Here is a 56152-nt window from a genome sequence, read left to right on the forward strand (position 1 = left end):
TCCGTTTTCAATGCTCACAGCCTTGCTCTTTGCTATTTTTAATTGATTTTCTTCTATGTATTCTAAGTGTATAGTATCCCCAATTTCTATCATTGACTTCACTCTTTCGCATTCAATATATTCACTTTTTTATTAAATCATGTAATGAAAAAAAGGAAAAGACTTTTAGTCCTTTCCTCCTAGTTTTTATAGGTCTTTATATATAGGTTCGGCATTTTTTAGTTTTTCGACCTTCTCTTCCGTTCCGTCATTAGCATTTATATACATTCTGAATGTATCATTTTCAATCGTACCCAGCATTTCATAGCACAATACTTCCTGGCCTAATTCATTTGTGATCACAGCAAGCCTTGTTTCTCTCACTTCTACATTTTTGTTTAATTTTGCTTTTGCATCTTGTTCAGAAATAACCGGCTTTGGTATGTCTCTTTTTCTGTGGGATGTTAAGAAATCGCGTGCTGAAAAACCGACAACCTCGCCGTCATCCAAGGCAACTTTCATACGGATGGCTTCTGGATACATCCTGATATTATTTTCTATTGGAACATATGAGAATACACCGATTTTATCGTATTGCGCGCTTTCATCGATTTCCAGATCTTTTGTTTCATATCCGTTTTTCTTTAGAAAAGCAAGGGCTCGATTCGAACCATCATTCAAGCTGATTTTTTGATCTTTCACTTCTCTGTTCTGGATTAAATAAACCGGGTGTCCGCCTTTTTTTGTAATATCCATATATATCGCTGCTTTATGATCAGGATCTTTCATACTGATACTGTAGACGTCACGGTTTGTTTTTTTCCCGCTCTTTATCACTTTAATTGCATAATTGTCATCCGGTGCAAAGCGTTGGGCAATTTGTTTGGCTTCCTGTGCAGAAATTTCTTTCCCCTTCAGATGGGCAAAACCTTTCTCTTCTTTTTTGGTGCTGGTGAAACTAGGGCCAAGATCTGTTCCGGAGGAGAAGGACCCGACATTTTTTTCAACCGTTTTAAAGCTGTTGATGATCGTGTTATCACTCTGTTTTTCGTCAGAGGCCAGCGCCATCTCTACATCCATCCAGCGCAAGTTCTTGCTCATGACAAGGTGCTGAACGTGGCGCAATTCATTTTGGATATCTTCTGACTGCTGATAAAGCTTATTTAGCGAAGTATACTCTTTTTCATCAAGCGGTTTTTGATCCAAATCTCTGATTGACGTTTTGTAGCTGAAATCGCCGATCTTGGATAACAGCTCTTCCGTTTTGTTAAACGGCATTAATGTAAGCGGCAGCTGACTGACACTGTTATGGGCTTCTGATGTAATTCTCCAAACATCTATCAATGCGGGGGACAGTGATTTTTTGCTGTTCATGGCAAGCGTTGCTCCAATTTTATCATGCAGCTGGTCTACCTGATAGGTGAGCTCATGAAACGCCCGCTGATAGTTATTTTCAGCATGAAGAAGGACAGCGTCTTTTTCCTGGTGCTCTTTGTATCCCCAGTAACTAGTACCGACAATTGCAATACCGAGCACTGCGATTAAAATACCTCTGATCATTTATCACACCTCATTTTTATGCTTTCTTATGTCCTGCTACTCACAGAAAATGTGTTTACCGATTCTCTTAATCTGCGGGCGTCCCCAAATCCACGCGCTGGTAGCTGTATCCGGATTAAAATAATACAGCGCTTCCTCGGACGGGTCCCAGCCATTGATGGCGTCTAATACTGCTTCTTTTGCTGTTTCGTTCGGCTGCATATAAATTTGTCCGTCAGCCACCGCTGTAAAGGCAAGCGGTTCAAAAATAACACCCGCTACTGAATTTGGAAATAACGGACTGTTTAAACGGTTCAAGATAACTGCTGCAATCGCAACCTGTCCCTCGTACGGCTCGCCACGCGCTTCCCCGTAAACCGCTTGAGAAAGCAGCCGAATATCATTATTGGAAAAACCGCCCGGCATGTTAGCTGCAACCGCATCCTGTTTTTTTGTTTTTGCAGGCGTGTTGTTTTGCTGTTTATTCGCTTGCGGCTGCTGTGTTATTTTTTCAGCAGGCTGTTTCTGCCGCGTCTCTGCTTGCTGCCTTGCTTTTTGAGTCGCTGTTTTTGACGGTTTCGTTTGGTATTTCAGCGGTATTTTTCCGTAATGCGTGAATGTATTGCCTTTTTGAAGCTGCTCCATGACATATTCACGGTAATATTTAGACTTAGATATCAAGGTCTGTTTGGTTTGGGCTCCGACCAGACCGTCTATCTCTTTTAAGCCGAATTGATCCTGAAAGTTCCGTACTGCCCAGTATGTCCCCCATCCATAAACCCCGTCAATTTTCCCATTATAATATCCGTTATATTGAAGACGCGCCTGCAGCTCAATCACATCGTCCCCTGTTGCCCCTCTTTGAATGACTTGATTAGAAAAGGCTGAAATTGTTTCAGTATTGATAAACGTCGTAATTATAAAGGAAAATAAGATGAGACATGCCATAATCGATCCTTTGGACTTCATCTTTTCAAGCCTCCTACAGCAAATTTTTGAGTGTAAACGTATTTTCTGTAACGAGGTTATTTTTATACACTCTTTCCTTCTTATCCCTCACAGCTTAAAAATTTCAACAAATCAAAAAGCCGCACTATGGCTGTGCGGCTTTTCTATATCTGCATCATATTGACAGAACGGGCTTTTTTTGCTTTTCGTAAACCAAACCACCATAAAAATAACATAAATGGAAGCATGTAGTAGATCCAGTTGCTGAGGGCTGTCAGGATAAAGTCATACGACCCATGTAAAAGTGATGGCAGGACCAACGAAAGGAGAAGCCATTTCATACGTGCTTTATCAGCTGAGAAACGCGCTTTCCCGAGGTAAAACCCCATAATCACTCCAATTAAGGCATGGCATGAAACGGGCAGCAGCGCTCTGACAAACGCATGCTCCACACCATGACCGATTAAATAAAGAATATTTTCGAGTGTCGCAAAACCGAGCGATACACTTGCACCGTATACAATTCCGTCATAATGCTCATCAAAGTGGGCGTGCGGATAAACACTAACCATTAAAATAAACCATTTCAATGATTCCTCCAAAAAGCCAGAAGACAAAAAAGAAACAAAAAAGCTTCCGCCTCCCACATTCTCTTTTTCAAGGACATACTGGATAAACATAGTGGGAAATACAAGAACAACCCCAAGAAAAAATGAGCGAAGCACCATATGTACAGGTTCATTATCATACTGATCTTTTAAATAAAAATAACTTAACAGCGCGATGCCGGGAGCAATTCCTGCAGAGATGATTGCAAACATCAGGCAACCTCTTTCCTTTATATTCCTATGTCTATCCTACCATGTTGTGTATGAATTTACATCTGTCTGACTTTAAAAAAACAAAAAGAGCATACGAATCCTTCATATGCTCTCCTCTTTTCACTGATCTTCTCTTTTTGCAATTTCGTTTGCGATGTGGGCGCCGTGAAATCTTCCGTTTTCAATGAATATTTCATTTGCGTTGTTTCCGGCAGCGATGACCCCGGCAATAAAAACGCCCTCCACATTGGTTTCCATCGTTTCTTCATTAAAAAACGGACGCCCTGATTCCTCATCGATTTTCACACCGATTTTTTTCAAAAATTGATGATCAGGATGATAACCCGTCATGGCAAATACGAAGTCGTTTTTAATGGTAATCAGCTCCTGCTGGCCGGAGCGGAAAACGACTTCATCTTCAGTGATTTTTTCTACACAAGCGCCAAATTCCATTCGGATTGTACCGTTTCTTACTAAGGATTCGAATTCTGGCAGAATCCATGGCTTAATGCTTGAAGAGTATTCATTGCCCCTATATAAAACGGTGACACGCGCTCCTGATTTTACGAGTTCAAGCGCAGCATCTACACTTGAATTTTTCCCGCCGATAACGACGACGTCTTTATCGAAATACGGATGTCCTTCTTTAAAATAATGGAATACTTTCGGCAAATCCTCACCGGGTACGTTCATATAGTTTGGATGATCATAATAGCCTGTGGCAATGATGCAGTATGGCGTTGAATACGTCTCTTTTGACGTTTCGATAACAAATGTATTGTTTTCTGCTTTTGTCACTTTTTGCACCATTTCAAATGCATTCACACGGATCTTTTTCCGTTTTACGACTTCCCTATAGTACGACAAAGCCTGAATTCTGACAGGCTTTCTGTTTTCGGTAATAAATGCCACGTCACCGATTTCAAGCTTTTCACTTGAGCTGAAAAAGGTTTGATGCGTCGGATAATTGTAAATACTGTTAACGACATTGCCTTTTTCAATGACAAGGGCATCTATGCCAATTTGTTTTAGGTGAATGGCCGCAGATAATCCGCAAGGACCTCCGCCAATAATTATTGCTTTTTCTTCAATCATTTCCGTCAACTCCTGCGATTGGGCATTCAATTCACATTTTTCTATTTCCAAATAAAAAAATCTCCTATTTTATCATAGGAGATTTTTATTTTTTATGCAAATCATCAACTTATATCCAGCCTCTAAAGCGCGAAGCTTCCGCCATTTTACGCACGCCTACCATATAAGCGGCAAGTCTCATGTCGATTCTTCGGTTGTTGGCCATTTCATATATATTGTTGAATGATTTTACCATCATTTTTTCTAATTTCTCTTCTACTTCTTCCTCGCTCCAGTAGAAGCCCTGGTTATTCTGAACCCATTCAAAATAAGAAACCGTTACGCCTCCCGCGCTTGCCAATACATCGGGAACTAGCAGAATGTCACGGTCTGAAAGAATTTTTGTTCCTTCAAGCGTAGTTGGCCCGTTAGCTGCTTCAACGACGATTTTCGCCTGTATATTATGGGCATTTTCTTCTGTAATTTGGTTTTCAATCGCGGCAGGAACTAAAATATCACAATCCAGTTCCAGCAGCTCTTGGTTCGTAATGGTATCGTTGAAAAGCTTCGTCACTGTGCCAAAACTGTCACGGCGGTCGAGTAAGTAATCAATATCCAGGCCTTCAGGGTCATACAGTCCGCCGTATGCATCGGATATGCCGACAACCTTTGCCCCTGCATCATGCATAAATTTCGCCAGATAGCTTCCGGCGTTTCCGAATCCTTGAACGACGACTCGCGCACCTTCAATATCGATGCCTTTTTTCTTCGCCGCTTCTTTTATGCAGATGGTTACACCTTTTGCTGTCGCTGATTCTCTCCCGTGAGATCCGCCAAGCACAAGCGGTTTACCTGTAATGAACCCAGGCGAATTAAATTCATCAATTCTTGAATACTCATCCATCATCCAAGCCATGATTTGTGAGTTTGTAAATACATCCGGTGCCGGCACGTCTTTCGTCGGACCGACAATTTGGCTGATAGCTCTGACATAACCCCTGCTTAGACGCTCCAGCTCTCTAAACGACATATCCCTTGGATCACAAACAATTCCGCCTTTACCACCGCCATATGGAAGATCAATGATACCGCATTTTAAACTCATCCAAATGGAAAGTGCCTTCACCTCTTTTTCAGTTACGTTGGGGTGAAAACGTATCCCGCCTTTTGTCGGACCGACGGAGTCATTGTGCTGGGCACGATAACCCGTAAAAATCTTGACTGAACCGTCGTCCATACGAACTGGTATTTTTACCGTTAATAATCTCATCGGCTCTTTTAACAATTCGTATACTTCTTCAGGATATCCCAATTTTTCCAGAGCCTTATGTATTACGGTTTGAGTTGATTTTAAAACATCAAGTTTGTCCTCTTCTGTATGACCGGTGTTTCGATCGGCTGCCATTTGAGTTAACCTCCTAGAATCTTCTGTTTCTCACATGCTCCCTTTCAGAGAATAGTATACACCTTCATATGATCTATGCATAGGATAAACGTTATGTTTTTCCATGTTTTTTAACAAAAAAAACCGCTGTAAAAAACAGCAGTTTTTCTTCCATTCTTATGAAAAATGAGTTTGGATTGTCTCTACAGCATTTCCGTCCATAATGAGCTTACCATACTCTTGTAAGCGATAAATCGTTAATGTTGTTGGATTGCCGTATTCAGCCAGGACCGCCACAACACCCTCGGCAGTCTGTGATCCCATGTCTTCTAGGCTTAGAAAGTACTGTCCTTCATAGTGATAGACAGTCCCTCCCGTGATACCGATCCGCTGTAAGCTTTCAGAAAGCTGAATGATATCTTCAAAGGAATGGAATTGATATATGATGTCCGCGCTTTCGTCAAGCTTGACTTGCATTTCGATGTAATCATCATCATACTCATCTTCTTCTGAATCCGCTTCTTGGTTCTTTGTTACGATCACAACCATCCCTTGTGCTTGGAGAGAATACACTTCCACTGCAATCGGTCCATTCGCTTCAAAGCCGAGCTCTGTATTTGCTTCATTCATCATATCTTTAAATAACTGGTGGACTTTAAATGAGTCCTTCCAGAGGTCTTCTTTTGTTAATCCACGATCAGTCAAATCATCGAGGGTCAAAAAGATTTTAATCTTATTGTAATTCAGACGCTCAAGCCGCATAACGTTCCCTCCTGCCTCTACTTGCACACAAATCATATAACACATTATATGAGATGATGAGTCATAGGTTCTTAATTGTTATCAGTTTACACTGAGTTCACTAGTAAGACAAGCACAATGCAGTTTTTTATAGACACACTCTTTAGAGAAGTCATTCAGGTGCTGCAAGTGTCACGATGTGTGCCTCAGGCTCCGCCCCTAAACGAAGGGGCACTTTTGTTGTGCCGTACCCGTTGCTGATGAGGTATGCAGCATTTTTAACAAAACCGGTTGTACCAAGCTCATAAGGGCCGAATTTTCCAAATCGAATCTGCCCGCCATGGGTATGTCCGCTGAATATCACATCAATACCATCATTTTCATTGATTTGCTGATGAATCTCAGGGTTATGACAAACCAGAACGTTCAACTGGTTCCCGTCAATTTCTTTAATTGCTTCTTCATAATCATCCATCTCCATCCTGATGTCATCCACTCCGGCTATGGTGATGGTATGTCCGTTATAGGTAAAAGGAACCGATTCATTTCGAAGTGTAATAATACGATACGCCTTAAAAATAGTATACAGTTCACGCTGACTGACCTCATAATCATTGTTTCCCCATACAAACATGACAGGGACACCCAAACCCGCAAGCCTTCTGACGTTTTCCTCAATTCTTGAGCAGGACACTCCACCTTCAGCTAAATCACCGCCGATTATCACCAGATCCGGCTCATGGCCCTGCGCTTCCTCTAAAAGACCGTGATCAACAATACGTTTGTGAATGTCAGATATAAAAAAAATCGTTAGAGGCGGCTTCCCCTTCATTTTTGATAACGTAAATGTATGGTTTTTTAGATGATTGCCTTTTGCCACTGAATACATTTTTGCCGTCATTGCCGCTGCCGCAATCGCTAATGCACCCGCAATTTTCATTGATCGCTTCATAAAAAACTCTCCATTCTTTTAGAACTTATCAATAAGACGGACAATAAAAAAAAGACGTTTCTATCGTTTGAGAAAACGCCCCATTTTATTTACTTTCAAAATATAGATTAATATCGTATTGGTGCTTCATCAATTGAAAAACAGATTCTCGCGCCTTCCATTTATCAGGCTGCGGCCAGAGATCAGTGCTTTTCTGAATAATTTCACATCTCAGTTTATGGAAATCCCCCTCGGCTTTTTCTTCTTTTTTCTTAAAATAATATGAAGTGCAGTATGCAAAAGCAGTTGCCATCATCCAAAATAAATAAAAGGTATGGCTTAGCATTTCTTGAAGAATGAGCTGAGGCGCCGGGCTTTTGATCATCATTAAAAGACATAATAAGCCCAGGCAAATGAGTGAGGTCCACCGCCACCTGCGGCATTGCGCAGCATAGTTTTCGTATTTTTGTTTTCGTTTCACCAACGCCTGTAGCATCTGTTTGGTCGGCGCGTCCGTAAATCGGTCCAGCTGGTTCCATAAGGATTCCATACACTTCACACCTTGTCCCTTTTCATTGCTACAATATATGAGCCTGCGATCAAAAAGATGCCCGCTAATAAGTCAAAGGGATGTCCAAAATTTGACCGGTATAAACGTCATTTCCGTTCAAATGATTATAGGCACGGATCTTTTCTTCTCCTGATCTGCTTTTATAATATTTCATGGAAATGCGGTACAGCGTTTCTTTCTTTTGAACGGTGTGCTTCACGATATGTTCTGCCTCGGTTTCTTGAACTGGTTCAGGCTGCTGCGGTATTTGTTCCTGCTCTTTTTGGACTGTTTTTTCTGGGAAAGGGGAAGCAGCCGCGCTTTTTGCTTCCTGTTTGTTTGCTGTGTCCTCTTTTTCCGCTACAGCAGGCTGCTTCTTATCAGTTGTTGCTTCTGTTTGTTTCTCTGTCTTTTTGTTTTCAGATTTTTTTTTTGACTCTTCGCGCAGAACTGTCTCTTGCGTTTCTTTTTTGGCCTCTGGTTTTTGGACCACCTCGTATTTACTCTGGCTGCTGTCTATAAATACATCTTCATAATCATCGGGATTTCCCGGATGGCTTTTCATTAGATAAAATAAGGCGACAAAGACGATAACCGGCACAAATACAAACAGTACCGCGAGAGTGGTAAATAACGGCGTTCTTGTTTTGCCTTGCTTTTTTTTCTTCTCTCTTTGATTTTTTACAGATTGTCTTGTCGGAAGGCTTTCTTCATCCTCTTCGAAAAGGTCGTCCGCCAATGCGGCATTATGGTCTTCATAAAGATTCTGAGCTTTTCTTCTCTCAACTCTAGACATGTTCGTCATGTGTATCCCTCCTAACATGTTCAAAACGAATCTGACAGGCAAACACGGCATCAATAATAAAATGCGCCGTTACCGGAACAAATAAATTACCGGTCCATTCATAAATCAGTCCAAGCAAAAAGCTGATTGCCGTCACCATGATAAATAGCAGCCATTTTGTCAAATACCGAAAATGAAGAACAGCAAAAACAAGACTGGCCGCCCATAAACCAATATGGGTCTGCAGCACTCCCCTAAATAACATTTCTTCAGCGAAAGAAATTAGAAGCGTTAAAAATATAATATGAGGGATTGGCCTTTTACTGAATAATTTTTTATTGATTCCGCCGTCATCATATAAATGAGACGGACACCATTTCATGATTGCCATGTCGGCTAAAACGACAATAACTGCAAGAGAAACACCATACCAAATGATTCTTGTATCTCTAATATGCCAGAGGCTGAAAAAATCACTTATATTCTGAAAAAAGAACAAAACGGCAGCAGCGGACACCATGATGACCAGAAGCTGTGTCATGTATAGCTGCTTCAGTATATCACGGTCAGACAGATGTTGGATCAAATCCCTTTGCTGTTTCAGTTCGGCTCACCTACAGTCTTTAGACTGAATATACGGTGCAATTCCGATCTCCAGCCGTCTAATGGTGCTATTTGGACGCGCTCCTCTTTTTGTTCATACAGCGAGAGATCAAAACCGCAATGTGAACAGCATGGCATGCTTCCTTTATCGGGCTCGTATGTTTCATCAAAATAGGCTAACAACGATTGTCTTAAGCAGCCGTCGCGATGAAGCAAAGCTGCCACGTGACGCATTTTTTCAAGTTTCAGCTCCATGCGATACGTGATTTCCCGCTTGATCAGATCAATCGATGTTTTCCCCTGCATAAAGAGATGGATGATCATACGCGACTGCGTCTCTGTGATACCATATTGCATGAATAATTCGCGCAGTTTTCTTTCGTCCCGTTCTTCCGTTTCTTCCAGCACTCGAATAACATTGGCGATTTCTCCATCCGCAAGACTCTCCATTTGGATAATCTGCTCTTGCAATTCGAAATCTCCAGGCGCTCTGAGCAAAATGCTGACACTTGGTTTTCCGTCACGCCCTGCTCTGCCGATTTCCTGCATAAAAGCTTCAGCCGTCTGCGGGAGATAAAAATGTATGACATATTTGATATCAGATTTATCAACACCCATTCCAAACGCATTTGTACAGCAAATGACATCAAGCTGGTTATTGATAAATTGCTGCTGAATTAACATTCTGTCGCCAGAATCCATGCCGCCATGGTAATAATCAACCCTGCTGCTTGTTTTGTTTTTAATTTCCTCCGCTAATTCCTCTGCCCATTTCCTTGTCGGACAATAGACAATTCCCGGACCTTGCAGGTTTTCAACCAGCTGAATGACCCTATCTATTTTTTCGGCAGTATCCGCAGTATTTTCAACTTTGAGTGCAATATTCGGCCGGTTAACCGAGTTAAGATGCCGTTCGGCATGATGCAGTTCAAGCAAATTCATGACATCATGCAGCGTATCCTTCGTCGCCGTAGCCGTCAGAGCAAGCACCGGCGGATGCCCAAGTGTTTTTCTCAGCTGTCCAAGCTTTGAATAATCCGGCCTAAAATCATGTCCCCACTCCGATATGCAATGCGCTTCATCAATAACGAAGAGACTGATCGGAACGCTCTTTAATTTTTCCAAAACATATGACGACTGCAAAGCTTCGGGCGACAGATACAAAAATTTGTACCGATGGATATGCTCTAAAACGAATTGTCTTTCCTGCCTGCCGAGCATACTATTCAAAGCGGCAGCCCGTTTTTCTCCCCGCGCTTTCAGCTGCTGCACCTGATCCTCCATCAAAGAAAGCAAAGGAGAAACGATTAATATCATACCGTCAAGCATGTAACCGGGCAACTGGTAGCAAAGAGATTTCCCTCCCCCTGTCGGAAGCATTGCAATGGTATCCTTTCCGCTGAGAACGCTTCTGATGATGTCCTCCTGTCCTTTTTTAAAGGATTGAAAACCAAAAAACTGATATAACACTTGCTGTAACTTAGTCATACTGTTTCACCTGCTTTGCCAATGCCAGCCTGATTTGAAAGTAGCTGAACCGCTGCTCTAGGCCTTCTCGAATTTGTTTGATCTTGTTTGTCCGCATGCGTTTGGCGAACTCAGCAATTTGGAGCTGATCCTCAGCCGAAATATATTCATCAATCACAAAAGCCGGCTCATGAAGAGAAATTTCGACGATATGGTCTTCAATTGTGGCAGTTTTCAGCTTTCTGATTTCAGCAATTCGCTGAATCGGAATCCCTTGTCTGACCATCTGCCATGTTTTTCTCGTAGACTCAGTCAGCGCATTCTCCAGATGCACATCGGAAAGAAGATCCTTTAGTATAGAATCTTCACATTGCGGCAAGGAATGAATAAAATAATGTACCACAGCCCAAAACAAGACATAAACGTACCACTCGTCTTCTTTCAGATTGTCAGCAAGCTGCCTGCTCGTATAACCGATCCTATTATATGAAGTTAATGAGTAGACAAAGATAAGAGCTGCTTTCTCGTCAAGCCTTTGCAAATGATCCTCCAGCATTTCCTGCAAGCCCCTTGCCAGTTTTTCATGATCCTTCTGCATGTGCATGTATCGCTTGACCCAGTGAAGCGTCTTATAATCTTTTGTGACGGGAATATACTGTCTGCTGCTGCGCTGCTTATTTGACAATACCTGTACGAGAAGGGAAAGTCTTTTCCAGAGCACGCTTGCGGCCTGCTGAAAATAAGCGCCGTGGCAATGGGCTGGCCAAGGCCGTTCACTCAGCGCCTGCCTCAACATGCTTTCGCCTCTTATAGTCACTCTGTATGTATCTGTTTCTGACATTGGTTCCAGAAATGACTGCTGTTCAAGCTTGCGAAGTGATCCTGATATGTCGCTTCTTGAACATTGCGGAGCCATTCCAAAATATCTTGCAGTCTGAAATAAGCCGGCATCTTGAATGGTTTGTGACGATCTTTTTCCTTTAAATAGGTGAAAAACGGCACTTCCTGTCCGTTCCCCGTTTATTTTAGAAAGGCAATCGAGAACCATAATATCAAAGTAATGTAATGACAACCTATCCACCCACATTCTTCCTGACAAAAATCGTTGGTTTGCTCTTTTTATTTTAACAGATTTTAAACATAAATCGACGTTTAAAGTCATCATTAGGGGGGATGTTATGTAGATAACCCCTTATGTGATAAGCATTCTCAATCATTTTTCTGTTGAAATGTGGCATCAACATCATTACAATAAGTAAGAGGAATAGGTGTTAAATTGATTAAATATAAAAGATTGATCCATTTGTTCCACCAAGAACAATCTGGGAGGTTTTATTCATGGCAAAGTACACAATCGTAGACAAAGATACATGCATTGCATGCGGCGCTTGCGGAGCGGCTGCACCAGACATTTACGATTACGATGATGAAGGCATCGCGTTCGTAACGCTTGACGAAAATAAAGGCGTTGTCGAAGTTCCTGAAGTACTGGAAGAAGATATGATTGACGCTTTTGAAGGATGCCCTACTGATTCCATCAAAGTGGCGGATGAGCCATTTGAGGGCGACCCGCTTAAATTTGAATAGAAGTAATCGAAAAAGCTCCCCTGCGGGAGCTTTTTTTATTTAATGAATATGCGCGCTTCTTTGCTGTTCAATCCATGGTTTAAGCTTGATAAAGATGAGTGTGAACACAATCGTAATGACAATGCCTTTTATGAGGTTAAACGGCAGGATACCAGCGACTACCGCTGTTTTCAGCGCACTGTCGGATAATGCCGGGGAGTGTAAAAACCATGTGTAGGCCGGAAGAATCAGAACATAATTCAGAATGCTCATCAGCACCGTCATAGCTGCAGTTCCAATCAGAAGACTCACTGTCAGGCCTTTTGCTGAATTCAGCTTTTTAAATAAGAAAGCAGTCGGCAATATAAAGAGTGTTCCGGCAATGAAATTTGCAATTTGTCCTACAGGCACTCCAGCCATGCTCCCCTGAATGATATATTGAAGAACATTTTTTATCGCTTCAACGGCAATACCCGCTAAAGGTCCGTATATAAGAATCGCAATAATGGCAGGGACATCACTGAAATCAATTTTTAAATAATCAGGAAGCCCCGGAAACGGAAAATTTAACAGCATCAATACAAATGCAATGCTGCTCAGCATGCTGATCACGACTAATTTTTTTACTTTCAAGTTGCTCTCTCCTTTTCGATCACATCTTACTCGAAAAGCGGAAAGGTTCTTTTTCCAGCCAATAAAAAAACCGCTCTATGATATAAAAGCGGGGTTTTAAAAATTGGCTTGGTAAAGAAACGTCTGAAAACCTTTTTTTCAAAACGCTGCTGAACCTCCATCTTCTCCCATCCAGACTATACTGTCGGCTTCGGAATCACACCGAATCCTGCTGTCAAAAACAGCTCGCGGGCTTAGAGCCAGTTGCTCATCACCGCCGGTAGGGAATTTCACCCTGCCCCGAAGATTGATCATATGAATTTGGTTCCATTATAAACGATAAATGATTGGTTGTATAGATAATTGCTTCAAATTAAAAATATCACCAAAAGTCTCTAAAACTGGTCAATTCCTCACTTTCCTTTTATCCTTTACTGCGTCAATACACATTGACACTCTATTGAGAATATGTTAAATTATCAGATATTTAGTTTGTCAATTTAGGAGGAAATCTTACGATGTTTCGAGTATTGGTCTCAGACAAAATGAGCAACGACGGCTTACAGCCACTTATTGAATCAGACTTTATTGAAATCGTCCAAAAAAACGTAGCAGATGCAGAGGATGAATTACATACCTTTGATGCTCTATTGGTGCGAAGCGCGACAAAAGTAACAGAAGACCTTTTTCAAAAAATGACTTCTTTAAAAATCGTCGGAAGAGCCGGTGTCGGTGTGGATAATATCGATATTGACGAAGCAACGAAACATGGGGTTATTGTTATTAATGCGCCAAACGGAAACACAATTTCCACAGCTGAGCACACATTTGCGATGATCTCATCTTTAATGAGACACATCCCTCAGGCCAATATCTCTGTAAAATCCAGAGAATGGAACCGCACAGCATATGTCGGTTCGGAACTTTACGGCAAAACACTTGGAATTGTAGGATTAGGCAGAATCGGAAGCGAAATTGCACAGCGTGCGAGAGCCTTCGGTATGACCGTGCACGTTTTTGATCCTTTCTTAACAGAAGAAAGAGCGAAAAAAATCGGTGTAAACAGCCGTACGTTCGAAGAAGTCTTGGAAAGCGCAGATATCATCACTGTGCATACACCGTTAACAAAAGAAACAAAAGGCTTATTAAACAAAGAAACGATTGCAAAAACGAAAAAAGGTGTTCGCTTAATTAACTGTGCACGAGGCGGCATTATCGATGAGGCAGCTCTTCTTGAAGCTTTAGAAAGCGGCCATGTTGCCGGTGCGGCGCTTGACGTTTTTGAAGTTGAACCGCCGGTTGATAATAAGCTCGTTGACCACCCGTTGGTGATTGCCACTCCTCACCTAGGGGCATCGACAAAAGAAGCGCAGCTGAATGTTGCAGCGCAAGTATCAGAAGAAGTGCTGCAGTTCGCAAAAGGTCTTCCTGTTATGTCAGCCATTAACCTGCCTGCCATGACAAAGGATGAATTCGCTAAGATCAAGCCTTACCACCAAATCGCAGGAAAAATCGGCAGTCTCGTATCACAATGCATGAAAGAGCCGGTACAGGATGTCGCGATTCAATATGAAGGCACAATTGCTAAACTTGAAACATCGTTTATTACAAAAAGCCTTCTGTCAGGCTTTTTAAAACCACGTGTTGACTCAACAGTTAACGAAGTAAATGCGGGCGGTGTCGCAAAAGAACGCGGCATTAGCTTTAGTGAAAAGATTTCCACTTCTGAATCTGGATACGATAATTGCATTAGCGTAAAAGTAACAGGAGACCGCAGCACCTTTACAGTTACAGCTACGTATATCCCTCATTTCGGAGAACGCATTGTCGAAATCAACGGGTTTAATATCGACTTTTATCCAACAGGCCACCTGGTTTATATCCAGCATCAGGATACGACGGGGGTCATCGGACGAGTGGGACGCATTCTCGGAGATAACGATATTAACATTGCAACCATGCAGGTTGGCCGTAAAGAAAAAGGCGGAGAAGCCATCATGATGCTTTCTTTTGACAGACATTTAGAAGATAAAATTGTGAAAGAACTAACAGATGTTCCTGATATCGTGTCTGTAAAACTTATTGATCTTCCATAATGAAAAAACTCAAGCTTTGCAGCTTGAGTTTTTTTCTTTTAACGGTTTTCTGTTTATGTATGTTTGTGCAGTACTTCTAACACGTTTCTCAGCTCGGATACTGGTATTTGCCCAGGTGCTGAAGCCTCTTCTCCTGCGCCGAATGTGCAAGCTGATCCAAATATTTCACCGCTCAGCCTGCTAACCAATCCTGTTCCCGCCATAGACATTGTGATCATCGGGCGGTCCGCATATTTTGTTTTCATGGTATATGTTGCATCAAGCAAGGTTAAAAGATCACCTGTATCCTTCGGCATTACAGCTATTTTCGGAATATGCGCTCCTAACTCCTGCATTTTTCGAAGCCGAGAAATGATCTCGTCCTTTGCAGGTGTTTTCTGAAAGTCATGATTAGACATAATTACATGGACACCATTTTCTCCCGCTAAAGATACTAGCGCTTTCACGTTCGCCTCTCCTGAAAATAGTTCAATATCGATAAAGTCTATGTCTTTTGTGCGGATAGCCGTTTCCAGCAAGGCGATATAGGAACTTACATCCATTTCTTTGCTCCCGCCTTCTTTATGCGATCTGAATGTAAATAGAAACAGCTTGTCTCTCAAAGACTCTCGCAGCTTTGAGATCATCTTTATGACTGCTTCACTGTCGTCTGCTTTTTCAAATCCATCGACTCGCCACTCGACAATATCCGGATCCAGTAATTTTACAGATTCTGCTTCTTTTAAAATTTGCTTTTCTGTTTTACCCATCAGCGGAACGATGATTTTTGGCATCCCTTCTCCAATGGAAACTCCTTTGATTGTTAGCGTGTTCACTTATCTCAAATCCTTTCAATCCTCACTTGTTCTATTATACACTTACACTTATTTTGTGAAAATTCCTATTATATCAAAAAACAAAAAAGCCCAAAGGCTTTTTCAGTTTAAAGAAATCGGATTGGGGGCAGCGGGTACCGGTATGGGATCTGAAACATCATATTTTCCAATTTTATTTGATCTAGTTTCTGTAAAAGTCACTTCTGTAAATCCAAATTCCTTTGCTGTTAAAAGAAGTCCCTCAAGCATTAAAATACCGGTGATTGAATCCTCGACTGCCGATTTTTTTGAGAAGTGAATATATAAATGTTTATGTTTTTCTGTTATTGATTTGATATCACCTGCGTGAATAACAGGTTTTGTATCCGGTTTACTGTTTGTTTCCATTTCCTTAAACGCTTCTTTTATTGTTTGAAACATTTTTTCAGAGGGAACAAGAAAGTCTTGTCCGTCTTTATTGTGATACAAATAGTAAGCTTTGTTCGTCTGTGTGTGAACAGGAATTTCAGTCAAAGTGCCATAGGAGCCAACTTTTGCACCAGCCCCGTTTTGATCGGTTGAAAACTTGACTCTCTCATAAGGGCTCCATTTCATTGTTTCTTTCAGCAATTTTTTTAATAGTTTAGCGTCTTTTAGAGAATCAACATCAATGTTCTCGTTAACTTGTATTCTTAGTTCTTTCTGTTTCTCCGTTACTTTCACTTCATCCATAAAGGATGGAATGGTGACGGCGTGATCAAGATAGCCTGATTGGTCACTGGCAAACAGGACATCCTGTATGTTTTGGTTTGAATTTGTTTTTTTAATGCTGATGGGTACGATTGTGGACGTATCGGCATCGGCAAACGCTACAGTTATATAATTGCTCTGTTCCTTTTCAGAAACAACAAACGAAGTCTGATCCAGCAACGGTGCTGCTTTTTGACTGTCTGCTGTCTCAGTTTTCGTTATAGCGTTTTCTTTAACCGCTTCTTTTTGAGGCTCTGCCTGATCAAAGAAATGAGGAGAAATAATGAAAGCGATATAAACTGCAGCAGCTGCTGCACATACGGGGCCAATCCATTTTACAGGGGGCTTTTTCTTCCGTTTTACCATCGAAAGCCGCTTGTATATGTCTTGCGGAGAACGATGGTCTTTAACTGCTGGCAGTTGACTTAACAACTCCTTTATCTGTTCTTCGTTCCAATCTGACTTCATCATCCATTAGCTCCTCCCTCAAAAGCTCCATATGTTTCCGAAGTACCTTGAGCCCTCTGTGTTGGGTCGTTTTTACTTTGCTTTCCGAGAAGCGCAGAGCATTGGCTGTTTCCTGTATTGAATATCCCTGTATAAACCGTAAGATAATCACAGATCTTTGATCGATCGTACATTGATCAAGCGCCGCATAAATTTCCCGGACATTTTCATGTTGAACCGCGAGTTCGTCCGGAAGCAATTGCTGATCTCTGACATCCTGTGTATCCCAATCAAATGTGCCGAGTACACGCTGTCTGATTGTCTGCTGCTTACGGAACCAGTCTATCGCCACATGGCGTGCAATCGACAAAAGCCATGTTTTTTCACTGCTTCTTCCTTCAAACGTATGATATGAATGTAATACACGAATATAAACCTCTTGAAGAAGGTCTTCAGCCTGGCTTTTATCCTTTACCATATAAAATAAAAATTGGTATAAATCTTGATGGTATGTTTTATATAACACTTGAAAGGTTTCTTCCATAGGAAACCCCTCCGTTTCTTTAGTCGTAATAATAGCTTAAAAGTTACATTACAACTATATTACGAGAAACTGGAATTTGGAAGGGAATTTATATTAACATATCCTTAAATTTTATTAAGAAAACACCCGCTTAGGTCAGCGGGTGTTTCTTATGGAACAAGATTCTTCGGCAAATTCAGACTCGACTTTATCATTTTGTCGGAATATAAAACGTAAACGTCGTTCCTTTGTCCATCCGGCTGTGCACTGTAATGGTACCGTTGTGAGCTTCTACAATATTTTTTACAATAGCCAGTCCCAGTCCGGTTCCTGCTCTGCCTCTTGTCCGTGCTTTATCTGCTTTATAGAATCGCTCAAAAATGAATGGCAGATCCTCTTCCGGTATCCCGGAGCCGGAATCTTTAACGTCTATTTTTACTCCATCCTTAACGGTATGAACGGAGATGGACACATTGCCGCCTGATTGAGTATGACGCAGCGCGTTATCAATTAAATTAGTAAACACCTGCTCCATCTTATCTTCATCAAACATCAATTCCTCTTCAGTGAGAGAAATGTCCTGATGCAAAGAAATATTTTTTTCTTTGGCAACGCCGGAAAATTTACGCATGATCTTTTCTATAAATTCATTAAGATTGATTTGTTCATAATGCAATCCAGTATGGCCTGATTCCATTCGGGCTAAATCAAGCAAATCGTTGACAAGACGGCCCATTCGCAGCGACTCGTCATATATAATTTGAGCAATCTCTTTTCGATCTTCTTCGGAGCTCGCAATGTCATCGACAATGGCTTCACTGTACCCTTGAAGCATGGAGATCGGCGTTCTTAATTCATGGCTGACATTTGCGATAAAGTCCTCACGCAATTTATCAAGGCGGCGTTCTTCGGTCATATCTCGAAGAACGGCAACCGCGCCTCTGACATGCGATTCCGCATACAGCGGCGACATCAGCAGCACCCATGATCTGCCCTGCAGCGTCATTTCAATCATTTGTTCTTTTTCAGTGCTGACAGCGTTTTGGAACAGTTCTTTTGCTTCTGGCGGAAGATTGTCGCCTTCTTTAATATTCATATTCTGCTCATAATACCAAGCCTGCAGAAAACGTTCAGCCGGCGGGTTTGTCACGAGAATCGTGCCGTCGATATTGATGGTAATCACTCCGTCAGCCATACTGCTTAATATGTTTGAAAGCTGTTCTTTTTCTTGGTTGAGCGCATTGATATGAAAGTTAAGCTGCCGTCCCATTTGATTAAAGGCGGTTGCCAGCTCACCGATTTCATCCTGGGTTAAAATCGGGATTTTCGTGTCAAACTTGCCCTTTGCCAAATCCTGTGCGCCCTCTCTCATTTTTCGAAGCGGATACGTGACCCTGCTTGATAAAAAGAAAGCAAAAAATGTGGTCAGCACAATCGCAATGCCTGCGGCAAGAAATATATAACGGGTCGTGTGTTTTGTTGTATCTTTGACGGCAAGCAAAGACTGAGATAAAAAGACCATGCCTTTTTTTCCGTCTTTTTCATACGGAACACCCACAATCAGGCGTTCATTATCCGTGTCTCCACCACTCAGGCCCGTTCGCTTACTGACTTTTTTATGGTTGTCCAGAGCCTGATGTAAATCCTTGTCCCGCTGTATTTGTTCAAGCGTGATAGATGAGAGCCGATTTTTATCGTTTGGCGAATACCAGTACTTTTTCTCATCCTGTATAATCGCAATGCTTGTTAAGTTATCAGCAAGCTCCCAAGTGATCGACCTTGCCAGCGCCTGATCCTCGTGTTTTTCTAAGATGACTGCGACTTTATTTGCAAGTTGGGTTAAATCATTTTCGGCTTCTTCCACATGATAATTTTCGATAAATTCGAGTAAAAGAACCGTTAAAATAAATAATACGATCAGGACAAGCGATAGGATCGTAGCCCACAGCTTTCCTACTACGCTTTTCCAAAATTTCATTCAGCGCCTACCTCGAATTTATAACCGACGCCCCATACAGTGACGATTTTTTTGGCAGCTCCCGGTGATACTTTATTGAGTTTTTCACGGAGACGTTTGACGTGTGTGTCTACTGTACGCAGATCGCCAAAAAATTCATACTGCCACACTTCCTTGAGAAGCTTTTCCCGATCATACACTTTGTCAGGCGTTTTCGCTAAGAAGTAAAGGAGCTCATACTCTTTCGGTGTTAAGCTCACTTCAGTTCCGTCTGCAGTTACCCGATGGGCATCATGATCGATTGACAGATGAGAAAACACCAATACGTTTTTCGTCGGCGTATTCGCATTGAAATAAGAGTTTTGAGATGCCCTTCTCAGAAGCGCTTTTACCCGCAGCACAACTTCTCTCGGACTAAACGGTTTGACAATGTAGTCATCTGTTCCCGATTCAAACCCCTGCACCCGGTTTGCTTCTTCTCCTTTTGCGGTCAGCATAATAATTGGTGTAGCTTTTTTTTCGCGTATTTGGCGGCAAACCTCAATTCCGTCTGTGCCAGGCATCATAAGGTCAAGCAAAATTAAGTCATAATTGGTTTCGAGGCCTTTGGCAATAGCTTCATCACCATTTTCCGCTTCTTCAATCACATAATTTTCACGTTCAAGATACATTTTTAAAAGGCGGCGAATTCTGGCTTCGTCATCAACTACTAATATTTTGGTTTCATTGGTTTGGTCCATCGTTTTCCCCCTGCTTTCCTTCTGTTACTTTCATTTTATCAAATCGTGAGAAAGTTTGAGAACTGTATCGCTTTGTTATCGACTATGCATAAGAATGAAGTCCGGCTAGCACAAGATTTACGAATATTAAATTGAACATAATGATGGCAAAACCAATGACGGCCAGCCATGCTGATTTCTCTCCGTGCCATCCTCTGGACAGCCTTAAATGCAAATATGCGGCGTAAAACAAAAACGTGATTAGCGCCCATACTTCCTTCGGGTCCCAGCCCCAAAATCTCGTCCAAGCAAGCTGAGCCCAAATCATGGCAAAGATCAGCGCGCCGAGTGTAAAAATCGGAAAACCGATGGAAACGGCCCTGTAGCCAACCTCATCCACCAGATCAAGATTCACGTTTTTCACCAGAGGATGTAAACAGGCACTGATTCTTTTTCTGACGATCAGGCGAAGCGCCCCATACAAAAGGAGTCCAGCTCCAAACGACCAAATCACCGTGTTTACCTTTCTGCCTGAGAAAAGGGCCGGAAGCTCTGCAATAGGCTGCATTTTCCCCTCGGTGATAAGCTCACCCTCATGCGGACCTACAAGTGCGGGCATTTCATAGACCATCACGCTTTTTTCCTTATTCTTATCCACCCAGTTAAACTCAGCTTCATAGCCGGCAAAACGAAACACAGATGTTATCACAATAAAGGCAACTGCTGTCACCATAATAAACATGATAGCTTCAAGCCAAAAGGTTTTTTTACTTGGTTTTGTCTGGTCAACATGCTTCAAAAGAAAAATGACACCTGCGACAAAACTGATGGCGAGTATCGCTTGCCCCAGCGCGGCCGTGGTTACGTGGATATACAGCCAATTGCTCTGCAATGACGGAATTAAAGGCGAAATGTCCGTCGGAAACATGCTGGCGTAAGCAATCAGCAATAAAGCAATCGATAGTGTAAACAGACCTAATGAAGGCAATTGATAGATAAAATAAAGGATAATAAACGCAAGCACAAGCATCATGCCAAAGGCCGTTGTAAATTCAAACATATTGCTGACAGGCGCATGGCCGCTGGCAGCCCACCTTGTCATAAAATAGCCCAGGTGGCAGAGAAAACCGATAATCGAAAGGGTAATTCCGATCGTCGCCCACCGGTTTGCCCTGTCTTTTTTATTTTTCCTTCCGCGTATGGCCCCTCCGAAAATTGGGACCGCGATTAAATACACGAGAAAGGCTGCATAAAGAAAATTTCCGCTCAGCTCCGCCATGACACCACTCCCTTTTCGCCTATTTCTGTGTTTTCATTAATTCTTTTTGGTCTGCTGGTTCAGTCAGCCCCGTTTCGGCTAAAACAAATGTTAAATCCTGCTTGAGTCCGTACCAGTTTTTATTGGTATGGCCGGCAACCATGACTGCACCATCCTGTGTATGCAGCCAGATTCTGCGGTGTTGCCAGTACATTCCTTGAATGACGCCAATCATAAAAATGGCTCCGCCGATAGCAAGCACCCAAAGCGTCAGATCTTTTCTGACTGTCAGACCGGTTATGTTTTTCGTTTCGACATGGTCAAATTTTAACTTGTACTTATTGCTGCCCGACCCTTCAATGGTTTCTTGAATGGCCACAAAGCTTTTTTCGCCTTTTGGCTTATCTGGCGTTATGATATTAAAAACAAAAGCCGGATTGTTTGGGATTTTTGTTTTTGTGCTCGGCTCTCCGTCCTGATTAAAATAGAAGTCAGGAAGGTAGCTGGCGACCTCAACTTTGTAACCGTTACCAAGATCATAAACCGAATCTGGATCCAATAGGTTGACCTTTAAGCTCCCAAAGGATTTTTTTGATTTTTTGTCAATCAGCTGAAACACCATCTGATCGAGCTGATTCTCTTTATAATCCACCTGATAAACAGAAAACGAATCAAAGCGCAGCGGCTGATTCACACGAATATCTTCTTCTTTTACTTTTTTCAGCTTCGGCTTCTCTCCATAGACAATTTTGCCTTCCCGTTTATAGAGAACTGCGTCTGTTTGAAAGTTTTTCGCGACCTTTCCGCTTCCGACTCTGTCAATGGCATCAGCGAACACCTTTTTTTCTGTCTCGCTGTTATAAGTCTCTACGCTGAATTGATTGTTTTTCAAATAATATCTTCCGTCTGTGCCTGGAATTGCCGCAGTTTCGCCTTCTCTGACCCAGAGCGTTTCATCGATGTACATGCCCGGCACAAATCTCAGCATTGCGCCAATCAGGAAAATGATTAATCCTATGTGATTAACATACGGACCCCAGCGGGAAAAACGTCCTTTTTCCGCCAGAATGCTGCCCTCTTTTTCTCTGATTCTATAACGCTTTTTCTTTAAGAGAGTGACAATCTTTTCTTTTTCTTCCTTGTTGAGCTCGGTCTCGGTTTTACTGAACAGCCTCTGCCTTTTTAAGAAAACAGGGCTTCTCCTGACACCCTGATTTTTCAATGCTCTGTACAGGGGAATCACGCGGTCAAGGCTGCAAATGACAAGAGAAATGCCGATAGAGGCAATCAGCAGCAAATACCACCAAGATCCATATAAATGATGGAGCCCGAGTAAATAATAAAGCTGGCCGAACGTGCCGTATTGTTCTTTATAATATGTATCAGCCTGAGCGCCGGGGGGCAAATAGGCTTCTTGAGGAAAAATAGTCCCGAATGCTGATGCTGCAAGGGTTATGACGATAAGCCATATTCCGACCTTAACCGAAGAAAAGAAGTTCCATATTTTATCAATGATCGTTTTGTTATAGGTTTGTGAGCGTCTAGCACTTCCATCGTATCTCATATCGGCAAGCGGGGGCTGTGTTTCCTGAAGCGCCCTGCCACATGATTCACATAAAACGGTTCCGACCGGGTTGATATGTCCGCATTCACATTTTACCTGTTTCATCCCGAGGTCGCTCCGGGTTTTATCAGATTCATATAGTCATGGATCATGCTTTCTGTCATAGTGCCGGTCACCACCTTGACAACTTTTCCTTCCGGATTGATTAAAAAGGTTGTCGGAAGCGGGGATACGCCATAGGCATCAAGCACCTGACGATCTGTATCCAGGACAACCGGAAAATTCACTCCGTAGGATTTCATAAAATTATGTACTGCTATCTTTGACTCCCCAACATTTACCGCGACAATTTCAACGCCTTGGTCTTGAAAATATTTGTATTGGTTCGCCATATAAGGAAATTCTTTTTTGCACGGCTCACACCAGGTGCCCCAGAAATTCAAAAAAACACCTTTTCCTTTTAAGTTACTCAGTTCAATACGTTCCCCATTCGTATCTTCAAGGACAAAATTCGGTGCCTCGGACCCTTCAGATATGCTCTCTTTGTCGGCAAATACAGCATTGTATATTGTATAGGCCAGCGCGCAAATCAAAATGAGAAGGATGCCGGTCCGAATGAATAAACGCCTTTTTTTCTTCATTGTCCACTGCCCCCTTCCCCTATTGCAGATCCATTCAATTATATCATTGCACATTCATTTCACATTTCTAACTTTTTGAAGGTTATGTGAAACTTAGAAAGCGTTTTTACCGTGTTCCGCTAGCGCTCTGAGTCTTTTGACTTCATGCGGCGTGAGCTCTCTTGCGTCTCCCGTATTTAAGCCTCTCAGATTTAAAAATGCGTATTCTTCCCGCTTCAGCTTGATTACTTCATGTCCAATCGCTTCAAACATGCGGCGCACTTGCCTGTTCCGTCCCTCATGGATGGTCAGCTGTATAATGCTTGTTTGTTTTCTCTTATCCAATGAAAGCAGCTTCGCTTTGGCAGGCGCTGTTTTGCCTTCCTCCAGCATAATGCCGCGCTCCAGCTTTCTGATCAGCTCTTTAGACGGTATGCCTTTTACCTTTGCTACATATGTTTTGTTTATTTCATATTTAGGATGCATCAGCTTGTTGGCAAACTCGCCGTCATTGGTTAAAAGCAAAAGACCGCTAGTATCGTAATCCAGACGTCCGACCGGATAAATGCGCTGCGGCACTTCTCTTAAAAAGTCAGTCACGACTTTGCGCCCTTTGTCATCTTCCGCTGCGGAAATCACGCCTCTTGGTTTATATAGAAGAAAATAAACAGGCTCTTCACGTTCCACCTTCAAACCGTTTACTTCAATCTGATCAGAACCGGTTACTTTAACACCAAGCTCTGTTATTACTTTGCCGTTCACCTTTACTTTTCCTTCTTTAATCAGCTCTTCTGCCTTTCTGCGTGATGCAACTCCGGCGTGAGCAATTACTTTTTGCAGTCTTTCCATGTCTTTCACCTCAAGTATTATCTTACTTTTTTCAACCTAAACAAACAAGCTTTTTCAGATTTCGCATGCTTTATCTAAAAAAACGCCATTTTCAGGCGCTCCCAAATAATAACGTAACGATGATGATAGATGCAACTACACCGATTAAATCAGCAAGAAGTCCTACCTTTAACGCATCACCCATTTTTTTTATGCCGACCGCTCCGAAATACACAGTCAGCACATAAAGTGTTGTATCCGTTGACCCCTGCATCACCGATGCCAGCCTGCCAATAAAGGAGTCCGGTCCATAAACTGCAATTAAATCGGTCGTCATTCCCAGAGCAGCCGTACCGGAGATCGGACGGATCAGCGCAAGCGGAACCACCTCAGCCGGTATGCCAATGGCCGAAAAGGCCGGCTTTAAAAGATCCATAAAAAAGTCAAGCGCGCCTGATGATCTGAAAACGGTAATTGCAACAAGCATCCCGACTAAGTAGGGGATAATCGAAAATGCGATCTCAATTCCTTCTTTTCCGCCTTCAACAAAGGATTCATATGTCGGCACCTTTTTGATTGTTCCATAAAGAAGAATGCCGGCAATAATGATAGGGATCATGGCTAAAGACAGCCAGTTGATAATTTCCATCGGCTTACCTCCCCTTCTTTTTACGGCGGTAATAAAAATACCGGTCAATAATAATGGCGCCGATTCCAGAAATGAGTGTCGCCAAAATGCTCGGTCCGACGATATCTGTCGGCGTTTTGGAGGAATAGGCCATTCTCACGGCGATAACCGTTGTCGGGATGAGAGTAATGCAGGAAGTATTAACAGCCAAAAAAGTGATCATGGAACGGCTCGCTTCCGAACGATTTCCATTCAGCTTTTTCATTTGCTCCATTGCTTTAATGCCAAGAGGTGTGGCCGCATTCCCCAGGCCGAAGAAATTCGCCATGAGATTTGATAAAATGTAGCCCATTGCGGGATGATCCGGCGGTATGTCAGGGAACAGCTTAGAAATAAAAGGTCTGCACATACGGCTGATAATATCCAGCAATCCTGACTGTTCAGCTATTTTCATTAAACCCAGCCAAAAAACAAGCACGCTCATAAGTCCAAATGAGATTGTGACGGCTTCTTTGGCTCCTTTAAACACCGCCTCATTTACATCCTGCAGCGTTCCATTGCACATCGCAAATACTAGCCCGATCACAGTTAAGCTGACCCAGATTATATTGACCATTTTGCCCCGCCAGCCGCATTCAGAAAAATTGATTTAAATGTTTCAAAAAACTTTTTTTTCGGTTTTTGATTTCGTTCGTTTTCGTAATAGATCGGCACTTTTGCGATGGTTTCATCGTTGAACATGACTTTCATATGTCCTACAATATCCGGAATTTTTGAAGCATCCTTTTCCCAGGCTTTTTTCGGTTTGAGCAGCGTAGTGTTAATTTTGACATCTTCTTTTTCTTCTTCGGTAAGCAAATAGGTGATGTCTCGTTTGATGAAAGCTTTGGACTCATAAAATGTACCTTTGAGCTTTGGAATGTCTCCTTTTTTTGCGATTAAATATGTTTGAAAATGCTCAAATACATAGTTAAACATATTCATATGATCATCCCAATCGTCAGGGTCATTAATGGTCACGGCTATCAGATCAACGCCGTCCTTTGAAGCGGTTGAAACCAGTGTGCGTTTTGCAAGCTTGGTATAGCCTGTTTTTCCCCCTGTACTGTATGGATACAGCATCGTCAGCAATTTATTTTTGTTTTTCCACACGCTTTCCATTGTTTCTGCTTTGTATACTTTTGTGCCGGAGATGGTTTGATAGTCTTTGAGCTTCATGGCGTATTTCGTTAAAATAGCCATGTCATAAGCTGATGAGTAATGATTTTCATGGTCGTCCAATCCGTGCGGGTTTTGAAAACGGGTATTCTCCATACCGATTTGCTCTGCTTTTTGGTTCATCATATAGACAAATCCATCGAGGCTTCCCCCGACATACTCAGCGATCGCAACAGCAGCATCGTTCCCGGATCTCAGCATCAGGCCATACACAAGATCCTTTAATTTTACTTTTTGCCCTTCGGTTAAATAAATGGCCGAGCCCTCTGTTCTGACCGCATTTGCAGACACAGTCACGGTTTCTTCCATTTTTCCTGATTCAATGGCGAGAACAGCGGTCATGATCTTTGTAATACTGGCAATTCGCCTTTTTTCATGCTCGTCCTTGGCAAATAACACTCTTCCTGATGTGCCGTCAATGACAATCGCGCTCTTCGCACTGACATTTATAGCTGCATGGGCTGTGTTCACATTTACATTTGCAAATAGAAAAGAAATAATGACTATTAATACAGCTTTTTTAAAAATGCGCATGTTTGTTCACGTCCTTGTGGTGGTTTGTACAAGTTTATGCGCATGTCCATCAGTTATGAATAACAATTGTGTCTTGGCCTGCAAACATAAAAAAACTCTCCCATAAAAGGAGAGTAAGTGTTATCTGATTGATGCCATGCTAGATCCGGACGCTTCGTAATGAGCCAGTTCTTCCCTCATCTTCAGAAACGCTGCGCTCAGCGGCAATAATAATTGCTCCAGAGACTGCGGAACAGCATGGTAGAACTCAATTGCGCTGACTCCGGTATATGACGCCCGGCTGTTTTCACACCAGGTGTCTTTCTTTGGCATAAAGAACTCTTCAATGCATTGATGATACACATTGTAAAGTGTTTTTTCCGCTCTGGTTTCCTGAAAAGGCTCTTGTATAAGGAGGCGGCGGCATGCTTCAGCGCCTCCTTCACAAAATACTGTCATTCTTCTCAGCGTGCTCAGCACATCACAGCAGTAAGCCTCTTCAACAGGCAATTCAGCCTGCATAGACGCCAGCGTGGTTTGATTTAAATAATCATTAACGGTATTGACAACCATTGATAAGAATTCGCCTGTTTTTTGAGTCTGCACTCGCACAATCGAATGTCCCATTTCGTTTGGTATCTTCCCCTCATGTCTTTGTCTCTCACATTTTGCTTCTTTCATGATAGCTACTTCTTCCTTATATCTTATGTTGATGAAAAAGCGCGATTCATTATTTCTCTATTTTATATCTTCAAAGGTTTGGTTAAAGTTTTCAAAGAATAAATCCGCTTCTTCTTGAAGAACGTCATCTTCCGCATTTTCAGGCAGCGGCGGAAGCTCGTCCAGCGTTTTTAAGCCGAATTGCTCAAGAAAAGTCGGCGTCGTGCCGTATAAAATGGCCCGTCCCGGACCGTCAGCGCGCCCGACTTCACACAGCAGCGCCTTGGCGACAAGGCTGTGTAAAATTCTTTCTGATTTCACACCTCTGATATCTTCAATTTCCGCTCTTGTGATCGGCTGTTTATATGAAACAATCGCCAGCACCTCCAAAGATGCTTGGGAAAGGCCTTTCGACGGTACTTCGATCAGTTTTTTCAAGTACGGCGCAAAGTCCTTTTTGGTGGAAAGCATGTACGTATCTGCATATTCAATAAGTTCAATGCCTCTTGTATCATGTCGGTATTCGTCTGCCACATCCGCCATAATGGTGTTCAGTTCAGGCTCTTCTATTTCAAGCACTGTTAACAGCTGTTTTTTGGTCAGTCCTTCATCGCCTGCCGCATATAGAAGGGCTTCCACTATAGCTTTCCAATTCACGATATCAAGCCCCATGAATGGATTCACTCCCCATAATGTAAATATCTGAAAAATTCCGCTCCTGCTCAATCAAAATCAGCTGATTTTTCATCAGTTCTAAAACTGCCAGGAAAGTGACAACTAAATGTTCTTTTTGCTCATATGAAAAAAGATCCATAAAGTTAATTCTTTTCCCTTTTGATTTCAGGCTGTGGACGATTTCATTCATTCTGTCTTCGATTGGTATTTCCTGTCTTGTAATTGTTGTTTCCATCGGCCTTGTTATTTTTTTTCGCTTCAGCACTTTTTGAAAAGCGCCAATCATATCGTATACCGTGACTGACAGCTTTTGCTCCGATTGTTTCACTTCTTTTGCATATTCGCTCAAATCACTCGGCGGTTTCGTAAATGATTTTTGTCTTTCTTCTTCCCGTTCCTTTAATTCCTTCGCCGCGTCTTTATATTTTCTATACTCAATCAGCTTTTCAATCAGTTCCTCCCGTGGATCTTCTTCCTCAAGAAATTCATCCTCAAACAGCTCTTCCTCTTGCTTCGGGAGCAGCATTCTGCTTTTAATACTGAGCAGTGTTGCAGCCATCACCAAATACTCGCTGGCGATATCAAGCTCAAGCACACGCATCGTATGTACATATAATAGATATTGTTCAGTAATCTTCGCCACGGGTATATCATATATGTCAATTTCAAGACGATTGATTAAATGAAGCAGCAGGTCCAATGGGCCTTCAAACGTATCAATTTTTACTTGATATTCTTCCATCATCTCACCATTTTCAAGTATCGCTCTCATTGCCGGATAAACTGGCTACCCTTTAGTATAAGCCACCAAAAAGCTCTCGTCCAATACTATTTCATTTCCTGTATTTCAAGAGAATTTGTGCTGAATATTCAAAATAACAAGATATCCGCCTACACCAAAAAGGGCAGGTGTACATAGGATGCTCGCGTAGACCATAACAAAGGAGGCTGAATGTTCATGGGAGAAAAGTGCTTCAGCGGCAGTTTTGCTTTAATTGTCGTTTTGTTTATTCTGTTAATTATCGTAGGTGCTGCTTGGATTTGCTAGAACTAAAAAAGAGCGGGTCCAATGCGCTGTTTTTTCCTTTCATCTGTCCTGTGTTACACTAAAGGCGGATTAAAAGGAGGAAGCATCTTGTACCCGAAAGCTTATATCGATTATCTCGTTGAATTTCACGCAACACGAGATTATTTTGAATGCCATGAAATACTAGAAGAATATTGGAAGGAAGATCCTCCGAACAAACGGAAAATATATTGGGTCGGCTTTATCCAGCTTGCTGTTGCTTTGTATCATCATAGAAGACAGAATACAGCCGGGGCCAAAAAATTGCTGGCAAACAGCATACGGATTCTTCAAGCGGAAAAACAAGCGGTGGAAGATTTGGGGCTTGATCATACCCGTTTACTGGAGCTTATGCAGTCGGTTTACGAACAAATTGAACTGGGATCTTCCTATAAAAGCATCATGCTGCCAATTAAAGATGAGAGGCTGGAGGAAGCATGCCGCATTGAATGCAAGCGAAAAGCTTACAGATGGGGGCAGCCCAGCACACTCACCGATAGATTTCTTATTCATAAACATCGTTTGCGGGATCGGACTGATGTCATCCGTGAACGCGAGAAAGAAATTGAGCGAAGAAAAAAAAGCAGAGGCTGATAACAGCCTCTGCTTAATTATTGTATGAAATGTCTTGATCCTGCTGACCTTGACAGCGTTCGAAAAAGCTCTGCGTTAATTCATTCGGAACCAGTACCTGCGTTTTGAATAAATGCTTTAAAGCATCCATCATCTGTTTTCCGATTCCTTGATGGCGATGAGAAGGATTCACACTGATATGCCGGATTTCAACCTCGGAATCCTTTTTTTCAACTCCGATTGCTCCGACGATATCCTCGTCCTCTTTCCACAGAAAGAGCTGGCGGTCTGTATCCGTTTCGTAGTCCTTAATTGTCTGCTGAAGCTGCTTAAGATCTTTTTCATTCGGCATAAATGAAAGAAGTCCCATCGCAATCTTTTCAAACGATTTTTTATAACGAATTAACATAAAAACCCCTCTATATCCTAATGTCCAGTTCTATCAAACGGAAAAGTATAGGTGATCCGTTTTCTCACATTATATCATTTTCGCCATATTTTTAAACTGTTTTCAGCAAATTATTCAAATGAACGGTTTAAATTTGCCATTTCTATGGCAGAAACAGCACAATCTACACCCTTGTTGCCCGCTTTTGTTCCAGCCCGTTCAATGGCCTGCTCAATGTTTTCCGTAGTGACAATTCCAAAGATCACTGGTACGCCTGTTGTGTTCGCTGCTTGCGCGATGCCTTTTGCAGCTTCGTTGCAGACATAATCATAATGAGTCGTTGCGCCTCTGATGACAGTGCCGAGTGTAATAATGGCGTCATATTTTTTTGTTTCCGCCATTTTTTTAGCAGCGAAAGGAATTTCAAATGCGCCCGGAACCCAAGCCACATCAATATCGTTTGTATCCACGCCGTGTCTGAGCAATGCATCTTCTGCCCCGCTCAGCAGCTTACTTGTAATAAAATCATTAAATCTACCTACGACGATTCCAATTTTAAGACCTGTACCAACTAAATTTCCTTGTATGATATTCATATGATTCCCATCCTTTTTTGTGATTTTTGTTATTAGAAATGAAGTAAATGACCTAGTTTGTTCATCTTTGTTTGCAAATATTTTTTGTTATGCTCTTTGGCCTCCATTTGAAGTGGCACTCTTTCTGTAATGCTGAGTCCATAGCCTTCAAGTCCGGCAATTTTCCGCGGATTATTCGTCAAAAGCTTCATATTCCGCACGCCGAGATCGCGTAAAATTTGAGCACCAATGCCGTAATTGCGCAAATCAGGCAAAAAGCCGAGCGCCTCATTAGCTTCTACAGTGTCATATCCTTCTTCCTGAAGCTTATAGGCTTTTAACTTATTGATTAGACCGATGCCCCGGCCTTCTTGGCGGAGATACAAAAGCACTCCCCGGCCTTCTGCGGCAATTTGCGTTAGCGCGGCGTGAAGCTGCGGGCCGCAGTCACAGCGATGAGACCCAAACACATCACCTGTGAGACACTCTGAATGAACCCGGACCAATACTGGTTCTTCATTAAACGGCACATCTCCCATCACAAATGCGACATGCTCTTTTCCGTCGATCTCATTTGTGTATCCGTACACCTTAAATGTGCCAAAATCAGTCGGCAAGGTAATATCGACTTCCCGCTCTACAAGTGTTGTCAAGTTGTAGCGGTACTCAATTAAATCTTTAATGGTGATCATTTTTAATTGATGCTTTTTCGCAATTTCTATCAGCTCAGGTACTCTTGCCATCGTTCCGTCTTCATTCATAATTTCGCAAATGACGCCTGCTCCCTGAGAACCGCAAGCTTCAGCAAGATCGACTGCCGCTTCTGTATGGCCCGCTCTTTTCAGAACACCTCCCTTTTTCGCAATCAGGGGAAAAATGTGCCCCGGACGCTGAAAATCTGCCGGCACTGAACCGCTGTCCAGCAAAGCTTTGACAGTAAATGATCTTTCCTGTGCGCTGATTCCCGTTTTTGTCTTACGGTGGTCAATGCTTACTGTAAAAGCAGTGTGGTGGGAATCTGTATTGTGCTCAACCATAGGATGAAGATCGAGCCTGTCAGCGATTTCCTCACTGAGAGGCGTGCAAATCAGCCCTCTTCCGTGCGTCGCCATAAAGTTAATCACTTCAGGAGTCGCATGCTCCGCAAGAGCCACAAAGTCTCCTTCATTTTCTCTGTCTTCATCATCAACAACAATGATGACTTCGCCTTTTTTTAAAGCGTCTAATGCCTCTTCTATCGGATGAAACATGCTAATCTTCCTCTCTAAAAGCCGTTTTCGCTTAAGAAGGCTTTTGTTATGGTTTGTTGGTTCTTATTTTCATTGGCTTTATGCAAAAATCGATACATATATTTTCCGATCATATCGCATTCGATATTCACTTTGGAGCCGATCGTTTTTTCGGAAAAAATCGTTTCGCTGATGGTGTGCGGTATTAAAGAAATTGTCACCGTATCATCTGTCAGCCCGAAAATGGTTAAGCTCACACCGTCAACTGTAATAGATCCCTTTAGAACCAACGTTTTTGTTAATGACGGATCCATTTTCAAATCATAGTAAACTGCGTTGCTTTTTTCTTCAATACGTGTGATTTCTGCGGTACCGTCAACATGTCCTGAAACGAAATGGCCTCCAAATCGCCCGTTTGCCGCCATCGCTCTTTCCAAATTCACTTTGCTGCCTTTTGATAAATCGTTCAGCGACGTTGCTTTGACTGTTTCAGGCATGACATCAACTGTGAATTGGCTTTTCGTGAAATCAGTAACAGTCAGACAAATGCCATTCACTGCAATGCTGTCGCCCAAGTGAACATCCTCTAATATTTTTGAGCATTTAATTGTTAAGGCCATAGAAGAGCCTGCTTTTTTCATGGATTCGATTGTGCCTGTTTCTTCTATAATTCCTGTAAACATGGTCACCATCCTACTCGTTTTTCGGTTTTGCCGTCAGTTTGATATCACGGCCAATTTGGGTTATATCTGTGAATTGTAATAAGGGGACATCTTTCATTGATTGAAAACCTTCACCGGAGATTAAGCTGGGAGCAAGCGTTCCTCCGATTAATTTAGGGGCAAAATAGAAGATGATTTCTTGAAAACAGCCTGCTTTGACGAAGCTTCCGTGAACAGCTGACCCGCCTTCCACATACACCGACATGATGCCTTCTTCTGCAAGGATTTTCAGCACATCGGGAATTTGTATACGATCTGTTTCCAGAGTAAATATTTTCACTCCACAAGCGGAAAACCGTTTTTTCTTGTCGTCATCAGCATGTGTTGTTGTGAAAATCCAAGTCGGCGCTGCCAGATCGCAAATCACATTGGCGTCATCGGGAATCGAAAGTTCGTTATCAAGTATCACCCTGACCGGCTGTTTTGAAACATCCGGCAGCCTGCAGGTTAAGCTTGGATTATCAGCTTTCACAGTGCCTGCTCCGACCAAAATGCTTTGATGTGATTTCCTGTATTGCTGAGCATCCTGTCTTGCAGCTTCTGATGTGATCCATTTGCTGTCACCAGTACTGGTCGCTGTCTTTCCGTCTAGGCTTGCGGCAGCTTTTAATGTGACGTAAGGGAGGCCTGTCCTCATAAAATGCAGAAATTTTTCATTCAGCTGTTCCGCCTGATCTGCCAGAATGCCTTCCTTTACTTCGATGCCGGCTTCTTCTATCATGCTGATTCCCCGTCCGGCCACAAGCGGGTTAGGATCTCTCATTGCGACAAATACTCTCTTTATCCCGGACTTGATAATCAGTTCGGCACAAGGCGGTGTTTTTCCGTAATGGCTGCATGGTTCAAGGGTGACATAAATATCAGCGCCTTTTGCATGTGCGCCTGCCATATGGATAGCATGGACTTCTGCGTGAGCTTCGCCGTATTTTAAATGGGCGCCCATCCCGACAATCTGTCCGTCTTTCACCACAACAGCGCCCACGAGGGGATTCGATTCGGTCTGTCCTTCACCCTGCTTCGCAAGATCTAACGCCAGTTTCATATAAAACTCTTCCATCTGTTTCCCTCCCTTCTTTATTCATTTACCGTCAAAAAAGCCCCGAATGTAAGAAAAATTCGGGGCTTTAGGTATTTTACGCAATAGGAAATAACACTATGCATGTTGATACATTTCGCATAGCGGTTCTTCATCCTTCTCCCATCCAGACTTTCACTGTCGGCTTCAGCTTAAACTGAATCCACCGTGTACATATGCACACGGGTCACGGGCTCTAAAGCGCATGTCGCTTTACTACCGCCGGTCGGGATTTCCACCCTGCCCCGAAGGATACAATCTTTATTCATTTGTCCTTAATGGCTATTATAGCGGTCCTTTCTTAAGTACGCAATGAAATAAACTTACAATTTGAGAAATCGAAAAAACACCCATCGTTCGAAAGGTGTTTTTTTAGTTAATCATTTATTTTTGCAACCTTGATTAAACCGTCGATCCGCTTTGATTTGCTGAAGTACGCCTTGATCTTATCGCCTTCTTTTATATCAGACAAATCTTGATTTAATTTTTTTCCGTTGAAGATGATCTTGGTGCCGTTATCTGCTTCTCCATGATATTCTGTTCCGTCAATTTTTGTCACTTTATATTCTTGGATTGTATACTCTTCTTCTTCGGAGGACAAGGTTTGTCCAATCGCTGTCGGAACGTCCTTCAGTTCCACATCATTTATGTACATATAACCCCCTGCAAGTAAAAACAGAAGTACTAACAGAATGGTAATCTTGGTTTTTATTCTTCCCATTTTAAAAAAACCTCCAGCCAATATGAATCTATTCATTCATATGAGTTATTCCTTTTTTTCATGAATAAAAAACCGTAAATTCTCGTAAATTATTAATATAACGATGCATAACGGGAATATGTTTCACATTTCTTCAAAAATTTCTTTTCTATAGATATACGAATTTATGTTCTGGTTTTAGGGGATGCATGAGAAAAAGAATAAAAAAGCAGTTCCTTTTCAGGAAACTGCTTATACTTAGTTGGTTTTACGAATGTCGCTAAATGGGAAGAAAACAAACTTTGACGTACCCGCAATTTGTTTTTTCGTAAAGAGTCCAAGCCCGTTTCGGCTGTCCATTGAATTTCGGCGGTTATCCCCCATAACAAAATACTTGTTATCAGGCACTTTGATTGGGCCGAAATCATCAGTTAGGTGGTCATATCCATTTTCTTTTGCTTGCTTTTTATTTGCCTTCAAATAAGGCTCAGCCACTTTTTTTCCATTGATATAAAGCTGGTCGTTTTTCATTTCGACTGTGTCTCCGGGCAGGCCGATCAGCCGCTTGACATAGTGGACATCATCCCCGTTTAGCACGATGATATCCCCTCTCTTAAACTCGCCTATGTACTTAACTGTCATATTGACAAATACCCTTTCATGGTCATGAAGGGTAGGCTCCATGGACTCACCATCAACAACATACGGCGCAAAAATAAAATTGCGGATGAGTAATGCCAGAACAACTGCGATAATAATCGCTTTGGCCCATTCAAATATTGATTTTTTCCTAGAAACGTTTTCCGATTTCAACTGATTTCCTCCAATAAACAACGGTCTTCAATTTATGTTATCACGAATCGATAAGAAATCCCATTAGGACCATTGAAGCGAATTTTCACATCTATTCATTCTCCTGCCAGAATCAATTTGTTCCCATTTCCTAATGAAATCGGAAGAAGAATCAATCAGCCTCCAAAGAACAAATCCAATATATTGCCGGCAGTTGAAGTTTCTTTATTGTAAAACTCCGAATATCCACATTTCTTGCAGTAGACGACGAGAAAACGGTTATGCTGCACATCAAACAACTTTGACAATCCGGTTCCGGTTGTGGCAATTTCTTTTTGGCCAGCTTCAGTGCTTCCGCATTTTATACAGCCCTTGTTGTTCATCAAACGTAGCCCCTTTTCAAAAAAATAACATTGATATTATTTCATTTTACTACAAGTGCCTTTTGGGATGAAACATGTCAACTTTAAAATTTGTTTAAATTTTTCCCATGGGTGGTATCTGACGACAAGGAATGCTCGCCTATTTGAGCGTATCAAAATCAGTGTTTTGGTGATGAACACAGTTATGATTTACAATTAATCGAAACATAGCTATAGGATTCAACTCGAATCTCTCAATGCCTTCTATATCTACCTGGTAATCCCGAAATCCTTGAAAACGTCTGTTTGTTTCCTGTCACAACCAGATCAGGCTGTAAGCGAAAAGAAAAAGCTCCCTCATATCGGGGAGCTTGCTGTCTGCCTATTAGCCTTCTACGCGAACTTCTTTCATCACGTCACCGTTAGACATGTTTTTCGCGAATTCTAAACCGCTTGTTACTTTGCCGAATACAGTGTGAACACCGTTTAAATGAGGCTGCGGCTCATGGACGATGAAAAATTGGCTGCCGCCAGTATCTTTTCCTGCGTGTGCCATAGAGAGTGCGCCCGCTTCATGTGTGTGCGGGTTTCCTTCTGTTTCACATTTGATTGTGTATCCGGGACCGCCTGTGCCAGTACCGTGCGGGCATCCGCCTTGGCTGACGAAGCCTGGAATGACTCGGTGGAATGTAAGGCCGTCGTAAAACCCTTCGTTTGCAAGCTTTTCAAAGTTTGCAACTGTACCCGGTGCTGCTTCCGGATAAAGTTCAAATTCAATTTTGTTGCCGTCTTCTAATAAAAAGTAACCTGTTTTCAATTGTATGCCCACTTTCTTTATTTTAATTTTCAAAGGAGAGATTTATGTATCATCTATTATGGCTTGTCTCTCCTTGTCGCGGCTATTATACCACACCTTTTTTGGGAAAACGACTCTCCCGGCTTTTCTCCAAAATAAAAATGAAACCTGAACCTCTCTATTTCCGTCTAACCTATCGGAACTGTATTTTTCATCATGATTCAGGTCCTCGCAAAGCAGCTTTTAACTGCTGCTTGTGAAATGAAGGAGGTCAACTGCTTTGAAAAAAATATGGATTGGAATGCTGGCAGCGGCCGTTTTGCTGCTGACGATTCCGAAAGTCAGTCTCGCGGATGCCGCAGTCGGAGATGTCATCGTGACACTTGGCGCAAATTTGTCAGAATCAGATAAGCAAAAAGTGCTTGATGAAATGAATGTCCCTGATAATGCCACAACCGTAACCGTGACCAATAAGGAAGAACACGAGTATTTAGGAAAATATATACCGAGCGCGCAAATTGGCTCAAGAGCGATTTCGTCATCGTCTATTACCATTGCCAAAAAAGGCTCCGGATTGAATGTTGAGACACATAATATCAGCGGCATTACGGATGAAATGTACCTCAATGCCTTGATGACAGCCGGCGTTAAGGACGCGAAGGTTTATGTTACCGCTCCGTTTGAAGTGTCCGGTACTGCGGCTTTGACAGGCTTGATTAAAGCATATGAAGTTTCTTCTGACGAAGCGATTTCTGAAGACGTTAAGCAAGTCGCCAACCAAGAGCTTGTGACGACCTCAGAGCTTGGTGACAAGATCGGTGACGAAAATGCGGCTGCGCTGATTGCAAAAATAAAAGAAGAGTTTGCTAAAAACGGTGTGCCTGACAATAAAGCCGATATTGAGAAAAAAGTAGATGATGCGGCTTCCGATTTAAACGTCACACTGACAGACAGCCAAAAGGATCAGCTTGTATCCTTGTTCAATAAAATGAAAAATGTTGATATCGACTGGGGACAGGTCGGTGACCAGCTTGATAAAGCGAAAGATAAGATTAGTAAATTTTTAGACTCGGATGAAGGCAAGAACTTTATCCAGAAAGTCATTGATTTCTTCGTTTCCATCTGGAATGCGATTGTTTCTATATTCAAATAATAAAAAAAGCGCCGAGTTTCCGGCGCTTTTTTTATTGCTTCACACTCGTTTTAAATGGCAGATCCAGTTTCACAACATCCTCGTACGTTTCTCGTTTTACGACTAAATGTGCCTCTCCGTTTTCTACAAATACAACGGCCGGCCTTGGAATTCTATTATAATTATTGGCCATGCTGTAGCCATACGCACCTGTACAAAAAACAGCCAGCAGATCTCCTTCTTTTACTTCCGGCAGGTCAATATCCCAAATGAGCATATCTCCGCTTTCACAGCATTTGCCGGCAATCGATACCGTTTTATCGTGCGCTTCTCCGATACGGTTAGCTGTAACGGCTTCATATTTTGCCTGATAAAGAGCCGGACGGATATTGTCGTTCATTCCTCCGTCAACAGCCACATACTGCCGGACACCAGGCACTTCTTTTTGGGAACCGACTGTATAAAGTGTTGTCCCTGCGTCTCCTACAAGTGAGCGGCCCGGTTCGATCCAAATTTCTGGTATGTCAAATCCATAGCGGGCTGCATTAGTTTTGACAGCTTCGATAATTTTTTCTACATATTCAGTGGCATGAAGCGGTTCATCTTCTTCCGTGTAACGAATGCCAAAACCGCCCCCAAGATTCAGTACCTTTGAAACAAATGAGTAAGATTCTCTCCATTCGTCAAGTTTTTTGAAGATTTTTTCTGCCGCTAGCACGAAACCGGCTGTATCAAAAATTTGTGAACCGATATGGCAATGAACCCCCAGCAGCTGAATGTGTTCTGACTGCAAAACCTGTTCAATCGCCTGTTCAGTTTGTCCGTTATGAAGGTCAAAACCAAACTTTGAATCTTCCTGTCCCGTTGTAATGTAGTCATGCGTATGTGCTTCTACCCCGGGAGTGATCCGCAGGAGAACATCGATTGAGTAGCCAGTTTCTTTGCACAGGTCTTCAAGAAGCGAGATTTCATAGAAATTATCAACCACAATGCAGCCAATACGGTGTTCAAGTGCCATTCTCAGTTCTTCCCTGCTTTTGTTATTTCCGTGAAAGTGGATGCGCTCCGCCGGGAATCCCGCTGCAACAGCTGTGTAAAGTTCTCCTCCAGACACGACATCTAAGGAAAGCCCTTCTTCCTCAGCAAGCTGAATCATCGCAACAGAAGAGAATGCCTTGCTCGCATACGCGACTTGCGCTGTCAGCCCTGCAGTTGTAAATGCCTGCTTAAAGCTTTTAGCACGCTCACGTATTAAAGCCACATCATATACGTAAAGAGGCGTGCCGTATGTTTCAGCTAAATAGAGAGCGTCTACACCTCCGATTTCCAAATGCCCATGTTGATTTTGTCTGCTAGTGCCGTGTAAGAACAATGTCATTCCCTCTTTCTCCGCTTATGGGTGAAAAGGACAGTTTTATGGACTGTCCTTTCATAATTAAGACATACATTATCATACTCTTCAGTCAGTTTCAATGCGATTATGAATTAGTAGGCTGCCTTAAGCGATTTCTTGGGTGAACAATGCTTGGTCTTACATTCGCACCAGGTTTCGCCGTGCGAATCAGCACCTGCCACAGCGCCTTTCCGTTAAACGGAATGAGCGGCCATAAGTATGGAGTTTGAAGGGATTTTATGCTGGCCATGGCAATAATTAGCACAGTAAATCCTATAACGAGCCCTTTTACATGAAAGAGTGCCACTAATATCATAAGTGTAAGACGGGCCATTTTATTTGCCAGGCTTAATTCATAACTAGGCGTTGTAAAGGTTCCGATAGCGGCAAGCGAGACATACAGTATGACTTCAGGAGAGAACAGCCCCACATCTATGGCAATTTGCCCGATTAGAACCGCGGCAATTAATCCCATTGCGGTAGATAAAGCGGTCGGTGTGTGAATAGCCGCCATTCTGAGAAACTCAATTCCTAAATCAGCTAAGAAAATCTGCAGAATGATCGGGATGTGCATATCTTTATTTAATCCGATAAATTTTAGATTCTCTGGCAGCAGTTCCGGTTGAAGAACAAAGAGGAACCAGATGGGAAGAAATAAAGTAGAAGCAAGAATGCCGAAAAATCTCACCCATCTTAAAAAGGTTCCCACAGAAGGAGCCTGTCTGTATTCCTCAGCATGCTGAACATGATGGAATAAGGTTGTCGGCGTTATAATCACACTCGGCGATGTATCTACTATAATCACGACATGGCCTTCAAGTACATGATTGGCCGCCACATCGGGCCTTTCTGTATAACGGACGAGCGGAAACGGGTTGTAGCTTTGTTTGATAATAAACTCTTCGACTGTTTTGTCTGCCATTGTTAATCCGTCTACATCAATGGCGGCAATTTCTTTTTCCACGATATCAACCAGATCCGGGTCTGCAATGTCTTCTATATAACAAATGCTCAGATCCGTTTTTGAACGCTCGCCAACCTTTGTCATTTTGACACGAAGGCGTTCGTCCCTGATCCGTCTTCTGAGAAGCGCTGTATTGACGACGATGTTTTCAACAAATCCGTCTCTGGCCCCCCTGACGACCTTTTCCGTATCCGGTTCTTCCGGATTTCTTCCGGGATAGCTTCTGACATCGATGATAAAAGCAAAACCTGCATCTTCGACAATGACTGCGACTAACCCGGACAGCACTTGGTCGGTGGTTTCATCCAGCGTTTTTACTTTTTCGACCTGAGCGTTGAGCAGCCTGTTTTCAACGATATCGACCAGCTCTTCAGGGTCCTCTTTTCCTGTCCGGTTGTTAATCGCAACAAGCTCTCTCATTAAGTGAATGATAAAGGCAGTGTCACATAATCCATTCAAATAGTAAAGCTGAACTTCTCTGTCTAAAATGGTAAGCTTGCGAACACCTACATCATAGCTGATACCCATTCCGACGCGATTTTTAAAATAAGCTTCATTTTTGTCCGGATTCCGATAAACCCGGATTTTCTCTTCCTTTTTGTCCGGCATGATACCCGCTCCTTTCTAAAATAAACTCGACCGCTTTCATGGTGATTGGCGAACCTTTCGAGATATCGTCTTTCCTGCCCATTTTGCCAATATCCCCGATACCGACGATAAGCGGCAGATCAAGTTTATCAAGGCAATAAACCGTATCTCCGTTCATTCTGTGTTCATCAAATTCCCTCTCTCCGATTTTATCCACGCCGTATTCTGTTATCTCTCCATTGCGGTCAATGCTTACGTCAACCCTAGTCCACTCAGCCTGATGGGTTTTAGACGCTACCGCAATCACACCGAGCACTTCAATTGCCGGATGGGTGGCCACATAGGTCAGAGCGGTTTCTCCCGGTCCCTCTCCTTGAAGGCCGGAGTCGTCAAACATGACAAATACAGGGTCATACGGCGCTGATGTAATCAGCCTGACAAGCTCGGCACCGCTGCGGGTGGAGGGATTGCCTTTTGATTGAGAAATACATCTCCCTCCAACTCGTCTTGCGGCGTATTCAATTGTTTTAGCGGCATACACATCTCCGTCTGTTACCAGAATGACCTTGCGTTTTGTCGTCATCTCGGCATTATCCTTTCGGTTTAAAAATAACAGCAACGATAAAGGCGAATAGAATGGCTGCTGAGATACCGGCAGATGTCAGTTCGAATATCCCCATACCGATTCCGATAAATCCGTGTATATGTGCCTGGTGCATGGCACCGTGCAGGAGGCTGTGGCCAAAGCTGACAATCGGAACCGTGGCGCCTCCTCCAGCAAACTCAATAAATTTATCGTAAATGCCAAAACCATCTAAAATCGCCCCGATGACGACAAAGGATGTCATAACGTGGGCAGGCGTCAATTTAAATATGTCCAGCAGCAGCTGCCCGACAATACAAATAGCGCCTCCGCAAACAAAAGCCAAAAGATAGTCCACTTAAGATGCACCTCCTGCACGTTCAAATACAACCCCGTGTGCGATGGTCGGAATGGTTTGTTTTTGCTGGATCATGGTCGGGCTTAACAGCGCCCCGGTTGCTACTACGAAAACACGGTTTAATTTTCCTTCTTGCAGCTGCTTGAAAATATGTGAGTAGGTTACAACCGCGGAACAAGCGCATCCGCTTCCTCCGGCAAACACCTGCTGGTCCGGTGTATAAATTAGAAGCCCGCAATCATCATGTTTAGTGCCGACCGGATATCCCTCTTCTTTCAAGATATCTTTCACAATAGGAGAACCGACGCCGGAAAGGTCTCCCGTCAGGATAAGATCGTAGTCGTCTGCTGTGCGGTTCATGTCTTGAAAGTGCTGTTTAATGGTATCAGCAGCAGCAGGAGCCATGGCTGATCCCATATCAAACGGGTCGGTAATTCCTAAGTCAGCCACCTTCCCTACAGTTGCACTTGTAATTTGAATATCACTTGGTGTTTGACTGATGACAACCGCACCGCTTCCAGTTACAGTAGATGTCGCAGTATCCGGTTTTTGCCCGCCGTATTCCGTCGGATAGCGGAACTGTCTTTCGGCCGTGGCATTGTGACTGCTTGTAGCAGCAATCGCCCGATTTGCAAATCCGCCGTCGACTAAGGCAGATGCAACAGCAACTGTTTCCATTGATGTTGAGCATGCGCCAAACATGCAAAGAAACGGGATTTTCAGATGCCTTGCCACATAGTTGGCTGTGACATTTTGATTCAACAGATCGCCTGCAAGCAAAAGATCAATATCATCTTTTTTCAAATTGTTTTTTTGCAGCGCCGTATTAATGGCGTCCTCCATTAGCTGCCTTTCAGCCATTTCCCAGCTTTTTTGATTACAGTGCATGTCGTCATAGGTTTTATCATATAAAGACCCGAGCGGACCGTCTTTTTCCTTAGGCCCTACTGCTGTTCCCGCTGCATTGACAAATAAGGGATGCTCAAACACCCAGGTTTGCTTTCCTGTTAATTTCATTTCTTTCTCCTCCTATGACATCAGTTTCTCAAAAGCAAACCGAATCATTCCGACGATGTAAGCAGCCACAACACCAAATACGATGACGTTTCCCGCCAGTTTAAACATGTTTGTCGCTACTCCCAATACTAAACCTTCGCTTTTATACTCAAGAGCCGCGCTTGCCATACTGTTGGCAAAGCCGGTGACAGGTACAGCTGATCCTGCGCCTGCAAACTGGCCAATTCTGTCATAAATACCTAAGCCGGTAAGCAATGCTGACAATAAAATCAGCGTCGCTGCTGTAGGGTTTCCTGCCGTTTTTTCGTTAAAATTAAAAAAATGGATATAAAAATTCTGCAGACCTTGCCCGATCATGCAGATCAAACCGCCTACAAGAAAGGCTTTTACACAGTTCCATACGTAAGGCGGCTTTGGCTGATATGTTTTTACTTTTGATTTGTAGTTTTCTTTTATGTTTGTCATATTGAAACCTCCTTATGGATGATGAATAAAATACAGCCAATGAAATAAAGATCCCGCGATTTTCCCAATGACAATGGCCATTAATAGAATAATGATTTTACTTCTGAGGCCGATTCGTTTAGCCAAGATCGGCAGGACATTTAACACTTCTGTCAGCGCGGCTGCAAGCATCCCGACAAATACTCCGGCCAACAGCCCGACCGGTACGGCAAGCCATTTTGATAAAAAGAGATGGTGCATATGCAGTGTTTCCCATCCCCCGCAAACCGCACCGAGAATAACAGCCGCTTCATAAGCTTGAACAAATCTCATCGTTTTGGTGAGCTGCATCAGACGCGGAATGATTCCCATCACGGTTAAAAAAGCCACGAAACCAGCCCCGACCGTGATGCCCCCGCCGAGCCCGACAAAAATGATGAACAATACACTAACGATCATGCAGGTCCTTTATTGTTTCTTCATTTTCATGCATGGCCACATATTGATCGAGATCAAGCTGATAGTTAAACATTTCAACCTCCAGCGGGCTAGGCTCTTCATTAAGGCGCTTTTTAAAAATGTGGTTAAAAAACACAATCATCCCCAGTCCCAAACCGATGCTGTAAGGGATTTGAAGTAAATATGGATAGTCATTCCGCTCTCCGGTTATGATTTCATATAGTGCAATATGAACATCCCCCATGCTGACATCCTCATGGAAATTCATGATGGCAAGGCACGATCCGATAAACAGCAACAGCCAGACACCAATAAAGAGAACAGTTGATATGTGCCGTTTCTGATATTGAATTTCAACAATGGTTTCAGCTCCGCCCACAGTTTGAACATCAAGTGTGGGATCCTGCTGATGAATGGCTTTGAGCACTTTTATGATATCCAGAATTACGATATTTTTATCTTTTTCGCTCACCTGATAAAGCGGCATAGCCGAGAGTTTCTTTTTCAGCAGGTGCTGCCCTTCTATTTGCGCGGCATCCCCGACCGTTATGATATCCCCCGGATGTGCCAAAACTCGGTGGCGAAGCCTGATAAATAGTCGTCGTTCCATCATTGATCACCATCTTTCGGTGGTTATATATGTAGTATGTGGTTCGATTTTGTTCTCATTCATCCGCTTGAAAAGACCATAAATTACCACGCTTTTGCAAAACAAAAAGCCAGCCTGCAGTGACAGACTAGCTTTCCGTATGATCCATTTGAACCTTGATCTGCTTTAATATTTTCTTTTCAAGCCTGGATACCTGCACCTGGGATATCCCCAGCCGCTCAGCAACTTCTGACTGCGTCTGATCTTTATAATACCGAAGATAGACGATTAATTTTTCTCTTTCTTCTAAATCGCTTATGGCCTCTTTCAGCGCAATTTTGTCAAACCATTTCTCTTCTGAGTGATCAGCGATTTGGTCAAGAAGGGTAATTGGATCTCCGTCATTTTCATAAACTGTCTCATGAATCGAAGACGGAGCTCTTACTGCCTCTTGGGCAAGCACGACATCTTCAGCTTCAATTTCCAAATGTTCGGCGATTTCCTGTACGGTCGGCACCCTGCCCAGTGTTTTTGAAAGTTCATCTTTCGCTCGGCGGATTTTGTTGCCAAGCTCTTTTAATGATCTTGACACCTTGACAGTTCCGTCATCACGGATAAAACGCTGGATTTCGCCGATAATCATCGGCACTGCATATGTCGAGAACCGCACATCATAGGTTAAATCAAATTTATCAACAGATTTTAACAGCCCGATGCAGCCAATCTGAAAGAGGTCATCAGGCTCATATCCTCTGTTTAAAAACCGCTGTACGACAGACCAAACAAGACGCATGTTTTTTTCTATGAGGAGGTCTCTTGCCTGCTGGTCGCCATCTTGGCTCTGTTTGATTAATTCTTTTACTTCATGGTCCTTCAGCTGAGCGTTCTTACCGTTTTTCTTAACCTCCACATCCATAACAAATCTCCTTAATTACAAAGCGCTTTGCTTTTTGATAAGTGCTTTGTTAAGCGAATCGTCGTCCCCATTTCGGGTGATGAATCGATACTGACATCATCCATGAAGTTTTCCATAATGGTAAAGCCCATTCCAGAACGCTCCAGCTCAGGCTTTGTCGTGAATAAAGGCTGGCGGGCTTCTTCCAGATCTGTAATGCCGAGCCCTTCATCACGGATGGTCATATATACGACATGATCTTCCAGCGTCACCGAGATATATACTTTTCCATCACCATTTTCTTCATAGCCATGGATGATGGCATTCGTCACCGCTTCTGATACCACAGTTTTGATCTCGGTGAGTTCATCCATGGTCGGGTCAAGCTGTGCAATAAATGAAGCAACTGTCACACGCGCAAACGATTCATTTTGGCTGAGGGCGGAAAATTCAAGGTGCATTTCATTTTTCATGATGCCACCCCCAGTGTGAGCAGTGCCTGCTGCTCAGATTGTTCAAAGCGAATAATTTTAAACAGGCCAGACATATCAAACAGCCGTTTCACTGCCGGAGAGATGGCGCAAACGACCATTTCCCCGCCAATTTGCTTAATTTGTTTGTATCTGCCTAAAATAACGCCAAGCCCCGAACTGTCCATAAAGGAAAGGTCCTCCAGATTCAGCACGATATGACGAATATCATCCTTTTCCAATGATTCCGTTACTTTTTGTTTCAGCGTTTCAGCCGTATGGTGATCGAGTTCGCCTGTTAATCGAATACAAAGCACTGATTCTTTGACATGCATGTCAATTCCAAGGCTCATGCTCATTCCTCCTTGATATGATCGGATAATGAGTGTTTCGATTTCGGGGGAATGAATTCCTTCACCGTGACAAAACTAGTGATCATTCGGCATAATTACTTAAATTTTGTCCAATCTCCCATCGCCCTTTTTAAAAACGTTAAGTATCCGGCTTTTTCCATATCATCTTTAGCAACGACAGGACTTTCTGCAAGCACTTTTCCGTCCTTTTTCAGCACCAGCGTGCCAAGCTCTTGGCCTTTTTGAACCGGAGCGCTTACATTGTTGTTCATTTTAATTTCTTTTTTCACATGTTTCATATCCTCGCCTTTTTTCGTCAATACGGAAATCGGCTCAGAAGTGGTGAGTTCTATCACTTTTTGTTTCCCTTTTTTGACCTTTGCTTTTGCTACCGTTTCATTTCGCTTATATAAAGGATGTGTCTCATATTGGCTAAAAGCATAATCAAGCATCTTTGTAACTTGCGCATTTCTTTCCTTAGGCGTGCTTGCCCCGAATACAACGGCAATCGCCCGCATGTTCCCTTTTTTAGCCGAAGCAGTCAGGCAGTATTTCGCTTCTCCTGTATAGCCGGTTTTTACGCCGTCTACACCAGGATAAAATTTGATAAGCCGATTTGTATTCACTAACCAAAACTTTTTATCTGTGTTTTCACGTAAATAATCCTCATACGTACCTGTAAACTTGGTGATTGATTCATATTTCAATAATTCCTTAGCCATAATTGCCATGTCATAAGCCGAGCTGTAATGCCCTTCCTCGGTCAAGCCGGTCGGGTTTTTAAAGGATGTATCTTTTAATTCCAGCTCTTTCGCTTTTTTGTTCATTTTTTTCACAAATTCATCCTCGGAGCCTGAAATAAATTCTGCCATCGCTACAGATGCGTCATTTCCAGATGCGATCGCAATTCCCTTAAGCATTTCTTTAACGGTCATTTCTTCCCCGGGTTCAAGAAAAATCTGTGATCCGCCCATTGAAGCCGCATGTTCGCTCGTACGGACCTTATCACTCATTTTGATTTTTCCTTCGTCTAAGGCTTCCATGATTAAAAGCATCGTCATAATTTTTGTCATACTTGCAGGCGCCAGTCTCTCGCGGCTGTTCTTGTTGTAAAGCACTTTACCAGTATCACGTTCTATCAGCACCGCAGACTTGGCTTCATGAGCAAGCTCCGATGTATGTTTTCCGTCTTGTTTTGCAAATGCGGACGGTGCAAATGTAAGCAGCATCATACCAATCAACAAAGTGGATAAAAGACGTTTCATCTCAAAAGCCCTCCATTTCATAATCCTTTTTATTTTTTCCAAGCTGAATGGTTTTATACACCACTGTTGGAAAATGTTTCGGGACTTTTTCGACATAAAAAAGACAGCTGTTTCGATTAGAAACAGCTGTCTTCTTATTTTTTCTGAATTCCATTTTTATTCGTACTTAGCAACTACCGCTTTCACAAGCTGCAAAAATCCGGCTTTCACCTTTTCTGTCACTTCCATGACCTCATCGTGAGATAAAGGCTGATCCAAAATTCCGGCTGCTGCGTTTGAAATGCAGGAAATGCCGAGTACACGGAGACCCGCATGGTTTGCCACAATTACTTCCGGTACGGTAGACATGCCGACTGCATCAGAGCCCATCGTTCTTAAAAAGCGCACTTCTGCCGGTGTTTCGTAGGAAGGACCTGTCACAGCAGTATACACACCTTTTTGAATTGGAATGTTAAGGTCTTTCGCCATTTTTTCAGCCAGGCTGGAAAGATCTTTATCATAGGCTGACGACATATCAGGAAATCTGGCGCCGAAATCTGCTTCGTTTGGCCCGATTAATGGGTTTGTCCCCATAAAGTTGATGTGGTCTGTAATGATCATTAAGTCTCCCGCACGGAACTCAGTGTTTACGCCCCCTGCCGCATTTGTCACGATCAAAGCCTCGACACCAAGCGCTTTCATGACGCGAACAGGAAAAGTGACTTTTTCCATTGAATAGCCTTCATAGAAATGAAAGCGGCCCTGCATGGCGATGACACTAACTCCCTCAAGTGTGCCAAGCACAAGCTGTCCGGCGTGTCCCTCAACCGTTGATACCGGGAATTCCGGGATATCCTCATATTTTAACTTAACAGGATTTTCGATTTCATCAGCCAAAATACCAAGACCTGAGCCTAGAATAAGGCCGATCTTCGGTGATTCAGGCAAGTTTTGCTTAATAAAAGCGGCTGCGCGTTCGATTCTGTCTTTCAAGAAACAGTCCCCCTATTGTAATAAAGATAAAAAGCTTTTACCATATTTCGGTTTTTTTGTTTGAAAATTATCCGCGATGGTTGCACCGATATCAGCAAATGTATCTGCAAGCGGCAGCATTTGCGCTTTCTTATGTTTTTTGCTGTATGCAAGAATCGGCACATACTCGCGTGTATGGTCTGTTCCATGATGAATCGGATCATTGCCGTGGTCGGCTGTAATGATTAACAGATCATCATCTTTCATTTTTTCGAATACTTCAGGAAGACGAGCATCAAATTCTTCAAGCGCGCGTCCGTAGCCTTCCGGATCACGGCGATGGCCGTATAAGGCGTCAAAATCAACAAGGTTTGCAAAGCTCAGACCCGTAAAGTTTTCTCCGAGCGTGTCAACCACTTTGTCCATTCCGTCCATATTGGATACCGTTCTGCGGGAAGACGTAATTCCTTCACCATCATAAATATCAGAGATTTTTCCGATTGAAATGACATCTAAGCCGCTGTCTTTCAATTCATTCATCACAGTGCGGTCAAACGGCTTAAGCGCATAGTCGTGGCGGTTTGGCGTCCGTTTGAAATGTCCCGGCTCGCCGACGAACGGCCGTGCGATTATGCGGCCTACCATATATTTCGGATCAAGCGTCAGTTCTCTCGCCGTTTCACAAATGCTGTACAGTTCTTCAAGCGGAACGACTTCTTCGTGAGCGGCAATTTGCAGTACAGAGTCAGCTGAAGTGTACACAATTAAAGCGCCTGTCTCCATATGCTCTTCACCGAGTTCATCCAAAATAGCTGTGCCAGAAGCCGGCTTGTTTCCGATAATTTTGCGGCCCGACCTTTTTTCCAGCTCCTGAAGCAGCTCATCAGGAAAGCCTTCCGGGAACACTTTAAACGGCTTATCAATGTATAAGCCCATGATCTCCCAATGGCCTGTCATTGTATCTTTGCCGTTTGACGCTTCTTGCATTTTTCCATAGTACGCGAGCGGCTGTTCTGATTTTTCAACGCCCTTGATATCACCAATAAGACCAAGGCCGAGTTTTGCCATATTCGGCATATGTAGTCCGTTCATGTGCTCAGCAATATGCCCGAGCGTATTGGCGCCTACGTCATTAAAGTCGGCGGCATCTGGCGCTTCGCCAATTCCGACTGAATCCATTACGATTAAAAACACACGATTATATTTGTATGCAGGCATCCTAAAAGCCTCCTTTTTTTATACGTCTATTGTATCTCCTAGAGGTCTGACAACTCAAGTATAAATCGTTTTCATTCCCGTTGACAATGCATTTGAAAATAATGAGAAACTTCATTATTTTCTGTCGGTCCTAAAGAAAAAAGCCGCAGCCCGCTGCGGCTAGGCGCGCGGATGGTACTGCTTGTACACATCCTTCAGCCTTGTTTTCGTCACATGCGTATAGATTTGCGTCGTAGATATATCCGCATGGCCCAGCATTTCCTGCACCGCTCTTAAATCAGCCCCGTTTTCAAGCAAATGCGTTGCAAAGGAATGCCTGAGTGTATGCGGGGTGAGCTCTTTTTTGATTCCGGCTTCGAGCGCGATTTTCTTCAGATTTTTCCAAAACCCTTGGCGGCTGATCTGCTTTCCGTGATGATTTAAAAAGAGAGCGTCAGACACTTTGTTCTTTAGCAATTTCCCGCGGGCTTTCGTTATATATTCTTCAATAGCAGAAGCAGCGGTTTCACCGATCGGCACAATCCGCTCTTTCCTCCCTTTTCCGAAGCAGCGGACAAATCCCATTGACAAATGGACATCCGTCGTTTTCAATTCGATCATTTCACTGACCCGGATACCTGTGGCATAAAGCAGCTCCAGCATCGCTTTATCCCGATAGCCAAAAGGGCTCGTAAGCTTAGGCGTGTCCAACAGCCGTTCAACCTCGTTCAGCGCCAGCACCTTTGGAAGCACCCGTTCCGTTTTTTGTGTTTCGATATGTACGGAAGGGTCTTTGTCCGTCACCTTTTCCCTAAGCAAAAATTGATGAAAAGAGCGAATCGATGCCAAATGCCGCGCTGAAGTCTTTCCGGATTTCCCCGACTCCTTCAAGTGCTTCAAATATTGGATAATATGTATACGGGTCACATCGTTCCAATTGTTGACATGAAGGGTTTCTGTTAAATAAAGAGAATAGCTTTTCAAGTCACGCTCATAGGATACGACCGTATTTTGAGAAAGCCCTCTCTCTACCATGACGTAGTGGATGAAATCCTTTATTTGATCTTTCACTCTAGATCTACTCCCCGTTTTGGTAAAAAAAGATTAACCGGTCGAACCATCCGCCTTTTTCTTCTGCATCCATTTCAACAACTTTTACAGCAGAGCCTTCCGGTTTATCGTACCGATGATAGTTTTCATACTCTTGATTTACCCATATCATAGCATAATAGAAGAGAGCGGTAAAACCTGTGAACAGTATAAAAACCTTCAATGTGTCAACAGCCGTTTTTAGGAATCTTCCCATGTCCCAATCGATCCTTTCTCTATGGTTCCTGTTATTTAAACCATATGCCAAACCAGAAAGGATTTATACGTCGAAACAGCAAAAAACCCTTTCCCCAAGAGAAAAGGTTCGAGCCCGGCATCGACTATTCCGTATCGTTTCCGTTGCAGCGGTGGCAAATGCCGTGAAACGTCAATCTATGATCTTTAATCTTAAATTTCCAATCACGTTCAATGACTTCTTCTACGTCTTCAAGCAAATCTTCTTCAATTTCATCAACGGCTCCGCACTCCATGCACACCAAATGGTGATGAAAGTGAGCTGCCCCCTCCTTACGAAGATCGTAACGGGATACGCCGTCTCCAAAGTTAATTTTATCAACGACTTTTAATTCAGTTAGTAATTCAAGCGTACGGTATACTGTTGCGAGACCGATCTCAGGAGATTTCTCTTTTACGAGGAGGTATACATCTTCTGCGCTTAAATGGTCTTCTTCGTTTTCAAGCAGCACTCTTACTGTCGCTTCACGCTGAGGCGTAAGTTTGTAGCTGGATGAGTGCAACTGTTTCTTAATTCGATCAATACGGTTTTCCATGTCTTTCCCTCCTACGCCGCATTCCATGACTCATTATAACAAAATAAGCGCGGAGTTCCAACTATAATTATTATAAACTGATAAATAAAATGATTTTCTTTTAATAATGTTTTTAAAAAAGTCGCGATGTCAGCTTTTCCATCAAAACTGGCGACATGTATGCTTCAAAGAGAGATGAGATCAGCGCTAAAAATAAAATGATCAGGAGAACAATGGCATATCGCCCGAACCACTGGATCGGCGCATCATGCAGACTTCGTTTGACAAACAGCTGCCTGATCAGCTTTAAAGAAAAGGCAATCGCACATGTGCCCATAATGAGGTAAGCCGGAATAAGCAGCACATTTTGCGGCAAAACCGAGACAAAGGATAAGAAAAAACCGCTGATTCCCATCTGGTTGACGAGAAACCCCACAGTAAATCCGACGACAATTCCTTTTAGAAAAATCATAATGAAAATGATAGGCATGCCAATCACAGAAATTCCTAAAATCCACATCAGCCCTAAATACTTTACATTATGAAAAATACTTTGCCAAAACATATCGGATGAGCTAGCCTGTTTTCCGTCTGATAGCTGTCCAAAAAATTGGCTTAAATAATAATATAAATCTTCTTTCTGGCTGATCGTCATGCTGTTGACAATGATAGCGCCAAAAATCACACCCATAAAAAACAGGACAGACACAAATATATAAAGTGAGAGATGATCCTTTACATGTCCGAGAAACATGTCCTTATAAGAAATTTTCCGCATATCGTTTCCTCCCGCCCGCTCTATTGATTTGATTTAATAGATTGTATGAAAGAAACTGAAAAACATGCTCTTTTTCAAAAAGAAACGATAGAGATTGCTAGGCGGCTGTTTCGGACATAAAAAAATCCCTATCATCAAATGCATTTTGATCATAAGGATTTTTGTGTTTATGCTTTCTTTTATTCAATATGTCTTGTTTGCTTTTTGTCATTCTTTCATGAGTGCTGAAGGATGGAGAACTGCCTCTTGATAATAAGGCGTCCCGTCCACTGTTTCTAAGCAGATGCTCCCGTTTTCTTTTCGCTCGGCTTTTTGCCATGTTGATCACTCCCTGTTTCATTTTGGTTCATTATAGCAAATGCAACCTGTTATTAAAATGTATTGAACCAGTAAGTAAAAACAGCACCTGTCATGCCAGGTGCTGTTTCATTTTAATGTTTGACCGCTGTAAGAGCGGCTCGTTCAACGGCGGCTGTCACTTCGTGATGGACCTTTGAATCCAGCGGCTGCGGAACCACATCGCCTGGCTTTGTGCAGGCTGCAATGGCCTCTGCTGCCGCCACAAGCATATCGTGATTGATCTCCTTGCTTTTGGCATTCAGTGCGCCTCTGAATATACCCGGGAAGCCAAGCACATTATTCACAGAACGCCCGTCAGCTGCATACGCTGCGCCGGCCTGTAAAGCAGCCTCAGGCTCAATTTCCGGCTTCGGATTGGATAATGCCAAGATGACCTGGCCAGATCGTACGAATTCAGGTTTAATTAAACCAGGAACTCCTGTTGTGGCAATGACAATATCACATGTTTCCATTAACTCTTCAATGCTGGCAGCTGTCTGTCCGCCGTATTGCTCAAGACGCCTCATCGCCGCCTCTGATTTGTCTGTACCGCATACAGCTTTGACGCCGTAAGCCATAAACATCCGGCAGATGGCTACGCCCGCTGCGCCGAGGCCGATCTGCCCCACTTTTGCTTCTTTCAAGTCAACGCCCGCGCTTTTACATGCCGAAATGGCAGCTGCCAGCGTAACGACAGCTGTTCCATGCTGATCATCGTGCATGACAGGGATACTGAGTTCCTCTTTTAGGCGATCTTCAATTTCGAAGCAATGCGGTGACCCGATATCCTCAAGCAGGATGCCGTTAAATCCTGGTGAAATATGTTTTACCGTATTGATGATTTCTTCAGGATCACTTGTATCCAGCAAAATCGGGATACCGCTGATCCCTGCCAGCTGATCAAACAACGCTGCCTTTCCTTCCATAACAGGCATTCCCGCCACAGCGCCGATGTTTCCAAGGCCGAGAATCGCTGTTCCATCGGTTACAATTGCGACCGAGTTGCTGATTGTCGTGTAGATATCAGCCTTTTCAGGTTCTTTCTCGATCAGTCTGCAGACGTCTGCTACCCCAGGAGTATAGACGCGCCCGAGCTCTGCCAGCGAACGGATTGGCATTTTGCTTTTCATTTGGATTTTTCCGCCTTCATGGGCAGACAGGACTTCATCAGACACCGTGTGAAGCCTAATCCCTTCGCCAAGAGCCTGCACAGCCATGATCACTTCCTGAAGCTGTTCTTCATTTTCCACTTGTACAGTAATATTGCGCATCGTGTAATTGGGTCCGACTTTTACCGTCTCCACATCACCAATGTCTCCGCCCAGAAGACCGATTGCTGTAGCCACTCTTCCGAGATTTCCGGGAACCGAAGGCGTTTCTATCATCAGTGTCCGAATCATGTGTTTTGCTATCATTCAGTGATCCTCCCCTTAGCCTAGTTTTTCAGCTTGAGCTGTATCATTTTTCGTATACCATATACATTTTCCTGTATAACCGTAGATAATGGCAAGACCTATTGCGACAAAACTGAGCCACATAAACGGCAGATAAGAGAAGGTAGAAACTCCTAAAATCCCGGCCATGTAAATGCCGTTATCAGACCAAGGCACCATTCCTGAAGTCAAAGTTCCTCCGACCTCTGAATTACGGGATAGAACTCTTCTGTCCAGATGCAAACGGTCATAGCTGTCTTCCATGATCTTCGGTGTCAAAATAAGAGATACATACATGGCACACCCGAAGATGTTCGCCAAAAATGCTACAATCAGCGTAGATAATGTCACATTGCCTGCTGATGTCAATTTTTTTTCAAACAATGAAACAATGACTTTTAACACACCTAGCTTCTCAAGCAACCCGCCAAAGCCTAGGCCAAAAATAATCACGACGAGAGAACCGAGCATGCCTACGATGCCTCCGCGGTTTAAGAGGCCGTTTAAAAATTCAACATCTGTTTTAATAGAGAAGCCGTTGTACGCTGTTGCAATCGCATCCGCGAAATTCATGTCTTGGAAAACAGCAGCCCAGACAGCGCCAAGCAATGCACCAATTACGATAACCGGCATAGACGGCTTTTTCATCGCTAATAAGACAATAACAACAACAGCCGGAATCAGCATCCAAATATGAATGTCAAATGTATTCTGCAAAGAAGATTTCAAAAATTCAACTTTGTCGAGGTCAATATTTTTCCCGCCGTACATAAATCCAACAGCTGTAAAGAGAATAGCCGTAATCACATATGCTGGTATTGATAAATAAAGCATCGCTCTGACGTGAGCCAATACATCCACTTTTGATAATGAAGAAGCCAGAACTGTACTGTCAGACAGAGGAGACAGCTTGTCCCCGAAGTAAGCTCCGGAAAGAATGGCTCCAGCTACAAGAGGAAGCGGAATTCCGAGGCCTTCACCAATTGCGATCATGGCGATGCCGGCTGTTCCTACTGTTCCCCATGACGTTCCTGTCGCCACAGACATAATAGAACAAATAATTAATGTTGCGAGTAAAAAGATACTAGGATGAATAAATTCTAATCCATAATAAATTAAGGTCGGCACGACGCCTCCGGCGATCCATGTTCCGATGAGCGCTCCGACTGAAACGAGAATCAGAACGGCTTCGAGACCATTTGATATTCCGCTTAGAATCGCATTCTGCAAGTCTTTATAAGAATAACCCAGTCTGATTCCTAGAATCATTGCAATAAACCAGGAAATAAAAAGTGCAAGCTGTATCGGCAAGTCCATAAAGACTGTAAACGACATAACAAGTGCTAAAAATGCTCCTAGTACGATAATAATTTCAAATAGTGTTGGCAATCTTACATCCTTCAAAAGAAGTCCCCCTTAATAAAAAAGCTAAAACGCTTTCAATAAATAGTACAACACGTATACTATACTTCCTCATCCCTATGCTTGTAAACAGCTTATTCACCCGGCTATTCACAGATGAATAAGCTGCATTTTGTTTAAATTTTATTTTTCTAATAGCTCTTTTCCAGCAATTCCTGGCTTTGTCATCTCGTATGGATTTAAAATGATATCCAATTCTTCTTCTGTCAGCACATCATGCTGAAGGCAAAGATCACGGACGGATTGGCCTGTCATAATCGCTTCCCTGGCGATTCGGGCAGCCGCTTCATAACCAAGATGCGGATTCACAGCGGTAATAACTCCAGCGCTTTTTTCTACGTATTGCTTCAAGCGTTTTTCATTAGCTTCAATGCCTTTTAAGCAATAGTCAGTGAAGGAACGGAACCCATTGTTCATGATGCTGATCGATTGCAGCAGATTAAAGACAAGCACTGGCTCCATAACGTTTAATTCAAGCTGACCTGCTTCTGAAGCTAGGCAGATGGTATTATCGTTTCCAATCACCTGGAACGCAATTTGGTTAATGAGCTCCGCCATAACCGGATTGACTTTACCCGGCATGATGGATGATCCCGGCTGGCGGGCAGGCAGAGAAATTTCCGCAAGTCCGGCGCGCGGTCCCGATGCCATTAAACGAAGGTCGTTTGCGATCTTCGACATGTTCATCATGCAGACTTTTAATGATGCAGAAACCTCTGTGTAAGCGTCTGTATTTTGTGTTGCATCGACAAGATGGTCAGCGCCGACAAGAGGCAGTCCGCTAATATCAGCAAGATGTTTAACAACTTGTTTGATATATTCAGGATCGGCGTTCAGTCCTGTGCCGACTGCAGTAGCGCCCATGTTGACTTCATACAGGTGCTGCCGGGATTGTTTAATACGTTTAATATCACGCTCAAGAACACGGCTGTATGCTTCAAATTCCTGGCCGAGGCGAATCGGAACAGCATCTTGAAGGTGAGTCCGTCCCATCTTAATAACAGAATCAAATTCCTGGGCTTTTTGTTTAAACACACCATGCATGTCTTCCATCGTCTTCAGCAGTTTTTCCAGCAGATTCAGTGTGGAAATATGAATGGCTGTCGGAAATACATCGTTTGTTGATTGTGACATAT

At 42.9% G+C, this 56152-nt stretch carries 66 protein-coding genes and 2 riboswitches (2 of these 68 only partly in view); of the genes, 5 read left to right on the forward strand and 61 right to left on the reverse strand.

Annotated elements, in window-relative coordinates:
* The 13 genes from NSU16_RS11310 to NSU16_RS11370 all read right to left on the reverse strand — a co-directional run.
* A protein-coding gene (locus tag NSU16_RS11310; protein ID WP_268505041.1) for a flagellar brake domain-containing protein crosses the window boundary here: on the reverse strand, nucleotides 1–93 show its beginning. 564 nt of this gene lie to the left of the window's left edge; the window shows 93 of its 657 coding nt (coding positions 1–93); it begins with the start codon at nucleotides 91–93; its stop codon lies off the left edge, out of view.
* Between the two features lie 93 nt (nucleotides 94–186).
* The gene (gene ypeB, locus NSU16_RS11315; protein ID WP_029441349.1) at nucleotides 187–1539 is read right to left on the reverse strand and encodes a germination protein YpeB; all 1353 of its coding nucleotides are present in this window, start codon (nucleotides 1537–1539) and stop codon (nucleotides 187–189) included.
* Nucleotides 1540–1575: 36 nt separating this feature from the next.
* Nucleotides 1576–2487 carry a spore cortex-lytic enzyme gene (gene sleB / locus NSU16_RS11320; RefSeq protein ID WP_010334761.1) on the reverse strand — a complete coding sequence of 304 codons (912 nt, stop codon included), beginning with the start codon at nucleotides 2485–2487 and terminating at the stop codon, nucleotides 1576–1578.
* Between the two features lie 143 nt (nucleotides 2488–2630).
* Nucleotides 2631–3287, reverse strand: a complete 657-nt coding sequence (gene prsW, locus NSU16_RS11325) for a glutamic-type intramembrane protease PrsW (RefSeq protein WP_339190869.1) — start codon at nucleotides 3285–3287, stop codon at nucleotides 2631–2633.
* Nucleotides 3288–3407: 120 nt separating this feature from the next.
* The gene (locus NSU16_RS11330; protein WP_326334070.1) at nucleotides 3408–4382 is read right to left on the reverse strand and encodes a YpdA family putative bacillithiol disulfide reductase; all 975 of its coding nucleotides are present in this window, start codon (nucleotides 4380–4382) and stop codon (nucleotides 3408–3410) included.
* Nucleotides 4383–4491: 109 nt separating this feature from the next.
* Entirely contained in the window at nucleotides 4492–5766 is a 1275-nt protein-coding gene (gudB, locus tag NSU16_RS11335; RefSeq protein WP_010334764.1) for an NAD-specific glutamate dehydrogenase, read from the reverse strand.
* A 156-nt stretch (nucleotides 5767–5922) separates the two neighbouring features.
* A complete protein-coding gene (locus NSU16_RS11340) occupies nucleotides 5923–6507 on the reverse strand; it encodes a genetic competence negative regulator (RefSeq protein ID WP_339190872.1) in 585 nt (194 codons plus the stop codon).
* Between the two features lie 151 nt (nucleotides 6508–6658).
* Entirely contained in the window at nucleotides 6659–7438 is a 780-nt protein-coding gene (locus NSU16_RS11345) for a metallophosphoesterase (protein ID WP_229147041.1), read from the reverse strand.
* An 85-nt stretch (nucleotides 7439–7523) separates the two neighbouring features.
* Entirely contained in the window at nucleotides 7524–7967 is a 444-nt protein-coding gene (locus tag NSU16_RS11350; RefSeq protein WP_024121889.1) for a YpbF family protein, read from the reverse strand.
* A 64-nt stretch (nucleotides 7968–8031) separates the two neighbouring features.
* On the reverse strand, nucleotides 8032–8772 hold the full coding sequence (locus NSU16_RS11355; RefSeq protein ID WP_339190875.1) for a LysM peptidoglycan-binding domain-containing protein: 741 nt from the start codon (nucleotides 8770–8772) through the stop codon (nucleotides 8032–8034).
* Nucleotides 8756–9337, reverse strand: coding sequence for a CPBP family intramembrane glutamic endopeptidase (locus NSU16_RS11360; protein WP_326195985.1), 582 nt, complete (start codon nucleotides 9335–9337; stop codon nucleotides 8756–8758). Before NSU16_RS11360 ends, NSU16_RS11355 begins: the two co-directional genes overlap by 17 nt.
* A gap of 14 nt (nucleotides 9338–9351) precedes the next feature.
* Nucleotides 9352–10842, reverse strand: a complete 1491-nt coding sequence (locus tag NSU16_RS11365) for an ATP-dependent DNA helicase RecQ (RefSeq protein ID WP_339190879.1) — start codon at nucleotides 10840–10842, stop codon at nucleotides 9352–9354.
* Complete coding sequence (locus NSU16_RS11370; protein ID WP_339192681.1) at nucleotides 10835–11893, reverse strand: helix-turn-helix domain-containing protein; 1059 nt, start codon at nucleotides 11891–11893, stop codon at nucleotides 10835–10837. Before NSU16_RS11370 ends, NSU16_RS11365 begins: the two co-directional genes overlap by 8 nt.
* A 266-nt stretch (nucleotides 11894–12159) precedes the next feature.
* Here NSU16_RS11370 and NSU16_RS11375 point away from each other — a divergent pair, with 266 nt between their 5' ends.
* Nucleotides 12160–12408, forward strand: a complete 249-nt coding sequence (locus NSU16_RS11375; RefSeq protein WP_003225461.1) for a ferredoxin — start codon at nucleotides 12160–12162, stop codon at nucleotides 12406–12408.
* A 39-nt stretch (nucleotides 12409–12447) separates the two neighbouring features.
* Here NSU16_RS11375 and fmnP read toward each other — a convergent pair whose 3' ends face one another.
* A complete protein-coding gene (fmnP, locus tag NSU16_RS11380) occupies nucleotides 12448–13020 on the reverse strand; it encodes a riboflavin transporter FmnP (protein WP_029441351.1) in 573 nt (190 codons plus the stop codon).
* Between the two features lie 155 nt (nucleotides 13021–13175).
* A riboswitch (FMN riboswitch) is annotated at nucleotides 13176–13311 on the reverse strand.
* 206 nt (nucleotides 13312–13517) lie between these two features.
* On the opposite strand from fmnP, the gene serA reads away from it, so the two are divergent.
* The gene (serA, locus tag NSU16_RS11385) at nucleotides 13518–15095 is read left to right on the forward strand and encodes a phosphoglycerate dehydrogenase (RefSeq protein WP_010334772.1); all 1578 of its coding nucleotides are present in this window, start codon (nucleotides 13518–13520) and stop codon (nucleotides 15093–15095) included.
* Between the two features lie 53 nt (nucleotides 15096–15148).
* Here serA and aroD read toward each other — a convergent pair whose 3' ends face one another.
* The 15 genes from aroD to scpA all read right to left on the reverse strand — a co-directional run bounded on the left by aroD (nucleotide 15149) and on the right by scpA (nucleotide 28991).
* Nucleotides 15149–15910: a type I 3-dehydroquinate dehydratase gene (gene aroD, locus NSU16_RS11390; RefSeq protein WP_326328690.1), complete on the reverse strand. Its 762-nt coding sequence runs from the start codon at nucleotides 15908–15910 to the stop codon at nucleotides 15149–15151.
* Nucleotides 15911–16012: 102 nt separating this feature from the next.
* Nucleotides 16013–17110, reverse strand: coding sequence for a sigma-X negative effector (locus NSU16_RS11395; protein WP_339190884.1), 1098 nt, complete (start codon nucleotides 17108–17110; stop codon nucleotides 16013–16015).
* Nucleotides 17046–17630, reverse strand: coding sequence for an RNA polymerase sigma factor SigX (gene sigX / locus NSU16_RS11400; RefSeq protein ID WP_339190886.1), 585 nt, complete (start codon nucleotides 17628–17630; stop codon nucleotides 17046–17048). Before sigX ends, NSU16_RS11395 begins: the two co-directional genes overlap by 65 nt.
* Nucleotides 17631–17820: 190 nt before the next feature.
* Nucleotides 17821–19587, reverse strand: a complete 1767-nt coding sequence (gene resE, locus NSU16_RS11405; RefSeq protein WP_010334776.1) for a sensor histidine kinase ResE — start codon at nucleotides 19585–19587, stop codon at nucleotides 17821–17823.
* Complete coding sequence (gene resD / locus NSU16_RS11410; RefSeq protein ID WP_010334777.1) at nucleotides 19584–20306, reverse strand: DNA-binding response regulator ResD; 723 nt, start codon at nucleotides 20304–20306, stop codon at nucleotides 19584–19586. Before resD ends, resE begins: the two co-directional genes overlap by 4 nt.
* A gap of 82 nt (nucleotides 20307–20388) precedes the next feature.
* Nucleotides 20389–21564 carry a c-type cytochrome biogenesis protein CcsB gene (gene ccsB, locus NSU16_RS11415; RefSeq protein WP_010334778.1) on the reverse strand — a complete coding sequence of 392 codons (1176 nt, stop codon included), beginning with the start codon at nucleotides 21562–21564 and terminating at the stop codon, nucleotides 20389–20391.
* A 19-nt stretch (nucleotides 21565–21583) separates the two neighbouring features.
* Entirely contained in the window at nucleotides 21584–23212 is a 1629-nt protein-coding gene (resB, locus tag NSU16_RS11420) for a cytochrome c biogenesis protein ResB (RefSeq protein WP_339190888.1), read from the reverse strand.
* Complete coding sequence (locus tag NSU16_RS11425) at nucleotides 23209–23748, reverse strand: thiol-disulfide oxidoreductase ResA (protein WP_268471333.1); 540 nt, start codon at nucleotides 23746–23748, stop codon at nucleotides 23209–23211. The genes resB and NSU16_RS11425 overlap by 4 nt, the downstream gene beginning before the upstream one ends.
* Before the next feature lie 93 nt (nucleotides 23749–23841).
* On the reverse strand, nucleotides 23842–24576 hold the full coding sequence (rluB, locus tag NSU16_RS11430) for a 23S rRNA pseudouridine(2605) synthase RluB (RefSeq protein ID WP_010334781.1): 735 nt from the start codon (nucleotides 24574–24576) through the stop codon (nucleotides 23842–23844).
* A 91-nt stretch (nucleotides 24577–24667) separates the two neighbouring features.
* A complete protein-coding gene (spmB, locus tag NSU16_RS11435; RefSeq protein WP_010334782.1) occupies nucleotides 24668–25204 on the reverse strand; it encodes a spore maturation protein SpmB in 537 nt (178 codons plus the stop codon).
* Between the two features lie 4 nt (nucleotides 25205–25208).
* Entirely contained in the window at nucleotides 25209–25799 is a 591-nt protein-coding gene (gene spmA / locus NSU16_RS11440) for a spore maturation protein SpmA (RefSeq protein ID WP_339190892.1), read from the reverse strand.
* On the reverse strand, nucleotides 25787–26935 hold the full coding sequence (locus NSU16_RS11445; protein ID WP_168748149.1) for a D-alanyl-D-alanine carboxypeptidase family protein: 1149 nt from the start codon (nucleotides 26933–26935) through the stop codon (nucleotides 25787–25789). The genes spmA and NSU16_RS11445 overlap by 13 nt, the downstream gene beginning before the upstream one ends.
* 120 nt (nucleotides 26936–27055) lie before the next feature.
* Nucleotides 27056–27595: a YpuI family protein gene (locus NSU16_RS11450; protein WP_010334784.1), complete on the reverse strand. Its 540-nt coding sequence runs from the start codon at nucleotides 27593–27595 to the stop codon at nucleotides 27056–27058.
* 57 nt (nucleotides 27596–27652) lie between these two features.
* Nucleotides 27653–28246, reverse strand: a complete 594-nt coding sequence (gene scpB / locus NSU16_RS11455) for an SMC-Scp complex subunit ScpB (protein WP_010334785.1) — start codon at nucleotides 28244–28246, stop codon at nucleotides 27653–27655.
* Nucleotides 28236–28991 carry a segregation/condensation protein A gene (scpA, locus tag NSU16_RS11460; RefSeq protein ID WP_010334786.1) on the reverse strand — a complete coding sequence of 252 codons (756 nt, stop codon included), beginning with the start codon at nucleotides 28989–28991 and terminating at the stop codon, nucleotides 28236–28238. The genes scpB and scpA overlap by 11 nt, the downstream gene beginning before the upstream one ends.
* Before the next feature lie 216 nt (nucleotides 28992–29207).
* Between scpA and NSU16_RS11465 the strand changes: the two genes are divergently transcribed.
* Together NSU16_RS11465 and NSU16_RS11470 are read left to right on the forward strand one after the other, a co-directional pair.
* Entirely contained in the window at nucleotides 29208–29297 is a 90-nt protein-coding gene (locus NSU16_RS11465; RefSeq protein WP_032731254.1) for a YjcZ family sporulation protein, read from the forward strand.
* 87 nt (nucleotides 29298–29384) lie between these two features.
* Nucleotides 29385–29909, forward strand: a complete 525-nt coding sequence (locus NSU16_RS11470; protein WP_229147010.1) for a DUF309 domain-containing protein — start codon at nucleotides 29385–29387, stop codon at nucleotides 29907–29909.
* A 13-nt stretch (nucleotides 29910–29922) separates the two neighbouring features.
* On the opposite strand, the gene ribT is transcribed toward NSU16_RS11470, so the two are convergent.
* The 9 genes from ribT to NSU16_RS11515 form a co-directional block, all read right to left on the reverse strand.
* Complete coding sequence (gene ribT, locus NSU16_RS11475) at nucleotides 29923–30297, reverse strand: GNAT family N-acetyltransferase RibT (RefSeq protein WP_003223910.1); 375 nt, start codon at nucleotides 30295–30297, stop codon at nucleotides 29923–29925.
* 110 nt (nucleotides 30298–30407) lie between these two features.
* Nucleotides 30408–30872, reverse strand: a complete 465-nt coding sequence (gene ribH / locus NSU16_RS11480; RefSeq protein WP_003223915.1) for a 6,7-dimethyl-8-ribityllumazine synthase — start codon at nucleotides 30870–30872, stop codon at nucleotides 30408–30410.
* A gap of 32 nt (nucleotides 30873–30904) precedes the next feature.
* Entirely contained in the window at nucleotides 30905–32101 is a 1197-nt protein-coding gene (locus NSU16_RS11485) for a bifunctional 3,4-dihydroxy-2-butanone-4-phosphate synthase/GTP cyclohydrolase II (RefSeq protein WP_168748151.1), read from the reverse strand.
* Between the two features lie 14 nt (nucleotides 32102–32115).
* Nucleotides 32116–32763: a riboflavin synthase subunit alpha gene (gene ribE, locus NSU16_RS11490; RefSeq protein ID WP_229147008.1), complete on the reverse strand. Its 648-nt coding sequence runs from the start codon at nucleotides 32761–32763 to the stop codon at nucleotides 32116–32118.
* Nucleotides 32764–32773: 10 nt separating this feature from the next.
* Complete coding sequence (gene ribD / locus NSU16_RS11495) at nucleotides 32774–33859, reverse strand: bifunctional diaminohydroxyphosphoribosylaminopyrimidine deaminase/5-amino-6-(5-phosphoribosylamino)uracil reductase RibD (RefSeq protein WP_339190896.1); 1086 nt, start codon at nucleotides 33857–33859, stop codon at nucleotides 32774–32776.
* 129 nt (nucleotides 33860–33988) lie between these two features.
* Nucleotides 33989–34134: riboswitch (FMN riboswitch) on the reverse strand.
* 119 nt (nucleotides 34135–34253) lie between these two features.
* On the reverse strand, nucleotides 34254–34598 hold the full coding sequence (locus NSU16_RS11500; protein WP_268449487.1) for a hypothetical protein: 345 nt from the start codon (nucleotides 34596–34598) through the stop codon (nucleotides 34254–34256).
* Nucleotides 34599–34835: 237 nt separating this feature from the next.
* Complete coding sequence (lepB, locus tag NSU16_RS11505; protein WP_010334792.1) at nucleotides 34836–35390, reverse strand: signal peptidase I; 555 nt, start codon at nucleotides 35388–35390, stop codon at nucleotides 34836–34838.
* A gap of 155 nt (nucleotides 35391–35545) precedes the next feature.
* Nucleotides 35546–35752: a zinc ribbon domain-containing protein gene (locus NSU16_RS11510; RefSeq protein WP_010334793.1), complete on the reverse strand. Its 207-nt coding sequence runs from the start codon at nucleotides 35750–35752 to the stop codon at nucleotides 35546–35548.
* A gap of 364 nt (nucleotides 35753–36116) precedes the next feature.
* Nucleotides 36117–36548: a peptidylprolyl isomerase gene (locus tag NSU16_RS11515; protein ID WP_003223931.1), complete on the reverse strand. Its 432-nt coding sequence runs from the start codon at nucleotides 36546–36548 to the stop codon at nucleotides 36117–36119.
* Between the two features lie 259 nt (nucleotides 36549–36807).
* Here NSU16_RS11515 and NSU16_RS11520 point away from each other — a divergent pair, with 259 nt between their 5' ends.
* A complete protein-coding gene (locus tag NSU16_RS11520) occupies nucleotides 36808–37680 on the forward strand; it encodes a DUF1002 domain-containing protein (RefSeq protein ID WP_059336647.1) in 873 nt (290 codons plus the stop codon).
* A gap of 31 nt (nucleotides 37681–37711) precedes the next feature.
* On the opposite strand, the gene lysA is transcribed toward NSU16_RS11520, so the two are convergent.
* From lysA to aspA, 23 genes are all read right to left on the reverse strand, one after another.
* The gene (gene lysA / locus NSU16_RS11525; protein WP_010334795.1) at nucleotides 37712–39031 is read right to left on the reverse strand and encodes a diaminopimelate decarboxylase; all 1320 of its coding nucleotides are present in this window, start codon (nucleotides 39029–39031) and stop codon (nucleotides 37712–37714) included.
* Nucleotides 39032–39137: 106 nt separating this feature from the next.
* On the reverse strand, nucleotides 39138–40625 hold the full coding sequence (gene spoVAF, locus NSU16_RS11530; RefSeq protein ID WP_010334796.1) for a spore germination protein SpoVAF: 1488 nt from the start codon (nucleotides 40623–40625) through the stop codon (nucleotides 39138–39140).
* On the reverse strand, nucleotides 40570–41187 hold the full coding sequence (gene spoVAEA, locus NSU16_RS11535; RefSeq protein ID WP_010334797.1) for a stage V sporulation protein SpoVABEA: 618 nt from the start codon (nucleotides 41185–41187) through the stop codon (nucleotides 40570–40572). The genes spoVAF and spoVAEA overlap by 56 nt, the downstream gene beginning before the upstream one ends.
* 7 nt (nucleotides 41188–41194) lie before the next feature.
* Nucleotides 41195–41545, reverse strand: a complete 351-nt coding sequence (gene spoVAE, locus NSU16_RS11540; protein ID WP_003230467.1) for a stage V sporulation protein AE — start codon at nucleotides 41543–41545, stop codon at nucleotides 41195–41197.
* Entirely contained in the window at nucleotides 41546–42562 is a 1017-nt protein-coding gene (gene spoVAD / locus NSU16_RS11545; protein WP_010334798.1) for a stage V sporulation protein AD, read from the reverse strand.
* A 12-nt stretch (nucleotides 42563–42574) separates the two neighbouring features.
* Nucleotides 42575–43027: a stage V sporulation protein AC gene (gene spoVAC, locus NSU16_RS11550; RefSeq protein ID WP_010334799.1), complete on the reverse strand. Its 453-nt coding sequence runs from the start codon at nucleotides 43025–43027 to the stop codon at nucleotides 42575–42577.
* 12 nt (nucleotides 43028–43039) lie between these two features.
* Nucleotides 43040–43465: a stage V sporulation protein SpoVAB gene (spoVAB, locus tag NSU16_RS11555; RefSeq protein ID WP_010334800.1), complete on the reverse strand. Its 426-nt coding sequence runs from the start codon at nucleotides 43463–43465 to the stop codon at nucleotides 43040–43042.
* Complete coding sequence (gene spoVAA, locus NSU16_RS11560) at nucleotides 43455–44075, reverse strand: stage V sporulation protein SpoVAA (protein WP_106020337.1); 621 nt, start codon at nucleotides 44073–44075, stop codon at nucleotides 43455–43457. The genes spoVAB and spoVAA overlap by 11 nt, the downstream gene beginning before the upstream one ends.
* 127 nt (nucleotides 44076–44202) lie before the next feature.
* Entirely contained in the window at nucleotides 44203–44970 is a 768-nt protein-coding gene (gene sigF, locus NSU16_RS11565) for an RNA polymerase sporulation sigma factor SigF (protein ID WP_010334802.1), read from the reverse strand.
* An 11-nt stretch (nucleotides 44971–44981) separates the two neighbouring features.
* Entirely contained in the window at nucleotides 44982–45422 is a 441-nt protein-coding gene (spoIIAB, locus tag NSU16_RS11570; protein ID WP_010334803.1) for an anti-sigma F factor, read from the reverse strand.
* Nucleotides 45419–45772 carry an anti-sigma F factor antagonist gene (gene spoIIAA, locus NSU16_RS11575; protein ID WP_010334804.1) on the reverse strand — a complete coding sequence of 118 codons (354 nt, stop codon included), beginning with the start codon at nucleotides 45770–45772 and terminating at the stop codon, nucleotides 45419–45421. Before spoIIAA ends, spoIIAB begins: the two co-directional genes overlap by 4 nt.
* 95 nt (nucleotides 45773–45867) lie before the next feature.
* A complete protein-coding gene (locus NSU16_RS11580) occupies nucleotides 45868–47037 on the reverse strand; it encodes a D-alanyl-D-alanine carboxypeptidase family protein (protein WP_010334805.1) in 1170 nt (389 codons plus the stop codon).
* Nucleotide 47038: 1 nt separating this feature from the next.
* Nucleotides 47039–47191, reverse strand: coding sequence for a hypothetical protein (locus tag NSU16_RS11585; protein ID WP_024121927.1), 153 nt, complete (start codon nucleotides 47189–47191; stop codon nucleotides 47039–47041).
* Between the two features lie 2 nt (nucleotides 47192–47193).
* Nucleotides 47194–48009: a purine nucleoside phosphorylase I, inosine and guanosine-specific gene (locus NSU16_RS11590; RefSeq protein WP_029441353.1), complete on the reverse strand. Its 816-nt coding sequence runs from the start codon at nucleotides 48007–48009 to the stop codon at nucleotides 47194–47196.
* A 12-nt stretch (nucleotides 48010–48021) separates the two neighbouring features.
* The gene (deoB, locus tag NSU16_RS11595; protein ID WP_339190901.1) at nucleotides 48022–49206 is read right to left on the reverse strand and encodes a phosphopentomutase; all 1185 of its coding nucleotides are present in this window, start codon (nucleotides 49204–49206) and stop codon (nucleotides 48022–48024) included.
* A 159-nt stretch (nucleotides 49207–49365) separates the two neighbouring features.
* Complete coding sequence (xerD, locus tag NSU16_RS11600; RefSeq protein WP_010334807.1) at nucleotides 49366–50256, reverse strand: site-specific tyrosine recombinase XerD; 891 nt, start codon at nucleotides 50254–50256, stop codon at nucleotides 49366–49368.
* Nucleotides 50257–50263: 7 nt separating this feature from the next.
* The gene (locus tag NSU16_RS11605; protein ID WP_010334808.1) at nucleotides 50264–50491 is read right to left on the reverse strand and encodes a YqzK family protein; all 228 of its coding nucleotides are present in this window, start codon (nucleotides 50489–50491) and stop codon (nucleotides 50264–50266) included.
* A 124-nt stretch (nucleotides 50492–50615) separates the two neighbouring features.
* A complete protein-coding gene (fur, locus tag NSU16_RS11610) occupies nucleotides 50616–51065 on the reverse strand; it encodes a ferric iron uptake transcriptional regulator (RefSeq protein ID WP_010334809.1) in 450 nt (149 codons plus the stop codon).
* 112 nt (nucleotides 51066–51177) lie between these two features.
* The gene (gene spoIIM, locus NSU16_RS11615; protein WP_010334810.1) at nucleotides 51178–51822 is read right to left on the reverse strand and encodes a stage II sporulation protein M; all 645 of its coding nucleotides are present in this window, start codon (nucleotides 51820–51822) and stop codon (nucleotides 51178–51180) included.
* A gap of 97 nt (nucleotides 51823–51919) precedes the next feature.
* On the reverse strand, nucleotides 51920–52141 hold the full coding sequence (locus tag NSU16_RS11620; protein ID WP_168748162.1) for a hypothetical protein: 222 nt from the start codon (nucleotides 52139–52141) through the stop codon (nucleotides 51920–51922).
* Between the two features lie 112 nt (nucleotides 52142–52253).
* Nucleotides 52254–53576 (reverse strand): NAD-dependent malic enzyme, encoded by a 1323-nt coding sequence (locus tag NSU16_RS11625; protein ID WP_286058355.1) that lies wholly within the window; start codon nucleotides 53574–53576, stop codon nucleotides 52254–52256.
* Between the two features lie 15 nt (nucleotides 53577–53591).
* On the reverse strand, nucleotides 53592–54998 hold the full coding sequence (gene mleN, locus NSU16_RS11630) for a malate-H+/Na+-lactate antiporter MleN (RefSeq protein WP_339190904.1): 1407 nt from the start codon (nucleotides 54996–54998) through the stop codon (nucleotides 53592–53594).
* Nucleotides 54999–55139: 141 nt separating this feature from the next.
* On the reverse strand, nucleotides 55140–56152 hold the 3' portion of the coding sequence (gene aspA / locus NSU16_RS11635; protein WP_010334814.1) for an aspartate ammonia-lyase. 415 nt of this gene lie beyond the right edge of the window; the window shows 1013 of its 1428 coding nt (coding positions 416–1428); its start codon lies beyond the right edge, outside the window; it ends in the stop codon at nucleotides 55140–55142.

The sequence above is a fragment of the Bacillus sp. FSL K6-1003 genome (assembly GCF_037964945.1).
In the GTDB taxonomy this organism is placed as follows: domain Bacteria; phylum Bacillota; class Bacilli; order Bacillales; family Bacillaceae; genus Bacillus; species Bacillus mojavensis.

Excerpts from the sequence above, each read along its gene's own strand:
- NSU16_RS11585 (WP_024121927.1), bottom strand. The coding sequence starts at position 47,191 with ATGGAATTCAGAAAAAATAAGAAGACAGCTGTTTCTAATCGAAACAGC.
- NSU16_RS11425 (WP_268471333.1), bottom strand. The coding sequence starts at position 23,748 with ATGAAGAAAAAAAGGCGTTTATTCATTCGGACCGGCATCCTTCTCATT.
- NSU16_RS11620 (WP_168748162.1), bottom strand. The coding sequence starts at position 52,141 with ATGGCAAAAAGCCGAGCGAAAAGAAAACGGGAGCATCTGCTTAGAAAC.
- scpA (WP_010334786.1), bottom strand. The coding sequence starts at position 28,991 with ATGGAAGAATATCAAGTAAAAATTGATACGTTTGAAGGCCCATTGGAC.
- ribE (WP_229147008.1), bottom strand. The coding sequence starts at position 32,763 with ATGTTTACAGGAATTATAGAAGAAACAGGCACAATCGAATCCATGAAA.
- NSU16_RS11445 (WP_168748149.1), bottom strand. The coding sequence starts at position 26,935 with ATGCGCATTTTTAAAAAAGCTGTATTAATAGTCATTATTTCTTTTCTA.
- NSU16_RS11355 (WP_339190875.1), bottom strand. The coding sequence starts at position 8,772 with ATGACGAACATGTCTAGAGTTGAGAGAAGAAAAGCTCAGAATCTTTAT.
- spmA (WP_339190892.1), bottom strand. The coding sequence starts at position 25,799 with ATGGTCAATATAATCTGGGTCAGCTTAACTGTGATCGGGCTAGTATTT.
- ribH (WP_003223915.1), bottom strand. The coding sequence starts at position 30,872 with ATGAATATCATACAAGGAAATTTAGTTGGTACAGGTCTTAAAATTGGA.
- serA (WP_010334772.1), top strand. The coding sequence starts at position 13,518 with ATGTTTCGAGTATTGGTCTCAGACAAAATGAGCAACGACGGCTTACAG.
- spoIIM (WP_010334810.1), bottom strand. The coding sequence starts at position 51,822 with ATGCGGAAAATTTCTTATAAGGACATGTTTCTCGGACATGTAAAGGAT.
- resB (WP_339190888.1), bottom strand. The coding sequence starts at position 23,212 with ATGAAACAGGTAAAATGTGAATGCGGACATATCAACCCGGTCGGAACC.
- prsW (WP_339190869.1), bottom strand. The coding sequence starts at position 3,287 with ATGTTTGCAATCATCTCTGCAGGAATTGCTCCCGGCATCGCGCTGTTA.
- sleB (WP_010334761.1), bottom strand. The coding sequence starts at position 2,487 with ATGAAGTCCAAAGGATCGATTATGGCATGTCTCATCTTATTTTCCTTT.
- NSU16_RS11450 (WP_010334784.1), bottom strand. The coding sequence starts at position 27,595 with ATGAAAGAAGCAAAATGTGAGAGACAAAGACATGAGGGGAAGATACCA.
- NSU16_RS11330 (WP_326334070.1), bottom strand. The coding sequence starts at position 4,382 with ATGATTGAAGAAAAAGCAATAATTATTGGCGGAGGTCCTTGCGGATTA.
- ccsB (WP_010334778.1), bottom strand. The coding sequence starts at position 21,564 with ATGGCGGAGCTGAGCGGAAATTTTCTTTATGCAGCCTTTCTCGTGTAT.
- spmB (WP_010334782.1), bottom strand. The coding sequence starts at position 25,204 with ATGGAAATTATCAACTGGCTGTCTTTAGCCATGATCCCTATCATTATT.
- NSU16_RS11485 (WP_168748151.1), bottom strand. The coding sequence starts at position 32,101 with ATGTTTCATCCGATAGAAGAGGCATTAGACGCTTTAAAAAAAGGCGAA.
- spoIIAB (WP_010334803.1), bottom strand. The coding sequence starts at position 45,422 with ATGAAAAATGAAATGCACCTTGAATTTTCCGCCCTCAGCCAAAATGAA.
- NSU16_RS11365 (WP_339190879.1), bottom strand. The coding sequence starts at position 10,842 with ATGACTAAGTTACAGCAAGTGTTATATCAGTTTTTTGGTTTTCAATCC.
- fur (WP_010334809.1), bottom strand. The coding sequence starts at position 51,065 with ATGGAAAACCGTATTGATCGAATTAAGAAACAGTTGCACTCATCCAGC.
- scpB (WP_010334785.1), bottom strand. The coding sequence starts at position 28,246 with ATGGGGCTTGATATCGTGAATTGGAAAGCTATAGTGGAAGCCCTTCTA.
- spoVAA (WP_106020337.1), bottom strand. The coding sequence starts at position 44,075 with ATGGAACGACGACTATTTATCAGGCTTCGCCACCGAGTTTTGGCACAT.
- sigX (WP_339190886.1), bottom strand. The coding sequence starts at position 17,630 with ATGGAAGAAACCTTTCAAGTGTTATATAAAACATACCATCAAGATTTA.
- ypeB (WP_029441349.1), bottom strand. The coding sequence starts at position 1,539 with ATGATCAGAGGTATTTTAATCGCAGTGCTCGGTATTGCAATTGTCGGT.
- resD (WP_010334777.1), bottom strand. The coding sequence starts at position 20,306 with ATGGACCAAACCAATGAAACCAAAATATTAGTAGTTGATGACGAAGCC.
- resE (WP_010334776.1), bottom strand. The coding sequence starts at position 19,587 with ATGAAATTTTGGAAAAGCGTAGTAGGAAAGCTGTGGGCTACGATCCTA.
- spoVAEA (WP_010334797.1), bottom strand. The coding sequence starts at position 41,187 with ATGACGACAAAACGCAAGGTCATTCTGGTAACAGACGGAGATGTGTAT.
- NSU16_RS11510 (WP_010334793.1), bottom strand. The coding sequence starts at position 35,752 with ATGAACAACAAGGGCTGTATAAAATGCGGAAGCACTGAAGCTGGCCAA.
- gudB (WP_010334764.1), bottom strand. The coding sequence starts at position 5,766 with ATGGCAGCCGATCGAAACACCGGTCATACAGAAGAGGACAAACTTGAT.
- NSU16_RS11465 (WP_032731254.1), top strand. The coding sequence starts at position 29,208 with ATGGGAGAAAAGTGCTTCAGCGGCAGTTTTGCTTTAATTGTCGTTTTG.
- NSU16_RS11605 (WP_010334808.1), bottom strand. The coding sequence starts at position 50,491 with ATGGGAAGATTCCTAAAAACGGCTGTTGACACATTGAAGGTTTTTATA.
- NSU16_RS11625 (WP_286058355.1), bottom strand. The coding sequence starts at position 53,576 with ATGATAGCAAAACACATGATTCGGACACTGATGATAGAAACGCCTTCG.
- NSU16_RS11345 (WP_229147041.1), bottom strand. The coding sequence starts at position 7,438 with ATGAAGCGATCAATGAAAATTGCGGGTGCATTAGCGATTGCGGCAGCG.
- NSU16_RS11340 (WP_339190872.1), bottom strand. The coding sequence starts at position 6,507 with ATGCGGCTTGAGCGTCTGAATTACAATAAGATTAAAATCTTTTTGACC.
- spoVAB (WP_010334800.1), bottom strand. The coding sequence starts at position 43,465 with ATGATCGTTAGTGTATTGTTCATCATTTTTGTCGGGCTCGGCGGGGGC.
- NSU16_RS11350 (WP_024121889.1), bottom strand. The coding sequence starts at position 7,967 with ATGGAATCCTTATGGAACCAGCTGGACCGATTTACGGACGCGCCGACC.
- sigF (WP_010334802.1), bottom strand. The coding sequence starts at position 44,970 with ATGGATGTGGAGGTTAAGAAAAACGGTAAGAACGCTCAGCTGAAGGAC.
- NSU16_RS11580 (WP_010334805.1), bottom strand. The coding sequence starts at position 47,037 with ATGAAACGTCTTTTATCCACTTTGTTGATTGGTATGATGCTGCTTACA.
- ribD (WP_339190896.1), bottom strand. The coding sequence starts at position 33,859 with ATGGAAGAGTTTTATATGAAACTGGCGTTAGATCTTGCGAAGCAGGGT.
- NSU16_RS11395 (WP_339190884.1), bottom strand. The coding sequence starts at position 17,110 with ATGATGAAGTCAGATTGGAACGAAGAACAGATAAAGGAGTTGTTAAGT.
- ribT (WP_003223910.1), bottom strand. The coding sequence starts at position 30,297 with ATGTTAATTCGTTATAAAAAATCGTTTGAAAAGATTGCGATGGGACTT.
- NSU16_RS11500 (WP_268449487.1), bottom strand. The coding sequence starts at position 34,598 with ATGGGAAGAATAAAAACCAAGATTACCATTCTGTTAGTACTTCTGTTT.
- spoIIAA (WP_010334804.1), bottom strand. The coding sequence starts at position 45,772 with ATGAGCCTTGGAATTGACATGCATGTCAAAGAATCAGTGCTTTGTATT.
- spoVAF (WP_010334796.1), bottom strand. The coding sequence starts at position 40,625 with ATGCCGGACAAAAAGGAAGAGAAAATCCGGGTTTATCGGAATCCGGAC.
- spoVAC (WP_010334799.1), bottom strand. The coding sequence starts at position 43,027 with ATGACAAACATAAAAGAAAACTACAAATCAAAAGTAAAAACATATCAG.
- spoVAD (WP_010334798.1), bottom strand. The coding sequence starts at position 42,562 with ATGAAATTAACAGGAAAGCAAACCTGGGTGTTTGAGCATCCCTTATTT.
- deoB (WP_339190901.1), bottom strand. The coding sequence starts at position 49,206 with ATGCCTGCATACAAATATAATCGTGTGTTTTTAATCGTAATGGATTCA.
- NSU16_RS11375 (WP_003225461.1), top strand. The coding sequence starts at position 12,160 with ATGGCAAAGTACACAATCGTAGACAAAGATACATGCATTGCATGCGGC.
- rluB (WP_010334781.1), bottom strand. The coding sequence starts at position 24,576 with ATGGAAAGACTGCAAAAAGTAATTGCTCACGCCGGAGTTGCATCACGC.